Source organism: Streptomyces sp. NEAU-174, from assembly GCF_052665095.1.
Genome location: NZ_JBQTCE010000004.1, coordinates 57,672 through 115,342 on the forward strand (window position 1 = coordinate 57,672; position 57,671 = coordinate 115,342).

Here is a 57,671-nt window from a genome sequence, read left to right on the forward strand (position 1 = left end):
CCGCCACCAGTACGAATTCCGTCATGGCGGCAACATAGCGCGGGGGTCTGACAACGGACTCAGAGGACGTCGAGGGGCACGGGCCCCGTGGGCGGGGGGAAGGCGCGGTCCAGCGCGTCCAGGTCCTCGGGGGTGAGCTCGAGATCCAGCGCGGCGCGGTTCTCCTCGACATGGTCGGCCCGCCCGGCCTTGGGGATCGCCATCACTCCCTGCCGGAGCACCCACGCCAGCATCACCTGCGCGGGTGTCGCGTCATGGGCCCGTGCGACCTCCCGCAGCGCGCCGGTGCGTGGCACGCGTCCCTGCTCGATGGGCGAATAGGCCATCAGGGCGATGTCGCGCCGATGGCACCAGGGCATGAGGTCGTACTCCACACCGCGCCGGGTGAGGTTGTAGAGAACCTGGTTGACGGCGACACCGTCGCCACCGGGGATGGCGACGAGATCCGTCATGTCGGAGGCGTCGAAGTTGCTCACGCCCCAGTGGCGGATCTTGCCGCTCTCGGTGAGTTCGGCGAAGGCTTCCAGGGTCTCCTCCAGCGGAATCCGCCCCCGCCAGTGCAGCAGATACAGATCCAGCCGGTCCGTACCGAGCCGCCGCAGACTGGCCTCGCAGGCCGCGATGGTGCCACTGCGGTCGGCGTGGCCCGGGAGCACCTTGCTGACCAGGAACACCTCGTCGCGACGGCCGGCGATCGCCTCACCGACGAGTTCCTCGGAGGCGCCGCTGCCGTACATCTCGGCCGTGTCCACGACGGTCATGCCGAGGTCGAGTCCGCGCCGCAGCGCCGCGATCTCATCGGCGCGGCGCCGGGGGTGGTCACCGATGTGCCAGGTGCCCTGGCCGAGCGGCGGGATCCGCTCCCCCGAGGGCAGCGGGACGGTGTCCGGTGCGCTGGTCATCTTGCCCGCCTCCCTGGTTCTCCGGCTGCCTCCCACGGTAGGCCACGCCATGCGCCGTACGACGTCGGCACCGCGTGGCCCCGGCGGTCGATCGCGGCCCCCGGCGGCTCGGTCGCGGACCCTCAGCGCCGAGGGGGCGGGCCGAATGTGCCGACCCGCCCCTGAATGACTCCCTGACGAGAACCGGGAAATTCCGGCGCCGAGAACTTGGGTTTCCGGCGCCGAGAACTTACGCGGTTTCGGGGCGCCGCGCGGTGGCGATGAGATAACCCAGCTCTGGCATTTCCATGTTCTCGCCCTCGGCGGGCTTCAACTTGTTGAAGACCTCCGGGTCGACCTTGGACGCCAGCTGCTCCATGTTCTGGGCCATGGCCTCACCGAGCCGCCGAACCGACTGCTTGGTCGTGCTTTCGCTGACGTCGAGCAGCTCCGTACAGCGCAGCCCCGCCTGCCGCAGCATCGCCGGGTATGTCTCGAAAGACGCGGGCGGCTGGGTGAGGTACCGCTGGAGAATGTTCTCGATGACCGGCCGCCGCTCTTCGGATATCTCCTCACGCTCGTAGTTGTCGGTGAGTGCCAGCCGTCCGCCCGGGCGCAGAACGCGGGCGGCCTCCGCGAGCGCCGCGGCCCGGTCGGGCATCTGCATCACGGATTCCAGCATCCAGATGGCGTCGAAGGAGCCGTCGTCGAAGGCCAGGTCCATCGCATCGCCGTACTGGAAGGTGACCTTGCCGCTCACCCCGGCGGCCTCGGCCAGCTCATTGGCCTTCTCGACCTGCTTACGGCTGACGCTGATGCCCACCACCTCGGCACCCGTCTTCTGCGCGAGCCTGATCGCGGGCCCGCCGAAGCCGCAGCCGATGTCCAGGACCCGGGAGCCGGCGCCGATGCCCAGCCGCGCGATCATCATGTCGGTGAGCCGGTCGGCGGCGTCCTCCAGGGTGGTGCTGTCCTCCTGGCTGTTCCAGTAGCCGACATGGATGTTCGGGCCGTACAGCGAGGCGTCGAACATGCCCACCAGCTGGTCGTAGAACTCGCCGACCCGCTCGCCGACCGCGCTGACATTGGACGTCATGATGTTTCCTCCCGCAGTAATGGAAAGGTCTTCGGCGACATCAGAAATCCGCGAGCGCCTTCCCCGTTTTTTCTTCCGCGCTTCGAATGAGCGCGAGCCTATCAGGATGTCAGGCATTGCGAATCACACGTTCTCCTCACACGTTCTCCGCAAGCCAGTTGAGGACCGCTTCGGCGGCGACGCCGGCGAAATCCTCCATCATGGTGAAGTGGTCGCCGGGAACGTCGATACGGGTGAGCGTGGCGCCCCATGCCGATTCCTCGTCGTTCCCCTCCCCGGACCCCGGAAAGGATTCCTCCGCTTTCACCGTGAGAATCGGCGCGTCGATCGGCGTCGGCTCCCAGTCGGAGAAGAGGCGCAGATAGCCGCCCATCGCGGTGAGCCTGCCCTCGTCCACCACGCCGAACATCTTTTCCCGGTCGAACATCTTGCCGGACAGATTCGTCTGGATCCACGGCAGTGCCTCGCTGCGCGGCAGATAGGTGTCCAGCAGGACGACCGCCGAGGGCGCGCTGCCACGCGCCTCCAGCCGCCCGGCGACCGCCTGGGCGATCCAGCCCCCGGACGAGCGTCCGACGAGCACGAACGGCTTCTCCCCGGCACAGCGCAGCGCCGCCTCCGCCTGCATCTCCACGACGGCCTCGACGCTCGCCGGAAGCAGCTCCCCCTTGCCGAAACCGGGCTCGGGCAGCACGGAGACATCGCGGCGGCCCCGGAACCCGGCCGCGAAGCGGGCGTACTCACGCGGCCCGGAGATGGCCACCAGCGACGGGAAGCACACCAGCCCCGGCGCCGTACTGCCCTTGGAGAGCCGCACCAGCTTGGGCGGGGTGGTCAGCTCCGCCGCCGTACGGAACGACGGGCGCAGCCGGGCCGCCGCCATGAGCAACTGGGTGCCCGCCACGTACTGTTCATCGGCGCACGCCTGCCGGTACAGCTCCTCGATCGTCGAGCCGGTGGCGGCCTTGGCCGCGCCGGAAGGCGTGGCCTGATGTGCGGTTCCCGTGGCCGCCGCTTCAGCCTGGGGTGCGGAGTCCGAGGCGCCGGGGACCAGTTGGGCGCGCAGATGGGTGGCGAGCGCCGCGGGCGTGGTGTGGTCGAAGAGCAGTGTGGCGGGCAGATTGAGGCCGGTGGCGAGGTTGAGCCGGTTGCGGATCTCCACGGCAGTGAGCGAGGTGATGCCCAGCTCGAGGAAGGCGTGGTCGTCCTCCACCAGGTCCGGTGAGTCATGGCCGAGCACGGTGGCGGCATGGGTGCGCACCAGCTCGGTCAGGACCTTGGTCTGCTCCCTGGCCGGGAGCCCGGTCAGCCGCTGTCCGATCGGCTCCACTCCCCCGGCGCCGGTGGCGGAGCCGGCGGCGGCGTTGTGGGCGGCGCGCCGGGCCGGGACCCGGACCAGCCCGCGCAGCAGATGCGGTACGCCGAGGGAGGCGGCCTGCACCCGCAGCGCGGCGGTGTCGAGCCGCATGGGTACCAGGAGCGGGTGTGCGTCGGTGGTGCTTCCCGGGTGCGTGTCAGTGGCGCTCTCCGGCCGCGCGTGCGCCGTCGCCGCGTCGAAGAGCGCCAGGCCCTCCTCGGACGACAGTGCGGTCACTCCCGCCCGGTTGAGCCGTTCGACGTCGCTGTCGTCCATGTGCCCCGTCATGGCGCTGCGTTCGGCCCACAGCCCCCAGGCCAGGGAGACGGCCGGCAGCCCCCGCGCCCTGCGCCGCTGCGCCAGCGCGTCCAGGAAGGCGTTGGCCGCCGCGTAGTTGGCCTGGCCACTGCCACCGAACACGCCCGCCGCCGAGGAGAACAGCACGAACGCGGAGAGCGGCAGGTCCTCCGTCAGCTCATGGAGGTTGATGGCGGCATCGGCCTTGGGCCGCAGCACCGTGTCGACGCGCTCCGGAGTCAGCGACCCGATCACCCCGTCGTCCAGGACACCGGCCGCGTGCACCACGCCGGTCAGCGGATGTTCGGCCGGTACGGTGGCCAGCAGCCGCGCCACCGCGGCGCGGTCGGCCGTGTCGCAGGCGGCCAAGGAGACCGAGGCCCCCGACGCGGTCAGCGCGTCCACCAGTTCGGCGGCTCCGGTGGCCTCGCGGCCCCGGCGGCTGGTCAGCAGCAGATGGCGTACGCCGTGCTCGGCCACCAGGTGACGCGCCACCAGGGAGCCCAGTACCCCCGTGGCGCCGGTGATGAGGACCGTTCCCTCCGGGTCCCACAGCGGGGTGGCCGCGGGCTCGCCGTCCCGCTCCCCGGCCGACGTGGACGCGGCCGCGGGGGCCGCGTCCCGCACCCGGGCCGCCGCGACGCGGGCGGCCGGGACCCGGGCGAGCCGTGGCACGAGCACCGCGCCGCCGCGCACCGCCAGCTGCGGCTCGTCGCCCGACAGAGCCTGTGGCAGGGCGGCGAACGACGCCTCCTGGTCGTCCAGGTCGACCAGCAGGAACCGGTCGGGGTTCTCCGACTGCGCCGACCTCACGAGTCCCCACACCGCGGCGCAGGCGGGATCGGCCAGTGGCTCCCCGGGCCGCACACCGACCGCCCCACGGGTGACCAGCACCAGCCGGGACCGTCCGAACCGCTCATCCGCCAGCCACGACTGCACCAGCGCGAGCGCCCGGTGCGCCGCGGAGCGTACCGCCTCGGCGGTCGGAGAGAGGGAGGACACGGAGGCGAACACCAGGTCCGGCGCCGTTCGTCCCGCCTCGATGCCCTCTCCCAGCGCGGACAGATCCGCATACGTCTCGGCCAGGGCACCGGCCGTGCCCGCCGACTTCAGCGCCGCCGACAGCCCCGTGTCGCCCTCGGCGAGCACCGCCCAGCGGAGAGCGGAGCCGGACGACGGGGGCACCGCCACGGGTGTCGTCCACTCCAGGCTGAAAAGCGACTCGTGGAAGGCACCATGCGCCGCGCCGAGCTGGTCCCGGGCAACCGCGCGGGTGACGAGCGAGTCCACCGAGACCACCGGCCGCCCCGACTCGTCGAGCGCGGTCAGCGACACCGCGTCCGCCCCGGCCGGTGCCAGCCGCACCCGCAGCGCGGACGCGCCGGTGGCGTGCAGTGCCACGCCGCTCCAGGCGAAGGGAAGCCGGACCCGTCCGGTGCCGGACCCCTCGTCCCGACGGACGTTGCCATCGGGCTCGGGAAGGCGGACGAAGCCGCCGAAGGCCATCGCGTGCAACGCGGCGTCCAGCAGGGCCGGGTGTAGGCCGAAGCGCTCGGCGTCCTGCCCTGCCTCCTCGGCCAGTCGGACCTCGGCGAAGACCTCGTCGCCCTTGCGCCAGACGGCACGCAGCCCCTGGAAGGACGGCCCGTAGCCCAATCCGGTGCGTGCGAACCGTTCGTAGAGCCCGCCGACGTCCACCGCCTCCGCACCGGCCGGCGGCCATGCCTCGGGCTCAGTGGAGGGATCCGCCGTCGCCTCGGTGCCGCCGCTGCCGAGCACACCGGTGGCGTGCTGTGTCCAGGGGCCGTCCTCGGTCTGTGCGTACACACCGACCGAGCGCCGTCCCGCCTCATCGGGACCGCTGACGGCGATCTGGAGCCGGACCGTGCCCTGCTCGGGCAGCACCAGCGGTGCTCCCAGGGTCAGTTCGTCCACCTGGCCACAGCCGACCGCGTCACCGGCCCGCATCAGCAACTCCACGAAGGCCGTCCCCGGCAGCAGCGTGACATCCGCCACCGCGTGGTCGGCGAGCCAGGGGTGGGTACGGAGCGAGAGCCGACCGGTGAGCAGGAACCCGTCCGAGTCGGGCAGCGGCACGGCGGCCCCCAGCAACGGATGTCCGGCCGAATCCAGCCCCACCGATGCCACGTCACCGGCGGCATCCGTGGCCTCGGACTCCAGCCAGAAGTGGGTGCGCTGGAAGGCATACGTCGGCAGATCGACGCGCTTCGCGCCCGTCCCCGCGAAGAGCCGTGCCCAGTCGACGGGCGCGCCGCCCACGTACGCCTCGGCCAGGGAGGTCATGAAGCGCTCCAGACCACCTTCGTCCCGGCGCAGGGACCCGACGGCGGTGACGCGGGTGCCGTGGTCCTCGGCCGTCTGCTCCACACCCATCGTCAGGACGGGATGGGCACTGGCCTCGACGAACACCTGGAAACCGTCGCCCAGCAGGGCACGCACGGTCTCGTCGAAACGGACCGTCTGGCGCAGATTGCGGTACCAGTACCCGGCGTCCAGCTCCGTGGTGTCCTGCACACCCGCGGTGACCGTGGAGTAGAACGGCACCGACGAAGCCCGGGGGGCGATATCCGCCAGGTCCCGCAGCAACTCCTCCTCGATGTCCTCCACATGGGCGCAGTGGGAGGCGTAGTCCACGGGGATACGGCGTGCCCTGATCTCGTCCGCCTCGCATGTCGCCAGTAGCTCGTCCAGCGCGTCGGCGTCGCCGGAGACCACGACCGCCGAAGGCCCGTTCACCGCCGCCACCGACAACCGCTCACCCCACCGCCCCAGCCGCTCCCGTACGGCCTCCACCGGCAACGACACCGACACCATGCCACCCAGCCCCGACAACGCCCGCAACGCCTTGCTCCGCAAGGCCACCACGCGTGCCGCGTCCTCCAACGACAACGCACCCGCCACACACGCCGCAGCGATCTCACCCTGGGAATGGCCAATGACGGCCGCGGGCTCGACACCATACGAACGCCACAACTCCGCCAACGACACCATCACCGCCCACAACACCGGCTGCACCACATCAACCCGCTCCAACGCCACCGCATCGCCGAGCACATCCACCAACGACCAGTCCACGAACGGCGCCAACGCCGCCGCACACTCCGCGATCCGCTCCGCGAACACCGGAGACGACTCCAGCAGCCCCGCCGCCATTCCCACCCACTGCGACCCCTGACCAGGGAAGACAAAGGCCGCACGGGCGTCGGAGCCGGCCACGGATCCGCGCACCACGCCCGACACCTCGCGGCCCTCGGCCAGCGCGGTCAGGCCGCTGACGAGCGCGGTACGGTCACCGCCCAGCACCACCGCCCGACGCTCGAACGCCGCCCGCGTGGTGACCAGCGACAGACCGATGTCCGCCACCGCCGGGCCGGTCTCCCCGGCCACGAGCGAGAGGAGGCGCCCGGCCTGCTCACGCACACCGGCATCCGACTTCGCCGACAGCACCCACGGCACCACGGCGGGCGCCAACTCCCCTTCCGGCCCGGAGTTTTCACCCTCAGTCGACGACGCCTCCTCAAGGATGATGTGCGCATTCGTGCCGCTGAGGCCGAAGGACGAGACGCCCGCCCGGCGTGGGCGGCCGGTCTCGGGCCAGGGCCTGGCCTCGGTGAGGAGTTCGACGGCTCCAGCCGTCCAGTCGATGTGCGTCGACGGTTCGTCGACGCCCAGCGTCTGCGGCAGCAGACCATGCCGCATGGCGAGCACCATCTTCATGATGCCCGCGACACCGGCCGCGGCCTGGGTGTGTCCGATGTTGGACTTGATCGAGCCGAGCCACAGGGGCTGGTCGTCGGCGCGTTCCCGGCCGTACGTGGCCAGCAGCGCCTGCGCCTCGATCGGATCGCCCAGCGTCGTACCCGTACCGTGTGCCTCGACCGCGTCCACCTCGGCGGCCGACAGCCGCGCGTTCGCCAGGGCCGCCCGGATCACCCGCTGCTGTGAGGGGCCGTTGGGCGCGGTGAGCCCGTTGCTGGCACCGTCCTGGTTGACGGCGGAGCCACGTACCACCGCCAGCACCGGGTGACCGTTGCGCCGCGCGTCCGACAGCCGTTCCAGCAGCAGCATGCCGACGCCCTCGCCCCAGCCCGTGCCATCGGCGGCCGCCGCGAACGGCTTGCACCGGCCGTCCGGCGCCAGTCCGCGCTGACGGCTGAACTCCACGAAGGTGGCGGGGGTGGACATCACCGCCACTCCGCCCGCCAGCGCCAGCGAGCACTCGCCCTGCCGCAGCGCCTGCGCGGCCAGGTGCAGTGCCACCAGCGACGACGAACACGCGGTGTCGATGGTCACGGCCGGACCCTCGAGACCGAAGGTGTAGGCGACCCGCCCCGATGCGATGCTTCCGGACCCACCCGTGGCGAGGTAGCCCTCGGCACCCTCGGGGACGCTCCGGAGCTGCGATCCGTAGTCGTGGTACATCAGCCCCGCGAAGACACCGGTCGCGCTGCCCCGAAGGGTCGTCGCGTCGATCCCGGCCCGCTCGAACGCCTCCCACGACGTCTCCAGCAGCAGCCGCTGCTGCGGATCCATCGCCAGCGCCTCACGCGGCGAGATGCCGAAGAACGCCGGGTCGAACTCGCCCGCGGTGTGCAGGAAGCCGCCCTCCCGCGCATAGCTCTTGCCGTCCGCCTCCGGGTCGGGGTCGTACAGCCCCGCCACATCCCAGCCACGGTTGACGGGGAAGCCGGAAATGGCGTCGTCACCCGCCGCGAGCAGGCGCCACAGGTCCTCCGGGGACCGGGCGCCGCCAGGGAATCGGCAGGCCATGCCGACGATCGCCACCAGGTCGTCACCGGTGTCCACCGTGCTGGTGGGCAGGGCGGGATGGACGGGATGTACGCGGTCGTCCCCGTCGGTCAGCTCCTGGTGGAGATGGCGGGCCAGGGCGATGGGATTCGGATAGTCGAACACCAGCGTGGCCGTGAGACGCAGTCCGGTGGCCGTGCCCAGGCGGTTGCGCAGCTCCACCGCCGTCAGCGAGTCGAAGCCGAAATCCTTGAAGGCGCGGCCCGGCTCCACCGCAGCCGCCCCACCATGTCCGAGCACCGAGGCCACGCAGCGCCGCACCAGGTCCAGTACCAGGCGTTCGCCGTCCTCATCCGACGACGCCGCGGCGAGCCGTTCCCGCAGGTCACCCGCGGCCACGGTGCCCTCCGCCGCGGCCCGGCGCGCCATCGGGCGCACCAACTCCCGCATGATGTACGGCACTTCGCCGTCGGCGCCACGCGCCTTGGCCGGGTCAAGCCGCATCGGGATGACCACGGGCAGCTCCCCGGCACACCCCGCGTCGAACAGGGCCAGTCCCTCCTCGGGCGACAGACCGTCCACTCCGGCCCGGCCCATGCGGCGCACATCCGCCTCGGCCAGCCCGCCGGCCATTCCGTCGCGCTCGTCCCACAAACCCCAGGCGAGGGACAGGCCGGGCAGCCCCGAGGCGCGGCGGTACCGTATCAGGGCGTCGAGGAAAGCGTTGGCGGCCGCGTAGTTGGCCTGTCCGGCCGTGCCGAAGGTCCCGGCGGCCGAGGAGAACACCACGAACGCCGACAGGTCCACTGCCTCGGTCAGCTCGTGCAGCGTGATGGCCGCGTCCATCTTCGGGCGCAGCACCGCGTCCACGCGCTCCGGTGTCAGCGACGCGATGACGCCGTCGTCGAGCACCCCTGCCGTGTGGACCACTCCGCGCAGCGGATGTGCTTCGGAGACACCCTTCACGGCGGCGGTCAGGGCGTCCCAGTCGGCCACGTCGCAGGCGGCCCAGCTGACCGACGCGCCCGCCGCCACCAGGTCGTCCTCCAACGCGCGGGCGCCGGGGGCGTCCGCGCCGCGACGGCTCACCAGCAGCAGATGGCGTACGCCGCGCTCGGCCACAAGGTGGCGGGCGACCAGCCCGCCCAGCGTGCCGGTGGCGCCGGTCACCAGGACCGTGCCTTCCGCGTCCCACACCACCGAGCGCACCGTCGAGGCCACCGTCGAGCGCACCGTCGAGTGCGTCGCGGCTTCGGCTGAGGTCGGGGTGGTCCCAGTGGTCCGCACTCGACCCAGGCGGGGCGCGAACAGCCGCCCTCCGCGCACGGCCACCTGGGGTTCGCCACTCGCCGCGGCCGCGGACAGCAGGGAGAGGACCTCGGGGTTCAGTGGCCGACGCCCGGGCTCGTGCTCCGGTTCCCGGTCCCCACCGTCCAGGTCGACCAGGACGAACCGATCCGGGTGCTCGGTCTGCGCGGTCCGTACCAGACCCCATACGGCTGCCGCCGCGAGATCCACCACGGCCTTGTCGTTCTGGCCGCCCTCGACGCCCTCGACGCCCTCGACGGTCACCGCGCCATGTGTGGCGATCACCAGCCGCGATCCGGCGAACCGCTCCTCGGCCAGCCATCCCCGCACCAGCTCCAGCGCCCGATGGATCACATCCCGTATCGCGTCGCCGTCAGTGGTGGGTACGGACGGGGGCACACACACCACCGCCGGAGGCACGGCCTCTTCGGCGCCGATCGCCTCACCGAATGCCGCTATGTCGTGCCAGTCGACGCCGTCCAGCGGCGTCGCATCGGCCACGGCGCTCTCCACCGGCGCCTCGGCGCCCGCGCTCGCGCCCGGCAGAAGGTTCCAGTTCAGCTGGAAGAGGGACTGCTGCACCGCACCACGCGCCGCGTTGACCTGCTCGGGGGAGACTGGGCGCGTCGCCAGCGAGTCCACCGTGGCCACCGGCGCACCGGTCCCATCCATCACCTCCATCGACAGCGCCATGCCATCGGGGCCGGTGAGGGTGATGCGTACGCGGAGCATGGCGGCGCCCGCCGCGTACACCGACACCCCGCTCCATGAGAAGGGCAGCCGGATCTCCTCCGACGTGCCGGTGGCCGCAGCGCCGACAGCGTGCAGGGCGGCGTCCAGCAAGGCCGGGTGGAGGCCGAAGCGGCGCGGGTCCTGCTCCGCCTCGTCGTCCAGGGCGACCTCGGCGAACACCTCGCTCCCGCGCCGCCACACGCCACGCAGCCCCTGGAACACCGGCCCGTACCGCAGCCCCGTTTCGGCAAGCCGCTCGTAGTGCCCGTCCAGCACCACGGGTTCGGCATCCCTCGGCGGCCATACGGAGTCGGAGAGCGCGGTGCGGGCGGAGGTCGACGGCTCGGGCGCGACGCTGCCCGTCGCATGCCGAAGCCACGGCCCTTCCCCGCCGTCCTCGCGTGAGTGCACGGTCAGCGCCCGGCGCCCCGAGTCGTCGGCGTCGGAGACCGTCACCCTGATCTGTACGCCACCGTGTTCGGGCAGGACCAGCGGTGCCTCGAGCGTCAGCTCATCCAGTCGGGCGCATCCGACGCGGTCGCCCGCGTGCAGCGCCAACTCGACGAACGCCGTCCCCGGCAGCATCACCGCGCCCAGCACCTCATGGTCGGCCAGCCAGGCGTGCGTACGCGCGGACAGCCGGCCGGTGAACAGACATCCGTCCGAGTCGGGCAGCGTCACCGCGGCGCCAAGCAGCGGATGCTCCGCGGAACCGAGCCCCGCCGAGGCCACGTCCGCTGTGGTCGCGGCCGATTCCAGCCAGTACCGCTCCCGCTGGAAGGCATACGTGGGCAGCTCGACGGTCCGGGGGCGTGCCGGTGCGAGCAAGGCCGCCCAGTCCACGAAGCGACCCCGGACATGGATCTGAGCCAGCGCTTCGAGCAGCGAGGCGGCCTCATCACGACCGGTCCGCAGGGCCGGTGCGAAGGTGGCGTCGGGAGCGCACTCCTGGCCCATCCCGGACAGGACACCGTCCGGGCCCAGCTCCAGATGGGTCGTGGCGCCCTGGTCCACCAGGCTCTTCACCCCATCGGCGAAGCGCACGGTCTCGCGGACGTGCCGCACCCAGTACTCGGCGGAGCACAGCGCCTCGGGGTCAGCGATCAGGCCCGTCACGTTGGACACGACGGGGATGCGGGGAGGCGCGTACGACAGCCCCTCGGCCACCTGCCGGAACTCCGCCAGCATCGGCTCCATCAGGGGTGAGTGGAAGGCGTGGGAGACGCGCAGCCGCTTGGTCTTGACCCCTTGAGCCTCAAACTGCCCGGCGACCTCCGTCACCGCCTCCTCCGCCCCGGAGATCACGGTCGAGTACGGACCGTTGACCGCGGCCACGCTCACCTCGGCTTCGCGACCGGCCAGGAGCGGCAGTACGTCGGCCTCGGCGGCCTGCACCGACACCATCACCCCACCCGGGGGCAGCGCTTGCATCAACCGCCCACGAGCCGCCACCAACACACACGCATCCGCAAGCGACAACACACCCGCCACATGCGCCGCCACCAGCTCACCGATCGAATGCCCGGCCACGAAGTCCGGCCGTACGCCCCACGACTCGATCAACCGGAACAGCGCCACCTCCACCGCAAACAACCCACACTGGGTATACGCGGTCTCATCCAGCCCCGCCACGTCCCCACGTATCACCTCCCGCAGCGGACGCTCCAACACCCCGTCGAACTGCCCACACACCTCATCGAAGGCATCGGCAAACACCGGGAACGCCTCATACAGCCCCTGGCCCATCCCGACCCGCTGACTGCCCTGACCCGAGAACACCACCGCCAACTTGCCCGGCACCACCAAGCCCCGGACCACGCCCGGCGCCGGGTCACCGATCGACAGCGCCTCCAGCCCATCGACAAGACCAGCCCGATCACCGGCCAGCACCACGGCACGATGCTCAAACGCACTACGCGTCGTCGCCAACGACAGCGCCACATCCACGAGCGGCAGCTCCGACCGCTCCCCCGCGAACGACGCCAACCGACTCGCCTGCGCCCGCAGCGCGGGTTCGGACCGTCCCGAGACCACCCACGGCACCACCGAGGACGTCAACGCCCTTGGCTGGTTGGGGGTTTCGGCATCGTGCAGCGCCGTCGGCGCCTGCTCCAGGATGACGTGTGCGTTGGTGCCGCTGATGCCGAACGACGACACACCCGCACGCCGCGGACGGCCCGTCTCCGGCCACTCCACCGCATCCGTCAACAGCTCCACCGCACCCGCCGACCACTCCACATGCGGCGACGGCTCATCGACATGCAGCGTCTTCGGCAGTACGCCGTGCCGCATCGCGAGCACCATCTTCATGACGCCCGCGACACCGGCAGCCGCCTGCGTATGGCCGATGTTCGACTTGATCGCACCCAGCCACAGCGGCCGGTCCTCGGCCGCCCGCTCCTGCCCGTACGTCGCCAGCAACGCCTGCGCCTCAATCGGATCGCCCAGCTTCGTCCCCGTACCGTGCGCCTCCACCGCGTCCACCTCGGCGGCCGACAGCCGAGCGCTCTCCAACGCCGCCCGGATCACCCGCTGCTGCGACGGACCATTCGGTGCCGCCAGCCCATTGCTCGCACCGTCCTGGTTCACCGCAGAACCACGCACCACCGCCAGCACCCGGTGGCCGTTCCGCCGCGCATCCGACAGCCGCTCCAGGAGCAGCACCCCCGCGCCCTCGGAGAACCCGGTGCCGTCCGCCGCTCCCGCGAAGGCCCTGCACCGCCCGTCCGCCGACAGCCCGCGCTGCCAGCTGAACTCCACGAACAGCCCCGGTGTCGACATCACCGTCACACCACCCGCGAGCGCGAGTGAGCACTCACCCCGCCGCAGCGCCTGCGTGGCCAGATGCAACGCCACCAGCGACGAGGAACAAGCGGTGTCCACCGTGACCGCCGGGCCCTCGAAACCAAAGGTGTAGGAGACCCGGCCCGAGACGATGCTGCCCGCGCTGGGGGCACCGGGGCCACCGCCCGGGCCCTGCAACAGCCCGTAGTCGTGGTGCATCACACCGGCGAAGACCCCGGTCTGGCTGCCACGCAGGGTCGCCGGGTCGATCCCGCCCCGCTCCAGCGCCTCCCACGACGTCTCCAGCAGCAGCCGCTGCTGCGGATCCATCGCCAACGCCTCACGGGGCGAGATCCCGAAGAACGCCGGATCGAAGTCGCCCGCGTCATAGAGGAAGCCGCCCTCGCGGGCATAGCTCTTCCCCGCGGCGTCCGGGTCCGGGTCGTACAGCCCCTCCACATCCCAGCCACGGTCGTCCGGGAAGGCGGAGATGGCATCCGTACCGCGCTCCAGGAGCTGCCACAGCTGCTCCGGCGTCCGCACCCCACCGGGGAAACGGCAGCTCATCGCCACGATCGCGATGGGCTCGTCATGGGTGGCGAGCGCGCCCGTACCGGCGGCATCCGAGGGGGAGACCGACAGGGTGGCGCCCTGGTACGCCTCGGCCAGCTCGGAGCGCAGCCGGCGGGCGATCACCTCGGGAGTGGGGTAGTCGAAGACGAGGGTGGCGGGCAGGCGCAGCCCGGTGGCCGTGTTCAGCCGGTTGCGCAGCTCCACGGCGGTCAGCGAGTCGAACCCGAGCTCCTTGAACGCGCGCCCCACCTCGATGGAGTCCGCCCCCGCGTGTCCAAGCACCTCGGCGACGTGGGTGCACACCAGGTTCAGCAGGGCTTCGTGCTGTTCGTCCGCCGACAGGGGCGCAAGCCGCCGCCACAGTTCCGACTCGCCCGCGCCATCGCTCGACGGCCGTACGGTACGGCGTGCGGGAACGGACAGCAGATCGCGGAGCAGGGCGGGCATCGCACCGGACGCCGCCTGAGCACGGAGCGCCGGGAGGTCCAGACGTATGGGCAACAGGACGGGCTGCGCCATGGTCCCGGAAACGTCGAACAGTTCAAGGCCCTCTTCCGACGTCAGCGGGTCGATGCCGCCGCGCCGCATGCGCCGCACGTCCTCGTCGGCCAGGTGCCCCGTCATCCCACTGCGCTCGGCCCAGAACCCCCAGGCCAGCGAGACGGCTGGCAGGCCGAGCGCGCGTCGGTGGGCCGCCAGGGCATCGACGTAAGCGTTCGCCGCGGCGTAGTTGCCCTGCCCGGCGCCGCCGAACGTGCCGGCCGCGGAGGAGAACACCACGAAGGCAGTCAGGTCCAGGTCGCGGGTCAGTTCGTGCAGGTGGAAGGCGGCATCGACCTTGGGGCGGAGCACCGTGTCGATACGCTCGGGAGTCAGGGTTTCGATGACGCCGTCGTCCAGCACACCGGCCGCATGCACCACACCACGCAACGGACGATCCACCGGAATACGCGCCAGCACGCCCGCCAACGCCTCACGGTCGGAGACATCACAGGCCACCACGGCCACCGACGCGCCCAACTCCGCAAGCTCAGCCTCCAACTCCGCCACACCAGCGGCCTCCCGACCCCGCCGAGAGACCAACACCAAATGCCGCACCCCACACGCGGCCACCAAATGCCGCGCCACCAAACCACCCAACGTGCCGGTAGCACCGGTCACCAGCACCGTGCCCTCGGAATCCCACACAAAGCCCGACCCCACTCCCTCAACGGAAGCGGAAGCGGAAGCCGCAGGAGCAACGGCACGCGCCAGCCGAGGCACCAGGACCTTCCCCGAACGGACGGCCACCTGAGGCTCCCCGCACCCCAGCGCCGCTCGGAGCACACCGGACGACACCGGTACGTCATCCACGTCCACCAGAACGAACCGATCCGGATGCTCAGCCTGCGCCGACCGCACCAAACCCCACACCGCAGCCGCCGCCACATCCGGCACACCCTCACCCGACACAGCCGCCACCGCACCCCGCGTCACCACCACCAACCGCGAACCGGCAAACCGCTCCTCCCCCAACCACTCCCGCACCAAGCGCAGGGCACGATGGGCCATCCTCCGTGCCTCGGCCGGGTCGCCGGCGCGGGCTCCGGAGTCGGCCTCGAAGGAGACCAGAACGGTGTCGGGAGTGGCCGCACCGTCATTCATGGCCTGGCTCAGCTCCGCCAGTTCCGGATACGTGGTGTCATCCGCCCCGCTCAAGGCGTCAAGGTGCGGCACCATGCTTCCGAGCAACGCCCACCGGCCCGTGGTCGCGGGGGCTTCATCCTGGGCGGGAACCTCACGCCATGTGGTGTGGAACAGCGCGTCATGTGTCACGTTCCGCGTTGCCCGGAGCTGCTCAGGGGTCACCGTACGGGTCACCAGCGACGCCACCGAGGCCACCGGCGCCCCGGTGGTGTCGGCGACGAGGAGCGAGACCGCATCCGGTCCGGCGGGAGCGAGCCGTACACGGAGGGTGTCCGCGCCCGTCGCGTACAGGGAGACACCGCTCCAGACGAACGGAAGTCCGGGGCCCGGGCGAGAGGAGTCCGCTTCCGAGTCGTCCCCTCCCAATGCCGCGGTGTGCAGTGCGGCATCGAGGAGAGCCGGATGCAGACCGAAGCGGCCCGCTTCCGCCCGCTGCTCCTCCCCAAGCGCCACCTCGGCAAACACCTCATCACCACGACGCCACGCAGCCCGCACCCCCTGAAACACCGGCCCATACTCCAAACCCACACCAGCCAACCGCTCATACACCCCACCCACATCCACCGCCACCGCATCAGCAGGAGGCCACACACTCAACTCCTCCTCCACCACCGGAACATCAGCCGACAACACCCCCGACGCATGCCGCGTCCACACCCCCTCACCCTCACCCTCCACCTGTGAAAACACACCCACCACACGCCGACCCACCCCATCCGGCGCACCCACCGACACCTGCACCCGCACCCCACCGCTCTCAGGCACCACCAACGGCGCCTCCAACGTCAACTCCTCCAACCACCCACACCCCACCCCATCACCCGCACGCAACACCAACTCCACCAACGCCGCCCCCGGCACCACCACCACACCCCACACCGCATGATCAGCCAACCAACCATGCGAAACCAACGACAACCGCCCCGTCAACAACACCCCATCCCCACCCGCCAACCCCACCACCGCACCCAACAACGGATGATCAGCCGAACCCAAACCAAGCCCAGCCGCCGCACCCTCGCTGACGGCCACACCCGCGGACTCCAGCCAGTACCGCTCCCGCTGGAAGGCATACGTGGGCAGCTCAACGCGACGCGCACCCGTCCCCGCGAACATCCGAGCCCAGTCGACAGCGGCACCCCCCACATACGCCTCGGCCACGGACGTCAGGAAGCGATCCAGGCCACCTTCGTCGCGGCGCAGTGAACCGACCGCAGTGATGCGAGTGCCGTGGTCCTCGGCCGTCTGCTCCACACCCATCGTCAGCACCGGATGGGCACTGGCCTCAACGAACACCTGGAAACCGTCGGCCAGCAGCGCGCGCACGGTCTCGTCGAAGCGCACGGTCTGGCGCAGATTGCGGTACCAGTACCCGGCGTCCAGCTCGGTCGTATCGAGCACTCCACCGGTCACCGTCGAATAGAACGGCACCGACGACGACCGAGGAGCGATCCCCGCCAGAGCCTGCCGAAGCTCGCCCTCAATGGCCTCCACATGAGCGCAGTGCGAGGCGTAATCCACCGGAACGCGCCGCGCCCGGACCCCCTCCGCCTCACACGCGGCCAGCAACTCCTCCAACGCATCGCCATCGCCGGACACCACGACCGCCGACGGCCCATTCACCGCCGCCACCGACAACCGCTCACCCCACCGACCCAACCGCTCCCGCACCTCACCCACGGACAGCGACACCGACACCATCCCGCCCAACCCCGACAACGCCCGCAACGCCCTACTCCGCAACGCCACCACCCGCGCCGCATCCTCCAACGACAACGCACCCGCCACACACGCCGCCGCAATCTCACCCTGCGAATGCCCCACCACCGCCGAAGGCTCCACACCAAACGAACGCCACAACTCAGCCAACGACACCATCACCGCCCACAACACCGGCTGCACCACATCAACCCGCCCCAACGCCACCGCATCACCGAGCACATCCACCAGCGACCAGTCCACGAACGGCGCCAACGCCGCCGCACACTCACCCAACCGCTCCGCGAACACCGGCGACGACTCCAACAACCCCACAGCCATCCCCACCCACTGCGCCCCCTGACCAGGAAAGACCAACACCGCACGGCCATCACCACCCACCACCACACCCCGCACCAACCCCGGAGCAGACCCGCCCTCAACCACCGCACCCAAACCCTCGACCAAAGCCCCAGGGTCCGACCCCAACACCACCGCACGATGCTCAAACGCACTACGCGTCGTCGCCAGCGAGAACCCGACATCAATCAGGGTCGTATCCGGCCGCGCCTCCAGGTGGGCGAGCAGCCCCTCGGCCTGGGCACGCAGCGCGCTCTCGGACTTCCCCGAGACCAGCCACGGGACGATGCCGGAGGGCAGTTGCCCTGTCTCCTCCGGCGCTTCGCCCTCCGGGTCGGCCGGAGGCTCCTGCTCCAGGATGATGTGTGCGTTGGTGCCGCTGATCCCGAAGGACGAGACACCCGCCCGGCGGGGCTCGTCGCCCTCCGGCCACGGTGTGGCCTCGGTGAGCAGCCTGACCCCGCCCGCCGACCAGTCCACATGGGGCGACGGCTCGTCGACATGCAGGGTCCGCGGCAGCAGCCCGTGCCGCATCGCCTGGACCATCTTGATGACACCGGCCACGCCCGCCGCCGCCTGCGTATGACCGATGTTGGACTTGATGGAGCCGAGCCACAGCGGCCGCTCCTCGGGCCGCTCCTGCCCGTACGTGGCCAGCAGCGCCTGCGCCTCGATCGGGTCGCCCAGCGTCGTACCCGTGCCATGCGCCTCGACGGCGTCCACCTGCTTGGCGGAGAGTTTCGCGTCGGCCAGGGCCTGGCGGATCACCCGCTGCTGGGACGGGCCGTTGGGGGCGGTAAGGCCGTTGCTCGCGCCGTCCTGGTTGATGGCGGAGCCGCGCACCACCGCCAGCACCGGGTGGCCGTTGCGGCGCGCGTCCGACAGCCGCTCCAGCAACAGCATGCCCACGCCCTCGCCCCAGCCCGTACCGTCCGCGGCCGCCGCGAACGGCTTGCACCTTCCGTCAGCCGCCAGACCGCGCTGGCGGCTGAACTCCACGAAGGTTCCGGGGGTGGACATCACCGTGACGCCGCCCGCGAGGGCGAGTGTGCACTCCTGTCGCCGAAGGGCCTGACCGGCCCAGTGCAGCGCCACCAGGGACGAGGAGCACGCCGTGTCAACAGTGACCGCCGGGCCCTCGAGGCCCAGGGTGTAGGCCACCCGACCGGAGGCGATACTGCCCGCGGTGCCATTGCCCAGGTAGCCCTCCACACCTGCGGGCAGGGAGGTCAGACCGGTGCCGTAGTCGTGGTACATCACACCGGTGAAGACACCGGTCTTGCTTCCCCGCGCCGACTCCGGGTCGATACCGGCCCGCTCGAACGCCTCCCAAGCCGTCTCCAGCAGCAGCCGCTGCTGGGGGTCGGTGGCGAGGGCCTCGCGTGGGGACATCCCGAAGAACGCCGGGTCGAATTCACCGGCGCCGTGCAGGAATCCGCCCTCACGCGCATAGCTCTTGCCGACCGCGCCCGGGTCGGGGTCGTACAGACCCTCCACGTCCCAGCCGCGGTCCTCGGGGAAGCCCGAGATGGCGTCCTCGCCGGCGGCCACCGACCGCCACAGCTCCTCGGGCGAGCGCAGCCCGCCCGGGTAGCGGCAGCTCATCGCCACGATCGCGATCGGCTCGTGGTCCGCGGATTCCGCTTCCTGGAGGCGCTGACGCGTCTGGTGGAGTTCGGCAATGACTCGCTTGAGGTAATCCCGGAGTTTGTCTTCGTTGCTCATCGCGCTTTCCCAATCACAAGGCTGTCGGCAGATTGCGGAGGGGTATTGCCTCAGATTGCTTCAGAGAATTCCGAGATCCTCGTCCACCATCTTGAAGAGTTCGCCATCCGTCGCCGATTCGAGTTGGTCGACGAGAGCAGCGCTGCTGCTCGGGGCTTCCTGTGCGTCGCCGTACTTTGCCAAGAGCTCCCGCAGGCGTGACACCACATCCGTGCGGCCGATCTCCTCCCAGGTCATGGCCGACAGACCGGCTTCGAGCTGATCGAGTCCCACGGATACGGGCACCGAGGTGGCGGCGGATCCGGCATCCAGCGTCAGCTCGTGATGAAGGTGCTGGGCCAGGGCGGTCGGGGTCGGATGGTCGAAGACCAGCGTCGCGGTCAGACGCAGTCCGGTCGCCGTGCCGAGCCGGTTGCGCAATTCCACCGCCGTCAGCGAATCGAAGCCGAAGTCCTTGAACGCGCGGCCCGGTTCCACGGTTTCCGGACCGCCGTGGCCCAGCACGGCGGCGACATTGCGCCGTACCGTGTCCAGCACCAGGCGTTCGCCTTCCGCATACGAGGCTCCGGCCAGGCGTGCCCGCAGTGCCTCCGCCGCCCCGGCCGCTCCGGTGGAATTCACGTCCGCCCGGCGAGCGGGCAAGCGGACCAACTCGCGCAGCACATGCGGTACTTCCGCGCGCCCGTCGTGTGCGGCGGACCTCCAGACCGCCGTGTTCAGCCGTGCGGCGGCGATGACCGGGTGGCCTTCGCTCGCACAGGCGGCGTCGAACAGTGCGAGCCCCTCGGCCGACGACAGGGCGGAGATGCCGACCTGGTCCATCCGCCGCCTGTCCACCTCGGCCAGCCCCTCGGTCATCCCGCTGCGTTCCTCCCACAGGCCCCAGGCCAGCGACAGGCCGGGGAAGCCGTGCGCCCGGCGCTGTGAGACCAGCGCGTCGAGGAAGGCGTTGGCGGCGGCGTAGTTGCCCTGTCCGGCGGCCCCGAACATGCCCGCCACCGAGGAGAAGACCACAAACGCCGACAGGTCGAGCCCGGCCGTCAGCTCATGCAGGGCGAGTGCCGCCTCCGCCTTCGGCCGCAGCACGGTGTCAAGCCGCTCCGGCGTCAACGACGCGATCACACCGTCGTCCAGCACGGCGGCGGCATGGACGACACCCTTGAGCGGATGCGCGGCGGGGATGTCCGACAACACCGCGCCAAGGGCGTCCCGGTCGGCCACATCACAGGCCGCCCAGGTCACCGACGCCCCGGCCGAGGCCAGATCATCGGCCAGCTCCGCCGCGCCCTCGGCCGCCGAGCCCCTGCGGCTGAGCAGCACTAGATGCCGCACACCGTGGTCGGACACCAGATGCCGCGCGAGCAGACCGCCCAGGGTGCCACTGGCCCCGGTGACGAGGACCGTGCCCTCGGGATCCCATGTCGCCGAAGCGCGCTGTTCCGCCGCCCCTTCGGCTCGGACCAGCCTCGCCGACAGTACGCGCCCATCTCGTACGGCCAACTGCGGCTCGCCCGAGGCGAGGGCGGCGGCCAGCGGAACGGAGCCGAGCTCCACGGGTTCGTCCGCGTCGAGGAGGAGCAGTCGGCCCGGGTGTTCGGCCTGCGCGGACCGCACCAGGCCCCATACCGCCGCCCCTGCCAGGTCCGCCACGCCCTCGGTGGAGGTGGTGGCCACGGCGCCGCACGTGGTGATGACCAGGCGGGAGTCGGCGAACCGCTCGTCCGCCAACCACTCCTGCACCCGCTCCAGCGCCTGGTGCGCCGCGCCACACAGACCCTGGTGGGCATCGCCACCGGTGCCGGTCGCCGAGGCCAGGAACACCCACTCCGGCAGGGGTTCGCCCTCGGCGCCGGACCGGGCAAGGGCCTCCAGAGCGGAGTGCGTTCGCACCTGCCAGCCCGCCGACCGCAACGCCATGGCCGGCGCGCTGTCCTCTTCACCGATCACCGCACAGCGGGCGGTGGACGGCGCGTCGGCAGGGAGCGGCATGGCGTTCCAGCGCAGGCGGTACAGCGACTCATGGGAGGTGCCGCGCGCGGCGTTGATCTGCTCGGCGGAGACCGGGCGTGTCACCAGCTCTGCCACCGAGGCCACCAACCGGCCCGTCTCATCGGCCACGGCGAGCGACAGACCGTCGGACCCGGCCGCCGCCAGTCGTACGCGGACCGTGGTCGCGCCGGTGATGGGCACCGACACCCCGTTCCAGGCGAACGGCAAGCGGACCTGCTCCGCGTCCGAGGCCACCAGACCGCCGGGACCCGCCATATGAAGAGCGGCGTCGAGCAACGCCGGGTGCACACGGAAGCGCGCGGCGTCCGACGACTGCTCCTCGGCCAGTGTCACCTCGGCGAACACCTCGCGGAACGCCTCGCCTTCGCGCCGCCAGGCGGCCCGCACGCCCTGGAACGCCGGCCCGTACGCGAGCCCGCCCAGCGCGAAGCGCTCATACATGTCGCTGATGTCGATCGCCTCGGCATCCGCCGGCGGCCACACGCTCAGCTCGGCCGAGGTCTCCGCCTCCGCCACCTCGGCCCGGGTCAGGAGGACGCCGGTGGCGTGGCGTGTCCAAGGTCCGTCCTCATCAGCGGATTCCTGTCGGGAGTGCACGGTGAGGGGTCGGCGGCCGTCGTCATCGGCTCCGGCCACCATCACCTGGAGCTGGATCGCACCGCGTTCGGGAAGGACCAGGGGCGCTTCCAGCACCAGGTCGTCCACCTGGTCACATCCGAAGCGGCCACCGGCATGCAGCGCCAGATCCACGAAGGCCGTCCCCGGCACCACCGCCGAGCCCAGCACGGCGTGGTCGGCCAACCAGGCGTGCGTACGCGCGGAGAGCCGGCCGGTGAACACGCATCCGTCGGAGTCGGGCAGCCTCACGGCGGCACCGAGCAGGGGGTGTTCCTCGGACCGGAGCCCTGCCGAAGCCACGTTGCCCGCCGCCGCACCGGCCTCGAGCCAGTACCGCTTCCGCTGGAAGGCGTAGGTCGGCAGCTCCACGTGGCGTACGGGCGTCGGTGCGAGCAACGCCGTCCAGTCCACCGGGACGCCACGGACGAAGATCCGAGCCAATGCCTCCTGGAGCGTGGCGCTCTCGCCTCGTCCGCTGCGCAAGGCGGAGGCGAACTCGACGTCCGGCGCGCTCTCCTGTCCCATGCCGGACAGCACCCCGTCCGGGCCCAGCTCCAGGGAGGTCGTCACACCCGCCTCCGCGAGGGCCGCCATGCCGTCGGCGAAGCGCACGGTCTCGCGGACGTGCCGCACCCAGTACTCGGCGGAGCACAGCGCCTCGGGGTCAGCGATCAGGCCCGTCACGTTCGATACGACGGGGATGCGGGGAGCCGCGTACGACAGCCCCCCGGCCACCTGCCGGAACTCCGCCAGCATCGGCTCCATCAGGGGTGAGTGGAAGGCGTGGGAGACGCGCAGCCGCTTGGTCTTGACCCCTTGAGCCTCAAACTGCCCGGCGACCTCCGTCACCGCCTCCTCCGCTCCGGAGATCACGGTCGAACGCGGACCGTTGACCGCCGCCACACTCACCTCAGCCTCACGACCGGCCAGGAGCGGCAGTACGTCGGCCTCGGCGGCCTGCACAGACACCATCACGCCACCCGGGGGCAGCGCCTGCATCAACCGCCCACGAGCCGCCACCAACACACACGCATCCGCAAGCGACAACACACCCGCCACATACGCCGCCACCAGCTCACCGATCGAATGCCCGGCCACGAAGTCGGGCCGCACGCCCCACGACTCCACCAGCCGGAACAGCGCCACCTCCACCGCAAACAACCCACACTGGGTATACGCGGTCTCATCCAGCCCCGCCACGTCCCCACGTATCACCTCCCGCAGCGGACGCTCCAACACCCCGTCGAACTGCCCACACACCTCATCGAAGGCATCGGCAAACACCGGAAACGCCTCGCACAGCTCCAGCCCCATCCCGACCCGCTGACTGCCCTGACCCGAGAACAACACCGCCAGCTTCCCCGGCGCCGCCGAACCCCGCACCACACCGGGCGCCGGTACGTCATCCACCAGCGCTTCCAGCCCGGTCACGAGGCCCTGACGGTCAGCGGCCAGCACCACCGCACGATGCTCGAACACCGAGCGCTTGGTCACCAGCGACGAGGCCACATCCGCGACCGATGCCTCGGCGTCCAGCTCTCCACGCACCGCCGACAGCAACCGCTCCGCCTGCGCCCGCAACGCATCCTCGGACTTCGCCGACACCACCAACGGCACCAGTGCCGACCCTGCGGATCCGTCCAGCACCGGCTCGGCGACACTCCGCTCCTCGGGGGCCTGCTCCACGATCACATGCGCATTGGTCCCGCTGGCGCCGAAGGAGGAGACACCCGCACGCCTCGGACGACCCGTCCCCGGCCATTCCGTGGCATCCGTGAGCAACCGCACCGCGCCCTCGGACCAGTCCACATGCGGCGACGGCTCATCCACGTGCAACGTCTTCGGCAGTACGCCGTGCCGCATCGCCAGCACCATCTTCATCACACCCGCCACACCGGCGGCCGCCTGCGTATGGCCGATGTTCGACTTGATCGACCCGAGCCATAGCGGCCGTTCCTCGGCGCCCCGCTCGCGCCCGTAGGTCGAGAGCAGGGCCTGAGCCTCGATGGGATCGCCGAGTGTCGTGCCCGTACCGTGTGCCTCGACCGCGTCCACCTCGGCGGCCGACAGCCCGGCACTCGCCAGCGCGGCCCGGATGACCCGCTGCTGCGACGGGCCGTTGGGGGCCGTAAGGCCGTTGGACGCGCCGTCCTGGTTGACGGCGGACCCACGGACGACGGCAAGCACCCGGTGGCCATTGCGCCGTGCGTCCGAGAGCCGTTCCAGGAGCAGCACGCCGACGCCCTCGGAGAACCCCGTACCGTCCGCCGCTCCCGCGAACGCCTTGCAGCGACCGTCCGCCGAGAGCCCACGCTGACGGCTGAACTCCACGAACAGGGCGGGGGTCGACATCACCGTCACACCACCGGCGAGCGCGAGCGAGCACTCCCCCTGGCGCAGCGACTGGGCCGCGAGATGCAGCGCCACCAGCGACGACGAGCAGGCGGTGTCCACCGTGACGGCGGGCCCTTCGAACCCGAAGGTGTAGGAGACACGGCCCGAGGCGATGCTGCCGGCGGTGCCGTTGCCGATGTAGCCCTCGACTCCTTCCGGCACCGTGGCCGAGCCGTAGTCGTGGTGCATGATTCCGGCGAAGACACCGGTCTGGCTGCCGCGCACCGACGCCGGGTCGATACCGGCCCGCTCCAGCGCCTCCCACGACGTCTCCAGCAACAACCGCTGCTGCGGATCCATCGCCAACGCCTCACGCGGCGAAATCCCGAAGAACTCCGGATCAAAATCACCCGCGTCATACAGGAAACCACCCTCACGCGCATACGCCGTACCCCGGTGATCCGGATCCGGGTGATACAGACCCTCCAGATCCCAGCCACGATCGTCGGGAAAGGCTGCGATGGCGTCCCCGCCACGGGCCAGAAGCCGCCACAGATCCTCGGGGGACTTCACCCCGCCCGGGAAACGGCAGCTCATGCCCACGATGGCGATCGGCTCGTCCGGGGAGGCGGCCACCGACACACGACGTCCTGGGTCGGCAACCACCTCGCGGCTGCTGCCGAGCAGTTCGTCACGGAGGTGGCGGGCGAGCGCCAGGGGCGAGGGGTAGTCGAAGACCAGGGTGGCGGGCAGGCGCAGCCCGGTGGCCGTGTTCAGCCGGTTGCGCAGTTCGACGGCGGTCAGCGAGTCGAACCCGAGCTCCTTGAACGCACGCTCCGGCTCGACCTGCTCCACATCGGAGTAGCCGAGCACCGCGCCGACACCGCCACGCACGAGATCCAGCAGCGTCTGCTCCTGCTCGGCCTCGGAAAGCCCCGCGAGCCGGACGAGGTCACCGTGCGGGGCCGTGTCCATTCCCGGCGCGGCGTCCGCAAGGGCCCTGCGCGAGGGGGTACGCACCAGCCGTCGAAGCAACGGCGGTACGGCCCCGGCCCCACCACGGAGCGCTGCCGGGGCGATCCGCACGGGAACCAGCAGCGACTGGTCCATGGCGCTCGCCGCGTCGAGGAGCGCGAGACCCTCGTCCGACGACAGCGGAATGACACCGCCGCGCTCCATCCGGGAGACGTCGGCGTCGGCGAGGTGGCCGGTCATATCGCTGCGTTCGGCCCAGAAACCCCAGGCCAACGACACCCCGGCGAGCCCACGCGCCCGACGCCGCGCCGCCAGAGCGTCCAGGAACATATTCGCTGCCGCATAGTTCCCCTGACCCGCCGCACCAAAAGTGGCGGCGGCCGACGAGAACATCACAAACGCCGACAGATCCAGATCCCGCGTCAACTCATCCAGATACACCGCCGCATCGACCTTCGGCCGCAGCACGGTGTCAAGCCGCTCCGGCGTCAACGACTGGACCACACCGTCGTCCAGCACACCGGCCGCATGCACCACACCACGCAACGGACGATCCACCGGAATGCGCGCCAGCACGCCCGCCAACGCCTCACGGTCGGAGACATCGCAGGCCACCACGGCCACCGACGCGCCCAGCCCCACCAGCTCGGCCTCCAACTCCACCGCACCAGCGGCCTCCCGACCCCGCCGAGAGAGCAACACCAAATGCCGCACCCCACACGCGGCCACCAAATGCCGCGCCACCAAACCACCCAACGTGCCGGTAGCACCGGTCACCAACACCGTGCCCTCGGAATCCCACACAAAGCCCGACCCCACTCCCTCAGCGGAAGCGGAAGCGGAAGCCGCAGGAGCAACGGCACGCGCCAGCCGAGGCACCAGGACCTTCCCGGAACGAACGGCCACCTGAGGCTCCCCACACCCCAGCACCGCCTGAAGCACACCGGACGACACCGGTACGTCATCCACATCCACCAGAACGAACCGATCCGGATGCTCAGCCTGCGCCGACCGCACCAAACCCCACACCGCAGCCGCCGCCACATCCGGCACACCCTCACCCAACACAGCCGCCACCGCACCCCGCGTCACCACCACCAACCGCGAACCAGCAAACCGCTCCTCCCCCAACCACTCCCGCACCACGCCCAGAGCACGGTGCGCGAGGTGGCGCGTGGTGGATGGAAGATCCTGCGCACCCGAGTCCGGATCGGAAGCACATGTCACGAGGACGACATCAGGGGAACCGGCCAGGGCGGCCAGCTTCGGGCCGGTCACTACATCCTGCCCTGCCGCCTCCAAGGCGGCGGTGAGGCCGAGATCGTCCGATCCGACCGTCGCCCACTGAATCTGAGACGCCGCCCCCTGCATGCCCTCCGTGGGCACGCGATCCCATTCCACGGTGAACAGCGAGTCCCTGGTCAGCTGCGAGGACGCGGTGAGCTGCTCGGCCGCCACCGGTCGTCCCACCAGCGAATCGACCGAAGCCACCGGCACCCCGTCGGTGTCAGCCAACAGCACCGAAATCCCCTCGGCGCCCGACGGCGAGAGGCGCACCCGCAGCTCAGTCGCACCCGTGGCGTACAGGGAGACACCTGTCCAGGCGAACGGCAGACGCGCGGGGCCCGGCTCCTCGTCCTCCGGACCCACCCCGGCCATGTGCAGTGCGGCGTCGAAGAGTGCCGGGTGCAGACCGAAACGGCTCGCTTCCGCCCGCTGCTCCTCCCCAAGCGCCACCTCCGCAAACACCTCATCACCACGACGCCACGCCGCCCGCACCCCCTGAAACACCGGCCCATACTCCAAACCCACACCAGCCAACCGCTCATACACCCCACCCACATCCACCGCCACCGCACCAACAGGCGGCCACACACTCAACTCCTCCCCCACCACCGGAACATCAGCCGACAACACCCCCGACGCATGCCGCGTCCACACCCCCTCACCCTCCTCCTCACCCTCCACCTGTGAAAACACACCCACCACACGCCGACCCACCCCATCCGGCGCACCCACCGACACCTGCACCCGCACCCCACCACACTCAGGCACCACCAACGGCGCCTCCAACGTCAACTCCTCCAACCACCCACACCCCACCCCATCACCCGCACGCAACACCAACTCCACCAACGCCGCCCCCGGCACCACCACCACACCCCACACCGCATGATCAGCCAACCAACCATGCGAAACCAACGACAACCGCCCCGTCAACAACACCCCATCCCCACCCGCCAACCCCACCACCGCACCCAACAACGGATGATCAGCCGCACCCAAACCGGCGGATGTCACATCGCCGACGGCCGACGAAGGAGTCTCGATCCAGTAGTGCTGTTGCTGGAAGGCATAGGTCGGCAATTCCACCTGTCGAGCGCCCGTCCCCCGGAACGCCGTGGACCAGTCGACGGACGCACCGCCGACATACGCCTCGGCCAGCGATGTCACAAACCGCTCAAGGCCGCCTTCGTCGCGGCGCAACGACCCGGCGACGGTGACACGGGTGCCGTGGTCCTCGGCCGTCTGCTCCACACCCATCGTCAGCACCGGATGGGCACTGGCCTCGACAAACACCTGGAAACCATCAGCCATCAACGCGCGCACGGCCTCGTCAAAGCGCACGGTCTGACGCAGATTGCGGTACCAGTACCCGGCGTCCAGTTCCTCGGTGTCCAACACACCGCCGGTCACCGTCGAATAGAACGGCACCGACGACGACCGAGGGCTGATCCCCGCGAGAGCCTGCCGAAGCTCCTCCTCGATCGCCTCAACATGAGCACAGTGTGAGGCGTAATCGACGGGGATACGACGCGCCCGGACCTCGTCCGCCTCGCACGCCGCCAGCAACTCCTCCAACGCATCGCCATCGCCGGACACCACGACCGCCGACGGCCCATTCACCGCCGCCACCGACAACCGCTCATCCCACCGACCCAACCGCTCCCGCACGGCCTCCACCGGCAGCGACACCGACACCATCCCGCCACGCCCCGACAACGCCCGCAACGCCCTACTCCGCAACGCCACCACCTGCGCCGCATCCTCCAACGACAACGCACCCGCCACACACGCCGCAGCGATCTCACCCTGCGAATGCCCCACCACCGCCGCAGGCTCCACACCATACGAACGCCACAACTCCGCCAACGACACCATCACCGCCCACAACACCGGCTGCACCACATCAACCCGCCCCAACGCCACCGCATCACCGAGCACATCCACCAGCGACCAGTCCACGAACGGCGCCAACGCCGCCGCACACTCACCCAACCGCTCCGCGAACACCGGCGACGACTCCAACAACTCCGCCGCCATCCCCACCCACTGCGCCCCCTGACCAGGGAAGACCAACACCGCACGACCATCACCACCCACCACCACACCCCGCACCACACCCGCGGCATCCCGACCGTCCGCCAGCGCCGCCACCCCATCGGCCAAACCGCCCCGGTCCCCAGCCAGCACCACCGCACGGTGCTCGAAGACCGTACGCGTCGTCGCCAGCGACCACCCGACATCCCCGGCCGACAGCTCCGCCCGCTCCTCCACATACGACGCCAGCCGACCCGCCTGCGCCCGCAACGCCGCCTCAGAGCGGGCCGTAAGCACCCACGGCACCACCGCCACCGCCGAGTCGTCCCCGCTCACCCCCTCCTCCGCCGCGTCGTCCTCATCGCCGATCGGCGCCTGCTCCAGCACCACATGGGCGTTGGTGCCGCTGACGCCGAAGGCCGACACACCGGCCCGGCGCGGTTCGCCGCTCTCCGGCCATGCGACCTGCTCGGCCAGCAGCTCGACCGCGCCGGCCGACCAGTCCACATGCGGCGTCGGCTCATCGACGTGCAGTGTCTTCGGCAGCGCACCGTGTTGCATGGCCAGGACCATCTTCATCACACCGGCCACGCCCGCCGCCGCCTGCGTGTGCCCGAGGTTGGACTTCACCGACCCCAGCAGCAGCGGCCGACCGTCCGCGCGGTCCTGCCCGTAGGTGGCCAGCAGCGCCTGCGCCTCGATCGGGTCGCCCAGGGTCGTACCCGTGCCATGCGCCTCGACCGCGTCCACCTCAGCGGCCGACAGCCGCGCGTTGGCCAGGGCCTGGAGGATGACGCGTTGCTGGGAGATGCCGTTGGGCACGGTCAGGCCGCTGCTGCTGCCGTCCTGGTTGACGGCGGAGCCACGTATCACCGCCAGCACCGGATGGCCGTTGCGCCGCGCGTCCGACAGCCGCTCCAGCAGCAGCATGCCCACACCCTCGCCCCAGCCCGTGCCATCGGCGGCCGCCGCGAACGCCTTGCACCGGCCGTCCGGGGCAAGCCCGCGCTGACGGCTGAACTCCACGAAGAGGCCGGGCGTGGACATCACGGTCACGCCTCCGGCGAGGGCGAGCGGGCACTCCCCCTGCCGCAGGGACTGCACGGCGAGATGCAGTGCCACCAGCGACGACGAGCAGGCGGTGTCGACGGTCACCGCGGGCCCTTCGAAGCCGAAGGTGTAGGAGAGCCGACCCGACATCACACTGGCCGCACCACTGGTGGCCAGGAAGCCCTCGACGCCCTTCGGGGCCTGCCGGAGCGCGACGGTGTAGTCCTGACCGTTGGTGCCCACGAAGACACCGGCCTTGCTGCCGCGCAACGACGCCGGGGTGACCCCGGCCCGCTCCATGGCCTCCCACGACGTCTCCAGCAGCAGCCGCTGCTGCGGATCCATCGCCAGCGCCTCACGCGGCGAGATCCCGAAGAAGGTGGGATCGAAGGCGCCCGCGTCGGAGAGGAACGCGCCCTCCTTGACGTACGAGGTGCCGGAGCGATCGGGATCTGGGTCGTACAGCTCCGCCAGGTCCCAGCCGCGGTCCTCCGGGAACTCGCTCACGGCGTCCTCGCCACGGGCGAGCAGCCCCCACAGCTCCTCCGGAGACCGCACACCGCCGGGGAAGCGGCAGCTCATCGCCACGATCGCGATCGGCTCCCGGGACTTGTCCTCGACATCGCGGAGACGCCGCTGCGTCTGGCGCAGATCGGCCATGACGCGCTTGAGGTACTCGACGAGCTTCTCTTCGTTTGACACTTGGCCCTGCCCCCTCGAAGAAACCAGGTGGTTCTCGTTCATGTCAGGCGTCTCCGAGTTCTCGGTCGATGACGTCGAAGAGCTCGTCCACCGATGCGCTTTCCAGGTCGTCGTCGGCGTTGTCGTCCCGTACGGCGCCCCCGCCCCCGCCGACGGGTTCGCTCAGCTTGGCCAGCACCGACTGGAGCCGGACGATGGCCTTCGTCCGGGTGATGTCGTCCTGCGGCATGGCCGTGAGGACGGTTTCGAGTCGGTCGATCTCGGCGGGCAGGGACTTCTCCGGTGCGGCCTCGTCCTCGACCAGCTCCCCCTTGAGGTGGCGGGCCAGCGCGGACGGCGATCCGTAGTCGAACAGTGCGGTCGGCCGCAGCCGCAGCCCGGTGGCCGCGTTGAGCCGGTTGCGCAGTTCCACGGCGGTCAGCGAATCAAACCCCATGTCGAAGAAGCCACGCTCGGCGTCGATGCCCTCGTGCGTGGCGTATCCGAGCACGGCCGCCGTATGCGTACGCACCAGGTCGAGCAGGGCGGGTTCGCGTTCCGCCGCCGGGAGCTCCGCGAGTGTCGTGGCGAGCGTCGGCCGGTGAGTGCCGGCGGGCTGCCCGTCCAGCGTGGCGTCGGCGGCCTGCCGTGCCGTCCTGACCTCGGCGATGTCACCGAAGAGGAGGCCGAGCCGGGTGCCGTCGACACCGGCGGTGAAGCGCGGCCAGTCGATGTCGGTGATGACCGGGCAGGTGTCGGACTGGTTGACGGCCCGCGCCATCGCGGTGACGGCCAGCTCGGGCTCCATCGCGGGCAGGCCGAACCGCTCCATGCGACCGCTGACGGCCGCGTCCTGGGTGGCCATGCCACCGTCGGCCCACGGCCCCCAGGCCACGGAGGTGGCGGGCAGGCCCTCGGCACGGCGATGTTCGGCGAGCGCGTCCAGGAAGGCGTTCGCCGCCGCGTAGTTACCCTGTCCGGCCCCGCCCACCGTCGCGGAGAACGAGGAGAACAACACGAACGCCGAAAGGTCCAGCTCGCGCGTCAGCTCGTGCAGATGCCACGCCGCCTCGGACTTCGCCCGCAGCACGCCCTCGAAACGGTCCACCGACAGCCCGTCCAGCACCCCGTCATCCAGCACACCCGCCGTGTGTACGACAGCCGTCAGCGGGAACTCCTCCGGCACCCGGGCCAACAGCCCGGCCAGCGCCTCACGGTCGCCCGCATCGCATGCCGCGACCGTCACCCGGGCGCCCAACTCGGCAAGCTGTGCCCGCAACTTGTCCACGCCCTCGGCCGCCGGACCGCGCCGCGAGACCAGCAGCAGATGCTCCGCACCGGCCCGCGCCAGCCACCGCGCCACATGGGCGCCCAACGCACCCGTACCACCCGTCACCAGCACCGTCCCCGACGGCTGCCACGCCTCCTCGCCCTCGGCGCCCACCGCCGCACGGACCACACGGCGGGCGAACACACCCGACGCCCGCACCGCCACCTCGTCCTCGCCGGTGGCAACACTGATGACGGCGGTCAGGCGCTCCAGGGCCCGGCCGTCCGGGGTCTGCGGCAGGTCGACCAGGCCGCCCCAGCGCTCCGGGGCCTCCAGTCCGGCCACCCGGCCCAGCCCCCATACCGCCGCCTGCTCCAGGCTCGACGGACGCTCCGAACCGCCCGTCGCCACCGCACCGCGCGTCACACACCACACACGGCCACCCACACCCGCGTCCCCGATCCCCTGGAGCAGGGACAAGGTCAGTGCAAGGCCCGATGGCACCGCCGCATACCGGCGGTGCCGCCCTTCCGCCAGCGCCAGCAGCGACAGCACCCCCGTGACATCGGCGGCCCGGTCCGTGTCGCCCAGGGCGTCGCGCAGCCGCGCGGCCACCGCCTCACGGTCGGCGTCGACATCCTCGAGCTCGACGACCACGGGCTGCGCGCCGCGCGTGGCCAAGGCGGCCACGCAGTCCGCGACCCATGCGTCGTCGGCCAGCCCGGCGGGGACCGCCACCAGCCACGATCCCGTCAGCGCCGCAGCCGCCACCTCCGATACCGGCGACCAGGCGATCCGGTAGCGCCACGCGTCGACCTGCGACCGCTCCCGGCTACGACGCCGCCACGACGACAGGACCGGCAGCACCGCCGCGAGCGACTCACCCGTGACGGCCTCGCTCTCGACGGCCAGCGTGTCCGCGAGCGCCGACAGGTCCTCGCGTTCCACCGCGTCCCAGAAGTCGGCGTCGGCGGACTCGCGTTGAGCGTCCGCCGTGCCGTGCTGGGCTCCCGGCGCCGTCCCTGTCGCAACCCAGTAGCGCGTGCGTTGGAAGGCGTACGTCGGCAGCTCCACCTGCCGCGCCGGTCGCCCGGCGATGGCGGCGAGCACGGCCGTCCACTCCACCGGCACACCTCGGACATGGGCCCCGGCCGCGAGCGTCAGAGCGGTCTCGACCTCATCGCGACCGGAGCGCGCGGCGGGTAGGAAGACGGCGACATCTGTCATCTCCTCCGGCAGGCACTGCTCGCCCATCGTGGACAGGACCTCGTCCGGGCCGAGCTCCAGGTAGGTGGTGACTCCCGCGTCGGCGAGGCTCCCGACCCCGTCCGCGAACCGGACGGCCTCGCGGACGTGCCGTACCCAGTACTCGGCGGAGCACAGCGCCTCGGGGTCAGCGACCAGGCCCGTCACGTTCGACACGACGGGAATGCGCGGAGGCGCATACGACAGCCCCCCGGCCACCTGCCGGAACTCCGCCAGCATCGGCTCCATCAGGGGTGAATGGAAGGCGTGGGAGACGCGCAGCCGCTTGGTCTTGACACCCTGAGCCTCAAACTGCCCAGCGACCTCCATCACCGCCTCCTCCGCACCGGAGATCACGGTCGAACGCGGACCGTTGACCGCCGCCACACTCACCTCAGCCTCACGACCGGCCAGCAACGGCAGTACGTCGGCCTCGGCAGCTTGCACAGACACCATCACGCCACCCGACGGCAGCGCCTGCATCAACCGCCCACGAGCCGCCACCAACACACACGCATCCGCAAGCGACAACACACCCGCCACATACGCCGCCACCAGCTCACCGATCGAATGCCCGGCCACGAAGTCCGGCCGTACGCCCCACGACTCGATCAACCGGAACAGCGCCACCTCCACCGCAAACAACCCACACTGGGTATACGCGGTCTCATCCAGCCCCGCCACGTCCCCACGTATCACCTCCCGCAGCGGACGCTCCAACACCCCGTCGAACTGCCCACACACCTCATCGAAGGCATCGGCGAACACCGGAAACGCCTCGCACAGCTCCAGCCCCATCCCGACCCGCTGACTGCCCTGACCCGAGAACACCACCGCCAACTTGCCCGGCACCACCAAGCCCTGGACCACGCCCGGCGCCGGGTCACCGATCGACAGCGCCTCCAGCCCATCGACAAGACCAGCCCGATCACCGGCCAGCACCACAGCGCGATGCTCAAACGCACTACGCGTCGTGACCAGCGACGACGCCACATCGGCCACCGGCGTCTCCGCCCCGGCCCGACTGCGTGCGTACGACAGCAGCCGCTCCGCCTGGGCTCGCAACGCACCCTCGGACTTCGCCGACACCACCCACGGCACCAGCGCCGACTCATCGGACTCATCGGGTTCGGAGGTCACCGGCCCGGCGACGGGCTGCTCCTCGGGGGCGTGTTCCAGGATGACGTGCGCGTTGGTGCCACTGATACCGAACGACGACACACCCGCACGCCGCGGACGGCCCGTCTCCGGCCATAGCACCGCATCCGTCAACAACTCCACCGCACCCGCCGACCACTCCACATGCGGCGACGGCTCATCCACGTGCAACGTCTTCGGCAGTACGCCGTGCCGCATCGCCAGCACCATCTTCATCACACCCGCCACACCGGCAGCCGCCTGCGCATGGCCGATGTTCGACTTGATCGCGCCCAGCCACAGCGGCCGGTCCTCCGCGCCACGCTCCTGCCCGTATGTCGCCAGCAACGCCTGCGCCTCGATCGGATCGCCCAGCTTCGTGCCCGTACCGTGTGCCTCGACCGCGTCCACCTCGGCGGCCGACAGCCGAGCGCTCTCCAACGCCGCCCGGATCACCCGCTGCTGCGACGGACCGTTCGGCGCCGTCAAACCGTTCGACGCGCCGTCCTGGTTGATGGCGCTGCCCCGCACCACCGCGAGCACCTGGTGACCGTTGCGCCGCGCGTCGGACAGCCGCTCCAGCAGCAACATCCCGACGCCCTCGGCCCAGCCGGTGCCGTCCGCGGCGCCCGCGAAGGGCTTGCAGCGGCCATCCGGAGCCAGTCCGCGCTGGCGGCTGAACTCGACGAACGCGAGCGGGCTTGCCATGACCGTGGCGCCGCCCGCGAGAGCCAGTGAGCACTCGCCCTGCCGCAGCGCCTGGGCCGCCCAGTGCAGCGCCACCAGGGATGACGAGCAGGCGGTGTCCACGGTCACCGCGGGTCCCTCGAAGCCGAAGGTGTAGGAGATGCGTCCCGATGCGACGCTTCCGGCGTTGCCCGTCATGAGGTAGCCCTCGGTGGCCTCGCCGGCCTGCTGCACCGCATCGGTGTAGTCGTGGTAGGTCAGCCCGCAGAACACACCGGTCTGGCTGCCGCGCACCGACGCCGGGTCGATACCGGCCCGCTCCAGCGCCTCCCACGACGTCTCCAGCAACAACCGCTGCTGCGGATCCATCGCCAACGCCTCACGCGGCGAAATCCCGAAGAACTCCGGATCAAAATCACCCGCGTCATACAGGAAACCACCCTCACGCGCATACGCCGTACCCCGGTGATCCGGATCCGGGTGATACAGCCCCTCCAGGTCCCAGCCGCGATCGTCGGGCAGCCCCGAGATCGCGTCCCCGCCGCTGATGAGCAGTTGCCACAGCTCTTCGGGGGTACGCACACCGCCCGGGAAGCGGCAGCCCATTCCGACGATGGCGATCGGCTCGTCGTCGGTCGTGGCCTTGCGCACCAGCACAGTGGCCCGGGTCCGTTCGGGAGCCGGGGTTTCATCTGCGGCCTGTACGGAGCCCATCACCTCGCCGAGGATGTGGCGGGCGACCGCGGTCGGTGTCGGATAGTCGAAGACCAGCGTGGCCGGAAGGCGGAGACCGGTGGCGGCGTTGAGGCGGTTGCGCAGCTCGACCGCGGTGAGCGAGTCGAAGCCGATGTCGCTGAACGCACGGTCGGGAGCGATCGCGTCCGACTCCGTATGGCCGAGCACGGCTCCCGCATGATCGGTCACCAACGCCAGCAGGACGTCCTCCCGCTCGGACCGGGGCAGATCCATGAGACGGCGTACGAGGGCGGTGGCGCCGCCCTGGTCGTCGGCAGCGGCGTCGATCACCCGCCGGGCCGGGGCGCCGATGAGGTGGCGCAGCAGAGCGGGGGTGGTTCCGGGCCGAGCGTGTGCGCGGAGCACCGCGACATCCATACGCGTCGGCACCAGCAGGGCGTCATCGGTCGTGTGTGCCGCGTCGAAGAGCGCGAGCCCCTCGTCGGCGGTCAGCGGGGTCATCCCGAACCGGGCCATCCGGGCCATGTCGACCTCGCCCAGGTGGCCGGTCATATCGCTGCGTTCGGCCCAGAAACCCCACGCCAACGACACCCCGGCGAGCCCACGCGCCCGACGCCGCGCCGCCAGGGCGTCCAGGAACATATTCGCCGCCGCATAGTTCCCCTGACCCGCCGCACCAAAAGTGGCGGCGGCCGACGAGAACATCACAAACGCCGACAGATCCAGATCCCGCGTCAACTCATCCAGATACACCGCCGCATCGACCTTCGGCCGCAGAACCGCATCCATACGCTCCGGCGTCAACGACTCCACCAGACCGTCGTCCAGCACACCGGCCGCATGGACCACACCACGCAACGGACGATCCGCCGGAATACGCGCCAACACCCCAGCCAGCGCCTCACGGTCGGCGACATCGCACGCCTCGAACACCACGCGTGCGCCGATGTCGGCGAGCTCGGCTTCCAGCTCCGCCGCACCCGCCGCGTCGCGGCCGCGACGCGACACCAGTACCACGCTGCGCACCCCGTGGCGGGCGACCACATGACGCGCCACCAAGGCGCCCAGCACACCACTGGCGCCCGTGATCAGCACCGAACCGTCGGGCTCCCACACCACGTCTCGTCGGGGCGCCACGGGTACCAGGGCCCGGGTCAGCCTGGGGGCGTACGCACCGCCGCCACGCACGGCGAGCTGGGGTTCTCCGGTGGCCACCGCCGTGCCGATCGCCTCGGCGGCCCACTCCAAGTTCTCCAGATCCACCAGGACGAATCGGTCCGGATGCTCGGCCTGTGCCGAGCGCACCAGACCCCAGACCGCGGCAGCCGCCGCGTCCGGCACGTCCTCACCCGCTACGGCCGCCAGCGCGCCCCGCGTCACCACTACCAGGCGCGAGTCGGCGCACCGCCCCTCGGCCAGCCACACCTGGAGCGCGTCCAGTGCGCGATGTGTCGCCTGGCGGGTCGCGGACACCAGGTCGTCCGCCGCCGCGACGGAGTCGGTTGCCAGGTCGGTGAGGAACGGCAGGAGTACGAGGTCGGGTACGTCCGCGGCCGATGTGTCGGGCCGGAGCAGCGCGCCCATGTCGTCGTACTCGTCGATCCGGCCACCGCTCGTTTCGAGCGCGGTGCGCAGTTCGGCGCCGCCAGGTCCGACGATCGTCCAGTGGGCGTGGTCCGGCTCGACACCGGCAGGGCCTGCCGGGACGCTCATCCACTCCACCCGGAACAGCGACTCATGGGGCCTCCGGCCCCCGGTGAGCTGCTCCGATGTAAAGGTGCGGATCGCCACCGCGTCCACTTCGGCCACCGCGTGGCCCGATGCGTCGGCCAGCAGGATCGCCATGCCGTCCGGCCGCTCCGTGGAGAGCCGTACGCGCAGGGTCGTCGCGCCGGTGGCGTACAGGGACATCCCGGCCCACCGGTACGGGAGCCGGACGCTGCCGCCGTCGTCGGCCGTCGGATCGGCCACGGCGTGCAGGGCCGCGTCAAGCAGCACGGGATGCAGGCCGAAGCGGCCGGCCTCCGAGCGCATGTCCTCCGCCAGCGCCACCTCGGCGAAGATCTCGGCACCGCGACGCCACGCATGGCGCAGGGCGTGGAACGCCGAACCGTACTCGATACCGCCGTGCGCGGTCGCGCTCGCATACCGGTCGGCGAGGTCGATCAGCGAGGCGTCCGCCGGTGGCCACTGGCCGAGCCCGGTCTCCGCCGGCGCCGTGGGTCCCTCCGTGGCCAGCACACCGGTGGCATGGTGGGTCCACGAGAGGTCGGCGGGCCCGTCCTCGAAGCGCGAGTAGAGGTTCACGGTGCGTCGTCCGGAGTCGTCCGGGCCACCCACCGTCAGTTGCAGCTGGACGGCGCCACTCTCGGGAAGTGCGAGGGGCGTTTCCTGCGTCAGCTCCTCCAGGTGGCCGCAGCCGACCGCGTCACCGGCTCGCAGCGCCAGCTCGACCAGGGCGGACCCGGGGAGCAGCGCGGTGCCGTGAATGGTGTGGTCGGCCAGCCACGGGTGCGTACGGAGCGAGAGCCGGCCGGTGAACAGCCGCCCACCGGACTCGGGCAGCGCGACCGCCGCGCCGAGCAGGGGATGGTCGGCGGAGACCAGCCCGGCCGACGACACATCGCCCGCCACGGCCGAGGGCTCGACCCAGAAGCGCTGGTGCTGGAAGGCGTACGTCGGCAGATCGACCCGCCGCGCGCCCGTTCCCGCGAACGTCCCCGCCCAGTCGACGGACGCGCCGCCCACGTAGGCCTCGGCCAGGGAGATGGCGAACCGGTCGAGGCCGCCTTCGTCGCGGCGCAGGGACCCGACGGCGGTGACACGGGTGCCGTGGTCCTCGGCCGTCTGCTCCACACCCATCGTCAGCACCGGGTGGGCGCTGACCTCGATGAACGTATCGAAGCCGTCGGCGAGCAGGGCGCGTACGGTCTCGTCGAAACGCACGGTCCGGCGCAGGTTGCGGTACCAGTACGCGGCGTCCAGCTCGGCCGTATCGAGCACTCCGCCGGTCACCGTCGAATAGAAGGGAATCGACGCCGACCGAGGGCTGATCCCCGCGAGCTCCCGGAGCAACTCGCGCTCGATGGCCTCGACATGGGCGCAGTGCGAGGCGTAGTCCACGGGGATACGGCGTGCCCGGATCTCGTCCGCCTCGCACGCCGCCAGCAGCTCATCCAGCGCGTCGGCGTCGCCGGAGACCACGACCGACGAAGGCCCGTTCACCGCCGCCACCGACAACCGCTCACCCCACCGACCCAACCGCTCCCGCACGGCCTCCACGGACAGCGACACCGAAACCATCCCGCCCAGCCCCGACAACGCCCGCAGGGCCTTGCTCCGCAACGCGACCACGCGTGCCGCGTCCTCCAACGACAACGCACCCGCCACACACGCCGCCGCGATCTCACCCTGGGAGTGGCCAATGACGGCCGCGGGCTCGACACCATACGAACGCCACAACTCCGCCAACGACACCATCACCGCGAACAGAGCAGGCTGCACCACATCCACCCGCTCCAACGCCACGGGGTCGCCGAGTACATCGGCAAGCGGCCAGTCCACGAACGGCGCCAACGCCGCCGCACACGCACCGAACCGCTCCGCGAACACCGGCGAAGACTCCAACAACCCCGCCGCCATCCCCACCCACTGCGCCCCCTGACCAGGGAAGACCAACACCGCACGACCGTCAGCACCGGCCACCCCCCGGATCAGCCCCGAGCCGTCCCGGCCCTCCGCGAGCGCCGCCACGCCATCGGCCAGACCGTCCCGGTCCCCGGCCAGGACCACCGCGCGGTGCTCGAACGCACTCCGCGTGGTCGCCAGCGACAGGCCGATGTCCTCGGCCGACAGCTCCGCCCGCTCGCGCACATGGGCCAGCAGCCGGTCCGCCTGTGTGCGCAGCGCGGCCTCGGACTTGCCCGAGACGAGCCAGGGAGTGACGGGCAGCCGCCCCAGGCCGCCTGCGGGCTCGGCCACGGCGGGCCGCTCGGCCACCGGCTGCGTCGCAGGCTGTTCGAGGATGACGTGCGCGTTGGTGCCGCTGACGCCGAAGGAGGACACGCCCGCCCGACGGGGCCGACCGGTCTCGGGCCACGGCGTGGCGTCGGTCAGCAGCTGGACGGTGCCGGGCGACCAGTCCACGTACGGGGAGGGCTCGTCCACGTTCGGCATCCCGGGCAGCAGGCCGTGCCGCATGGCCAGCACCATTTTGATCAGGCCCGCCACACCGGCGGCCGCCTGCGTATGCCCGATGTTGGACTTGATCGAGCCGAGCCACAGGGGCTGTTCGTCGGTGTGCTCCCGGCCGTAGGTGGCCAGCAGCGCCTGGGCCTCGATCGGATCGCCCAGCGTCGTACCCGTACCGTGGGCTTCCACGACATCGACCTGCCCGGCCGGGAGCCCGGCGTTGGCCAGTGCCTGGCGGATCACCCGCTGCTGGGACGGGCCGTTGGGCGCGGTGAGGCCGTTGCTGGCACCGTCCTGGTTGACGGCGGAGCCGCGTACCACAGCCAGTACCTGATGGCCGTTGCGCCGCGCGTCCGACAGCCGCTCCAGCAGCAGCATGCCCACACCCTCGCCCCAGGCGGTGCCGTCGGCGGCCGCCGCGAACGGCTTGCACCGGCCGTCCGGCGCCAGGCCACGCTGACGGCTGAACTCCACGAAGCCACGCGGTGACACCATCACCGAGACGCCACCGGCGAGCGCCAGGGAGCACTCGCCCTGCCGCAGTGCCTGTGCCGCGAGGTGCAGCGCCACCAGGGACGACGAACAGGCGGTGTCCACCGTCACCGCGGGCCCCTCGAAGCCGAAGGTGTACGAGATGCGGCCGGAGACGACGCTGGCCGCGTTGCCGGTGGCCACATAGCCCTCGGTGGTCTCCGGGGCCCGGTCGACCAGGGACACGTACTCCTGCCCGTTGGTGCCCATGAACACACCGGTACGGCTTCCGCGCACCGCTTCCGGGTCGATTCCGGCCCGTTCCCACAGCTCCCATGACGTTTCCAGCAGCAGCCGCTGCTGCGGATCCATCGCCAGCGCCTCACGCGGCGAGATGCCGAAGAAGGACGCGTCGAAGCCGCTCACATCGGAGAGGAACGCGCCCTCGCGTACGTAGCTCTTTCCGATCGCGTCGGGGTCAGTGTCGTACAGCCCCTCGAGGTCCCAGCCACGGTCCGTGGGGAAGGCCGAGACGGCGTCCTCTCCGGCGGCCAGCAGCCGCCACAGGTCGTCGGCGGAGCGTACGTCGCCCGGGAAGCGGCAGCTCATCGAGACGATCGCGATCGGCTCGTCCGCCGCCGGGGCGGACGCGGTCGTGGCCACGTCCGCGGTCGCGCCGTCCGTCTGGCCGTGGCCGCCGAGCAGTTCGGTGAGCAGATATCCGGCCAGCGCGGTCGGTGTGGGGTAGTCGAAGACCAGGGTGGCCGGGAGTTGGACGCCCGTGGCCTCGCTGAGCCGGTTGCGCAGGCCCACCGCGGTCAGGGAGTCGAACCCGATCTCCATGAAGGCGCGGCCGGGACCGATGGCGTCCACACCGCTGTGGCCGAGTACGGCGGCCACATGGGCACGCACGAGCTCCAGCAGGGTGCGCTGCCGTTCGGCCTCGGACAGGGGCTCCAGACGACGGACGAGCGCCGAGGACTCCTCGGTGTGCGCGGGGTCGGTGTCGCCGGTCCTGGCGGTCGCGGTCAGCTTCCGGACTTCCGGGACCCCGCTGAGCAGCCGGGACAGCCGCCGGGCCTCGAAGGTGTCGGCGAAACGCCCCCAGTCGGCATCGACGACGGCGAGAGCGGCGTCCGGGTGGGTGATGGCGCGCTCCAGCGCCGCCAGGGCCAGCCGTGGATCCATCGCGGTCATGCCATTGCGCCTGATGGTGCGGCTGACCTCGGCGCTGCTGACGGCCATGCCGTTGTCGGCCCACGGCCCCCAGGCCACGGAGGTGGCAGGGAGTCCCGCACCACGCCGCCACTCCGCCAACGCGTCCAACGTCGCGTTCGCCGCAGCGTAGTTGGCCTGACCCGCGGCACCCACCGTCCCCGAGAACGACGAGAACAACACAAACGCCGAAAGATCCAGCTCCCGCGTCAGCTCATGCAGATGCCACGCCGCCTCGGACTTCGCCCGCAACACACCCTCAAACCGGTCCACCGACAACCCGTCCAGCACACCGTCATCCAGCACACCCGCCGCATGCACCACAGCCGACAGCGGAAACTCCTCCGGCACCCCCGCCAACACCCCGGCCAGCGCATCCCGATCGCCCACATCACACGCCGCAACCGTCACCCGAGCGCCCGTCTCACGCAGCTCGGCAGACAGCTCATCCACGCCCGCAGCCTTCGGGCCACGCCGCGACACCAACAGCAGATGCTCCGCACCCGCCCGCGCCAGCCACCGCGCCACATGGGCACCCAACGCACCCGTACCACCGGTCACCAACACCGTGCCCGACGGCGCCCAGCCCCCGACGCCATGCCCGCCGGCCGACGCCCGGACGATACGGCGCGCGAAGACCCCCGAGCCGCGCACGGCGACTTCGTTCTCGCCCGTACGGCCGCTCACCACATCCACCAGTCGATCCGCCGCCCGCGCATCCCACACCTCGGGAAGATCCAGCAGACCGCCCCACCGCTCGGGCACCTCCAGACCGGCCACGCGGCCCAGGCCCCACACCGCCGCCTGCTCCACCGCGCGCACGCCCTCGGAACCGGCGACCGCGACCGCACCGCGCGTCGCGCACCACACCGGAGCGGCCACGCCCGCATCGCCCACCGCCTGCACCAGCGACAACGTCAATGCCACGCCCAGCGGCACCGACCGATACCGGCCGTGTCGCCCCTCGGCCAACGCCAGCAGGGACAACACACCCGCGGCATCGGCCGCTTCGGGCCCGGCCAGAGCCTCTCGGAGCCGTGCCGCCACCGCCTCACGGTCGGCGTCATCGGGCCCCAGCTCGACCATCACCGGCCGTGCGCCCCGCCCGGCGAGAGCGTCCGCGCACGCCGACACCCAGGGGTCGGTGGCCATCCCCGCGGGGACCGCCACCAGCCACGGCCCCGACACCGTCCCGGCTCCGTCGGACACCGGCGACCACGACACGCGGTAGCGCCACCCGTCCACCGTTGCGCGCTCACGTCCGCGACGACGCCACGACGACAGCACCGGTAGCACCGCCGCCAGCGATCCGTCGGCGCCGTTCTCGTCCGCGACCGCCAGGGTGTCCGTGAGCGCGGGCAGATCCTCACGCTCCACCGCGTCCCAGAAGTCGGCGTCCACCGCGCCCGCGGGGTCCGTCCCTGCCGTGGCGACGGACGACTCCAGCCAGAAGTGCTCACGCTGGAAGGGGTACGTGGGCAGTTCGACGGGCCGGGGGCGCAACGGTGCGAGCAGGGCGGCCCAGTCCACCGAGCGACCCCGCACATGGATCTGCGCCAGCCCCTCCATAATCGAGGCCGTCTCTTCCCGGCCGCTGCGAAGAACAGGGGCGAAGGCGGCGTCCGGCGCGCACTCCTGACCCATCCCGGAGAGGACTCCGTCGGGGCCCAACTCCACGTAGCTGACGACGCCTTGCCCGGCCAGACACGCCACACCATCCGCGAAGCGCACGGTCTCACGCACATGCCGCACCCAGTACTCGGCGGAGCACAGCGCCTCGGGGTCAGCGACCAGGCCCGTCACGTTCGACACGACGGGGATGCGCGGAGGCGCATACGACAGCCCCTCGGCCACCTGCCGGAACTCCGCCAGCATCGGCTCCATCAACGGCGAATGGAACGCATGCGAGACGCGCAGCCGCTTCGTCTTGACGCCCCCGGCCTCCAGCAGCCCGGCGACCTCCACCACCGCCGCCTCCGCACCGGAGATCACGGTCGAGCGCGGACCGTTGACCGCCGCCACACTCACCTCAGCCTCACGACCGACCAGCAACGGCAGTACATCGGCCTCGGCAGCCTGCACCGACACCATCACCCCACCCGACGGCAACCCCTGCATCAACCGCCCACGAGCCGCCACCAACACACACGCATCCGCAAGCGACACCACACCCGCCACATGCGCCGCCACCAACTCACCAATCGAATGCCCTGCCACGAAGTCCGGCCGCACACCCCACGACTCCACCAACCGGAACAGCGCCACCTCCACCGCGAACAACCCACACTGCGTGAAGACGGTCTCATCCAGCCCCGACGCATCCCCGAACACCACATGCCGCAGCGGCCGCTCCAACTCCACATCGAACAGGGCACACACCTGGTCAAACGCGTCCGCGAACACCGGGAACGCCTCATACAGCTCCCGGCCCATCCCAACCCGCTGACTGCCCTGGCCCGAGAACAACACCGCCAGCTTCCCCGGCACCACAGAACCGCGCACCACACCCGCCGCCGGTAGGCCATCCGCCAGCGCCCGCAGCCCAGCGGCAAATCCCTCGCCATCGCCCGCCAGCACCACCGCCCGCTCATCGAGGGCCGACCGAGTCGTGACCAGCGACAACGCCGTATCGGCCAGCGATGCCTCGGCCCCGGCCTCACCCCGGGCATAGGGCAGCAAACGCTCCGCCTGCGCCCGCAGCGCACCCTCGGACCTCGCCGACACCACCCACGGCACCAGCGCCGGCCCAGTGGATCCGTCGGTCACCGGCTCGACGACGGGCTGCTCCTCCGGGATGTGTTCCAGGATGACGTGCGCGTTGGTGCCACTGATGCCGAACGACGACACACCCGCACGCCGCGGACGATCCGTCTCCGGCCACTCCACGGCATCCGTCAACAACTCCACCGCACCGGTCGACCACTCCACATGCGGCGACGGCTCATCGACATGCAGTGTCCTCGGCAACACACCGTGCCGCATCGCGAGCACCATCTTCATCACACCGGCCACACCCGCGGCGGCCTGCGTATGGCCGATGTTGGACTTCACCGAGCCCAGCCACAGCGGCCGGTCCTCGGCGCTGCGCTCCCGTCCGTAGGTCGCGAGCAGCGCCTGCGCCTCGATCGGATCGCCCAGCTTCGTGCCCGTACCGTGTGCCTCGACCGCGTCCACCTCGGCGGCCGACAGCCGCGCGCTCTCCAACGCCGCCCGGATCACCCGCTGCTGCGACGGACCGTTCGGCGCCGTCAGACCGTTCGACGCACCGTCCTGGTTGACCGCGCTGCCCCGCACCACGGCCAGCACCCGATGCCCGTTCCGCCGGGCGTCGGACAGCCGCTCCAGCAGCAGCACACCGACACCCTCGGCGAGCCCCATGCCGTCCGCGGCCCCCGCGAACGCCTTGCAGCGGCCGTCGAGCGCCAGCCCGCGCTGGCGGCTGAAGCCGATGAGGGCACCGGGGTTCGGCATGACGGCGACCCCACCGGCGAGTGCCAGCGAGCATTCCCCGTTCCGCAGCGCCTGCGCCGCCAGGTGCATGGCCACCAGGGACGAGGAGCACGCGGTGTCCACGGTCACCGCGGGGCCCTCGAAGCCGAAGGCGTATGCGACGCGTCCGGACACGACGCTGGCCGCGCTCCCCGTCATCAGGTGGCCTTCGGAGCCCTCGGGCGCCTCATGCACCCGCGGCCCGTACTCCTGGTAGTTGGAGCCGATGAAGACGCCCGTGCGGCTGCCGCGCAGCGCGAGCGCGGGCACACCGGCGCGCTCGAAGGCTTCCCATGAGGTCTCCAGCAGCAGCCGCTGCTGAGGGTCCATCGCCAGCGCCTCGCGTGGCGAGATCCCGAAGAACGCCGGGTCGAAGTGGCCCGCGTCGTAGAGGAAACCGCCCTCCCGCACATACGTCTTGCCGGGCGCGTCCGGATCCGGGTCGTAGATGCCCTCGATGTCCCAGCCACGGTCGGTGGGCAGCCCGCCGATCGCGTCACCGCCGGACATGATGAGCTGCCACAGCTCCTCGGGGGAGGACACCCCGCCCGGATAGCGGCAGCTCATCGCCACGATGGCGATAGGGTCGTCGTCGGAGTCCACGGCCACGGGCACGGCCTGGGCCATCTCCGCCCCTGGCGCCGTCTGCGGGAGGGCGGGAACGTCCGCCTCGTCGGCCGTCGCTCCCGTCAGCTCGGTGAGGATGTGCTCGCTCAGGACGGCGGTGCTGGGGTAGTCGAAGGCCAGCGTGGCGGGCAGGCGCAGCCCGGTGGCCGCGTTGAGCCGGTTGCGCAGTTCGACGGCCGTCAGCGAGTCGAAGCCGAGGTCCTTGAACGCGCGCTCGGAGTCCACCGCGTCCGAGGTGGTGTGTCCGAGGACGGCCACCACCTGCGCGCGCACCAGTTCCAGGACGGTGTGCTCACGCTCGGTGGGGGTCAGTCCGGTCAGCCGCTGCCGCAGACCCGAGGAGGTGTCGGCCGCCGCGTTCGCGACCGACCCGACGGTGTCGGCCCCCTCCTGGATGCGTCGCATCGCGGGCAGTTCGTCCAGCAGTGGGCTGGGGCGGGCGGAGGTGAAGACCGGGATGAAGTTCTCCCAGTCGATATCGGCGATGGCCAGGTGGGTCTGGTCGTGGTCGAGGGTCTGCCGCAGCGCGGCGATGCCGAGCGCCGGGTCCATGAACCGCAGTCCACGCCGCCGCAACTGGTCCAGGTCCAGGGCCTCGGGCATGTTGTCGCCGGTGGCGTCCCACACCCCCCAGGCCACCGAGGTGGCCGTCAGGCCGTTCGCCCGCCGCCGCTCGGCGAGCGCGTCCAGGTAGGCGTTGGCGGCGGCGTACGCGCCGTGGTCGCCCACGCCCCACAGCCCGGACACCGAGGAGAACAGCACGAACGCGTCCAGCGGGGTGTCGCCCAGCAGCTCGTCCAGATGGGCCGCGCCCGCCACTTTCGCGTCCATGACCTGGGCGAACTCCGCCGAGGTCGTCGCGCCCAGCCCGGCCAGGTCGATATGGGCCGCGGCGTGGATGACGGCGGTGAGCGGCTGGTCGTCTGGTACGGAGTCGAGGACGCGCTGGAGCGCTGCGCGATCCGCCACGTCACAGGCGGCGACGGTGACCCGGGTGCCCTGTTCGGCCAGTTCGGCGACCAGGTCTTCGGCGCCGGGGGCCGCGAGCCCGCGGCGGCTGGTCAGCACCAGGTGTTCGGCGCCGTTGTCCGCCAGCCACCGGGCCAGATGCGTGCCGAGGGCGCCGGTGCCACCGGTGATGAGGACCGTGCCACGGGGCTTCCAGGTGCGCCGCGCGGGGGTGTTCCCGAGGGGTGCGGGTTCGAGCCGCCGCAGCATCACGCCCGAGGCGCGGATCGCGACCTGGTCCTCGGGGCCGCCGTCCGCGAGCACTCCGGCGAGCCGGGCCCCGGCGCGGGCGTCCATGGTGCGCGGAAGGTCGATCAGTCCGCCCCAGCTGTCCGGGTACTCCACTCCGGCCACCCGGCCCAGGCCCCACACCGCCGCCTGGTCGGGGCTGGTGAGCGGATCGGAGCTGCCGATGGACACCGCGCCCTGGGTGGCGCACCACAGCGGGGCGCGGATCCCGAGGTCGTCCAGGGCCTGGAGCAGGGCGAGGGTCAGGGTCAGGCCGGTGGTGGCCACGGGGTGGTCGGGGTACGGGTGTTCGTCGAGCGGCAGCAGTGACAGCACGCCGGACAGCGTGTCCAGCGGGTGGTCGGCGGTGGCGGCGCGCAGTCGCTCGGCCATTGTGGCGCGGTGTGCGGCATCCGCGCCCAGTTCGACGAGGACGACGTCGGCTCCGTGTGCCGCGAGTGCCTCGCGGGAGGCCGTGACCAGCGGTTCGTCGGGGCGGGAGCTGGGAGCCAGCAGCAGCCATGGCCCCGGAAGCGAGGCGGCCGGGGTGCCGCTCCTGGGGCGCCAGATCACGCGGTGGCGCCACTCGTCCACGGTCGTTTCGGAGCGTCGTTGCCGACGCCACTGCGCGAGGGCGGGCAGGACGGTGCCCAACGAGGCGTGCTGCTCGGTGGATTGGACCTGGAGCGTGGCGGCCAGCGCCTCGGTGTCCTCGCGCTCCACGGCCTGCCAGAAACGCGTGTCCGCGCTGTCTTCGCCCGACGTGGCGTCGGTGGAGCGCGCGGTGGTGGCCGAGGTGAGCCAGTAGCGCTGGTGCTGGAAGGCGTAGGTGGGCAGGTCGACGGGGTGCGCACCGGTTCCGGCGAACACCGTCCGCCAGTCGATGGCGATGCCGCCGACGTGGGCCTCGGCCAGGGAGGTCAGGAACCGGTCCAGGCCGCCTTCGTCACGGCGCAGTGAGCCGATGGCCGCCACGGGGGTGCCGTGGTCGTCGGCCGTCTGCTCGATGCCCATGGTGAGCACCGGATGGGCGCTGGCCTCCACGAACGTCTGGAAGCCCTCGTCGAGGAGGGCCCGTACGGTCTCGTCGAAACGCACGGTCGCGCGCAGATTGCGGTACCAGTAGCCGGCGTCCAGCTCGGTGGTGTCCAGTACGCCGCCGGTCACCGTGGAGTGGAACGGCACCGAGGAGGCGCGCGGAGCGATCCCGGCGAGGGTGCGCCGGATCTCGTCCTCGAGGCTCTCGACGTGGGCGGAGTGCGAGGCGTAGTCCACGGGGACGCGGCGCGCCCGGATCTCCTCCGCCTCGCACGCCGCCAGCAGCTCGTCCAGCGCGTCGGCGTCGCCGGAGACCACGACCGCCGAGGGGCCGTTCACCGCCGCCACCGACAGCCGCTCGCCCCATGCCGCGAGCCGCTCCCGTACGCGCTCCACAGGCAGCGACACCGACGCCATGCCACCGCGCCCGGACAGCGCCCGCAGTGCTCGGCTGCGCAGGGCCACCACCTTCGCGGCGTCCTCCAGCGACAGCGCACCCGCCACACACGCCGCCGCGATCTCACCCTGGGAGTGGCCGATGACGGCCGACGGCTCCACGCCGTACGAACGCCACAGCTCCGCCAGCGACACCATCACCGCGAACAGGGCGGGCTGTACGACATCCACCCGCTCCAGCGCCGCGGGGTCGCTGAGCACCTCCACCAGCGACCAGTCCACATGTGGTGCCAGCGCCGCCGCGCACTCGTCGATCCGCCGGGCGAAGACCGGTGAGGAATCCAGCAGCCCGGCCGCCATGCCCACCCACTGCGACCCCTGGCCGGGGAAGACGAAGGCGACCCCGGCGCTGCGCCTGGCGACACCTTCGACCAGCCCGGAGGTGCCTCGGCCGGCGAGGTGGTCGGCCAGGATACGTACGGCGTCCGCGCGGTCCGGGGCCAGCACGACGGCGCGGTGGTCGAAGGCGGTCCGCGTGGCGGCGAGGGACAGTCCGATGCCCTCGGCCGCGGCCTCCGGGTGCCGCTCCACATGGTCCAGCAGCCGCGTGGCCTGGGCGCGCAGCGCCGCCTCGGACTTGCCGGACAGCGGCCAGGGGATGAGTGGCAGCGCCGTCCGGGGCGCCTCCGCCTCCCCCGCCACGTCCGCGCCGGAAGCGGCATCGGAAGCGGCGTCAGAAGCGGTGCCGGTAGCGGCCGGTGGCGGCGTCGGCGCCTGCTCGATGATGGCGTGGGCGTTGGTGCCGCTGATGCCGAACGAGGACACACCGGCCCGGCGCGGCTCCTCACCCTCGGGCCATGCGGTGGCCTCGGTGAGGAGTTCGACGGTAGCCGCCGACCAGTCCACGTGTGGGGACGGCTCGTCGATGTGCAAGGTGCGGGGCAGCACGCCGTGGCGCATCGCCAGCACCATCTTCATCACACCGGCCACACCGGCGGCCGCCTGCGTATGTCCGATGTTCGACTTGACCGACCCCAGCAGCAGCGGGTGGTCCGCGGCGCGCTCACGGCCGTAGGTGGCCAGCAGCGCCTGTGCCTCGATCGGATCGCCCAGCTTCGTTCCCGTGCCGTGTGCCTCGACGGCGTCGACCTGCCCGGCCGTGAGCCCGGCGTTGGCCAGCGCCTGGCGGATCACCCGCTGCTGGGACGGGCCGTTGGGGGCGGACAGCGCGCTGCTCGCACCGTCCTGGTTGGTCGCCGTGCCCCGGACGACGGCCAGTACGGGGTGGCCGTTGCGGTGTGCGTCGGAGAGCCGCTCCAGGAACAGCATGCCGACGCCCTCGGCGGGCCCGAAACCGTCGGCCGCCGCCGAGAAGGGCTTGCACCGCCCGTCGGGCGCGAGCCCGCGCTGCCGGCTGAAGCCGATGAAGGTGCCGGGCGTGGCCATGACGGTGACGCCACCGGCCAGGGCGAGGGAGCACTCCCCCTGGCGCAGGGCCTGTACGGCCAGGTGCAGGGCGACCAGCGACGAGGAACACGCGGTGTCCACCGTGACGGCCGGGCCCTCCAGGCCCAGGGTGTAGGCCACGCGCCCGGACACGACGCTGATGGCGCTGCCGGTCACCAGATGGCCCTCGACACCGTCGGTGGCCTCGTGCACGCGCGGCCCGTAGTCGGGGGCCACGGCGCCGACGAACACTCCGGACCGGCTGCCCCTGAGCGAGGCCGGGTCGATGCCCGCCCGTTCGACGGCCTCCCACGAGGTCTCCAGCAGCAGCCGCTGCTGGGGGTCCATCGCCAGCGCCTCACGCGGTGAGATCCCGAAGAAGTCGGCGTCGAAGTCGCCGACGTCATGCAGGAATCCGCCCTCGCGCGCGTAGGAGGTGCCGGGCCGGTCGGGGTCCGCGTCGTAGAGCGAACCGAGGTCCCAGCCGCGGTCGGCGGGGAACGGTGTGATGGCGTCCTCGGCCCCGGCGAGCAGCCGCCAGAACTCCTCGGGCGAGCGCACCCCGCCGGGGAAGCGGCAGCTCATCCCGACGATCGCGATCGGCTCGCGGGCCGCGGACTCCACGTCCTGGAGCCGCTGGCGTGTCTGGTGCAGATCAGCCGTCACCCGCCGGAGGTAACCGAGCAGCTTTTCTTGTTCCGACATCAGAACCTCTCGGGGTCGGGCTTCGGGAGCGGGGTGTTCGGCGGGCAGGTGGGGTGGCTTCGTGGGTGCGCCGTGGCGGCGGCTGCTGCTGGGATCACGACCCGAACTCCTGGTCGATGAAGGCGAAGAGCTCGTCGGCCGCCGCCGTCTCCAGGTGTTCGGTGACCTCGTCCGCGTCGCCGGAACCGGTGGCCGGACCACCGGCCGGGCCGTCCGGCGCCGGGCCGCCACGGTCCCCGTCCCAACGGTCCCCGTCCCACTGGGACAGCAGGCGCTTCAGCCGGTCGGTCACCATCGCGCGGGTGGCGTCGTCGGTCGCCGCGTCGGTGCCCAGCAACACGGCTTCCAGCCGGTCGAGTTCGGCGGCCACGTCCGACGGGTCGTCCGCCGCCACCGGGGCGATCTCCTCCCCCAGGTGTCCGGCCAGCGCGGCGGGGGTCGGGTAGTCGAAGATGAGGGTGGCGGGCAGCCGCAGCCCGGTGGCCGCGTTCAGCCGGTTACGCAGCTCGACCGCTGTGAGCGAGTCGAAGCCGAGCTCCAGGAAGCCGCGATCGGTGACCACCGCGGCTGCCGTCCCATGGCCGAGGACCGTGGCGGCGTGTTCCTGGACCAGACGCAGCAGCGTCCGCTGCCGCTCCCCCTGACCGAGCCCGGCCAGCCGCCGCGCCAGCGGGGCCTCCTGGGTGCCGGGGTCGTCCTGGGCCGAGGCGCGCCGGGGCGTGATGGGCCGTCGTACGAGTCCGTTGAGCAACGGGGGTACGGGCGTGGTGTCGGCGGCGGCCGCCAGGTGGCCGAGGTCGAGCCGGGCGGGCACCACCAGGCCCTCGGCCAGCCGGCCGGCCGTGTCGAACAGCCGCAGCCCCTCCTGGGTGGGGAACGGCACCAGTCCGGCCCGTGTCATCCGCGAGAGGTCCGCCTGGCCGAGGTGTCCGGTCATTCCGGTGCGCTCGGCCCACAGACCCCAGGCCAGCGACACTCCGGGCAGGCCCATCGCCCGGCGCCGCTGGGCCAGTCCGTCAAGGAACGTGTTGGCGGCGGCGTAGTTGGCCTGGCCCGCGGACCCCAGGACCCCGGCGGTCGACGAGAACAGGGTGAACATGGCCATATCGAAACGGCGCGTCAGCTCGTGCAGATGCCAGGCCCCGTCCACCTTGGCGCGCAACACCGCGTCGAGCCGCTCCGGTGTCAGCGAGGCCACCATTCCGTCGTCCAGGATGCCCGCGGCATGGACCACACCGGTCAGACCGTGTCCGTCGGGGAGGTCCGCCAGCAGGTCGGCCAGCGCGTCGCGGTCGGCGACATCGCAGGCGGCTACGGTGACCGAGGCTCCCAGGGCCGTCAGCTTCGCCTCGAGCGCCGCCATGCTCTCGGCCGCGCGGCCACGGCGGCTGACCAGCAGCAGCCGGCGCATGCCGCGCTCCGCCACCAGATGCCGGGCGATCAGTCCGCCCAGGACGCCACCGGCGCCGGTGATCAGTACGGTCCCCTCCGGGTCCGGCGCGGCCGGGACGCTCAGCACCAGCTTGCCCACATGGCGCGCCTGGCTCATGAACCGGAACGCCTCGGGGGCCCTGCGCACATCCCACACCCGTGCGGGCAGCGGCTCCAGCACACCACGCTCGAAGAGGTCCACGATCTCGGCGAGCATCTCCCCGATGCGCTCGGGGCCCGCCTCCCCCAGGTCGAACGCCCGGTACAGCACGCCCGGATGGGCCGCTGCCACCGCGTCGGCGGACCGCACATCCGTCTTGCCCATCTCGATGAACCGCCCGCCCTCGCCGAGCAGCCGCAGCGACGCGTCCACGAACTCACCGGACAGGGAGTCCAGGACCACATCCACACCGCGACCGGACGAGGAGTCCCTGAACCGCTCCTCGAACTCCAGCGTGCGCGACGACGCGATATGCGCCTCGTCCAGCCCGAGGCCGCGCAGAACGTCCCACTTGGTCTCGCTCGCGGTCGCGAACACCTCGACGCCCCAGGCCCGTGCCAGCCGCACCGCCGCCATTCCCACGCCACCGGCGGCGGAATGGACCAGGAGCGACTCACCGCGCCGCAGGCCCGCCAACTCCCGCAGTGCGTACAAGGCCGTCAGGAACACCACGGGGACGGACGCGGCCTCGGTGAAGGACCAGCCGTCCGGGATCCGCACCAGGGTGCGGTGGTCCACGACGGCCAACGGCCCGAAACCACCGGACCACAGCCCCATCACCCGGTCGCCGACGGCGAGGGACGTCACACCGGGGCCGGTGGCCACGACCACACCGGCGCCCTCGCCGCCCATCATGGCCTCGTCCGGATACATGTCCAGGGAGATGAGGACATCGCGGAAGTTCAGGCCCGTGGCGCGCACGGCGACCCGCACCTCGTGCGCACCGAGTTCGCGCGTGGCGTCCGTGGCCGTGGCCGGCGTCAGCCCCTCCAGCGTGCCCGCCCCGGACGGCTCCAGCCGCCACGCCGCCGTGCCATCCGGTGGCGTCAGCACACCCTTCGCGACGCCGGGGGCCAGACGTGGCACCAGCACCTCGGCACCGCGCACCGCGAGCTGCGGCTCCCCGGTGGACACCGCCTGGTGCACCACGGTGAGCGATGGCTCGGCGCCGTCCACGTCCAGCAGGACGAAGCGGCCGGGATGCTCGGCCTGCGCCGATCGCACCAGCCCCCAGACCGGGGCCGCGGCCAGGTCGCGCGGGTCCTCACCGTCCTCGGTGGCCAGCGCGCCCCGGGTGATGAACACCAGCCGGGCCGCGGCGAACCCGTCCTCCGCCAGCCACGACCGCACCATGTCCAGGGTCCGGTGGGCCACGGCGTGTGCCGCCGGGACGACGTCCTCGCCGGAGGTGGAGGACACGGTCACGAACACCAGGTCCGGTATGGGAGCGCCCGATCGCACATGCGCCGCGAGGGCGGCCAGGTCGGCGTGTTCCTCCACCGACCCATCGGCCGCCTTCAACGCCCTGGCCAGGCCGAAGGGGTCCGGTCCGGCCACGGCGCACCGGTCGGTGGCGGGAACCGAGGCGGTGGTGGGCGCCGCGATCCACTCCACTCGGTACAGCGAGTCGCCGTCGTCGGCGGACGACGCGAGCTGTGCCTCCGAGACCGGCCGGGTGACCAGCGCCTCCGCCGTCGCCACCGGCGTACCGGCGGCGTCGGCCACCAGGACGGACATCCCATCGGTGCCCGCAGGGGCCAGCCGTACTCGCAGGGAGCTCGCGCCGGCGGCGTGCAACGACACACCACTCCACACGAACGGCAGCCGGATCCCGTCCTCCTCCGGACGCGAGGCGGCGCACACCAGCCACGCGTGCAGCGCCGTGTCGAGCAGCGCGGGATGCAGCCCGAACCGGGCCGCGTCGGCGCGCGCCTCCTCGGGGAGTGCCACCTCGGCGAAGACCTCGTCGCCCTTGCGCCAGACGGCGCGCAGCCCTCGGAACACCGGTCCGTACGCGAGTCCGGTGGCCGCCACATCCTCGTAGAAGCCCGCGGTCTCGACCGCTTCCGCGCCCGCCGGTGGCCATGCCTTCAGTTCTGCCGCCGGGCCCGTCGTCCCGTCGACGGCGGAGGAGTTCAGGGCCAGCACGCCCTTCGCGTGGCACGTCCACGAGGCGTTCGGGACGTCGTCACGGCGGGCATGCACACTGAACTCGCGCTGCCCGTCCTGATGCCGGGGACCGCTCACGACCAGCTGCACCTGGACCGCCCCCTCGTCGGGCAGCACCAGGGGCGCCTCCAGCGTCAGCTCCTCCAACCGGTCACAACCGACCGCGTCACCGGCCCTCGACGCCAGCTCGACAAACGCGGTACCGGGCAGGATGGCCCGGCCCAGCACCGCGTGGTCGGCGAGCCAGGGGTGGGTACGGAGCGAGAGGCGACCGGTGAGCAGGAACCCGTCCGAGTCGGGCAGTGGCACGGCGGCCCCCAGCAACGGGTGCTCTGCCGAGTCCAGCCCCACCGATGCCACATCGCCTGCGGTCTCGATGGCCTCGGACTCCAGCCAGAAGTGGGTGCGCTGGAAGGCGTACGTCGGCAGATCGACGCGCTTCGCTCCCGTTCCGGCGAAGAGCCGTGCCCAGTCGACGGACGCGCCGCCCACGTACGCCTCGGCCAGCGATGTCATGAAGCGCTCCAGGCCGCCTTCGTCGCGGCGCAGGGACCCGACGGCGGTGACGCGGGTGCCGTGGTCCTCGGCCGTCTGCTCCACACCCATCGTCAGCACCGGGTGGGCACTGGCCTCGATGAACACTTGAAAGCCATCGGCCAGCAGGACGCGTACGGTCTCGTCGAAGCGCACGGTCTGGCGCAGATTGCTGTACCAGTACCCGGCGTCCAGTTCGGCCGTATCGAGCACTCCGCCGGTCACCGTCGAATAGAACGGCACCGACGAAGGGCGAGGGTCGATCCCCGCGAGGGCCTGCCGAAGCTCGTCCTCGATGGCCTCGACATGGGCGCAGTGCGAGGCGTAGTCCACGGGGATACGACGCGCCCGGACCTCGTCCGCCTCGCACCCCGCCAGCAGCTCGTCCAGCGCGTCAGCATCGCCGGAGACCACGACCGCCGAAGGCCCATTCACCGCCGCCACCGACAACCGCTCACCCCAACGGCCCAACCGCTCCCGCACCTCACCCACGGGCAACGACACCGACACCATCCCGCCCAGCCCCGACAACGCCCGCAACGCCTTGCTCCGCAACGCCACCACCCGCGCCGCATCCTCCAACGACAACGCACCCGCCACACACGCCGCCGCGATCTCACCCTGCGAATGCCCAATGACCGCCGAGGGCTCCACACCGTACGAACGCCACAACTCCGCCAACGACACCATCACCGCGAACAGCACGGGCTGCACCACATCAACCCGCTCCAGCGCCGCAGGGTCGCCGAGCACATCCACCAACGACCACTCCACAAACGGCCCCAACGCCGCCGCACACTCACCCATCCGCTCCGCGAACACCGGCGAAGACTCCAACAACCCCGCAGCCATCCCCACCCACTGCGACCCCTGACCAGGGAAGACAAGCACCGCGTGGTCCCGGGCGGTCGCCATCCCGCGCACCACACCGGGGGCCGAGTTCCCCTCGGCCAACGCGCCCAGGCCGCTGATGAGACCGTCCCCGTCCCCCGCCAGCACCACCGCGCGGTGTTCGAAGACACTGCGCGTGGTCGCCAACGACAGCCCGACATCGGCGGGCGAAACCTCTCCGTGCCCGCGCACCCGCCTCAGCAGCCGTCCCGCCTGCGCCTCGACCGCGGTGTCCGACCGTCCGGAGATCACCCATGGTGTGATCTCCGGCAACCCCTCGGCCGGGGCGTCGTCATCGACGCCCCGGCCGGGGGCCTCGTCGAGCGGGGCCGCTTCGAGCACGGCGTGGGCATTGGTTCCGCTCATCCCGAAGGAGGAGACCGCCGCCCGGCGCGGCCGTCCCGTCTCCGGCCAGGGCATCTCGTCCGTCAGCAGGCGCAACCCACCCGCGGACCAGTCCACATGCGGCGATGGCTCATCCAGGTGGAGGGTGCGCGGCAGCACGCCGTGCCGCATGCCGAGCACCATCTTGATCACACCGGCCACGCCCGCCGCCGCCTGCGTGTGCCCGATGTTCGACTTCAACGAGCCCAGCAGCAGCGGCCGGTCTTCGGGGCGGCCCCTGCCGTACGTGGCGAGCAGGGCCTGTGCCTCGATGGGGTCGCCCAGCTTGGTGCCGGTGCCATGGGCCTCGACCGCGTCCACCTCGGCCGGCGACAGCCGCGCGTTCTCCAACGCGGCACGGATCACCCGCTGTTGCGAGGGGCCGTTGGGCGCGGTGAGGCCGTTGCTCGCACCGTCCTGGTTGATGGCGGTGCCCCGTACCAGGGCGAGCACACGGTGTCCGTTCCGGCGGGCGTCCGACAGGCGCTCCAGCAGCAGCACACCGACACCCTCCGCCGGGCCGAAGCCATCGGCGGCGGCGGAGAAGGGCTTGCAGCGCCCGTCCGGGGCCAGCCCCCGCTGGCGGCTGAAGCCGACGAAGGTCCAGGGGGTGGACATGATGGCGGTGCCACCGGCCAGGGCCAGGGAGCACTCGCCCTGCCGCAGCGACTGCGCGGCCAGGTGCAGCGCCACCAGCGACGACGAGCACGCCGTGTCGACGGCGACGGCCGGCCCTTCGAAGCCGAACGCGTAGGCGAGTCGGCCGGAGGTGACACTGAGGGCGTTCCCGGTGAGCAGATAGCCCTCGACACCGCTCGACGGCCGGATCGGGCCCGCGCCGTACCCATGTGATCCGGCGCCCACGAACACACCGGTCTGGCTGCCGCGCAGGGAGGCCGGGTCGATGCCCGCGCGCTCGAAGGTCTCCCAGGACGTCTCCAGCAGCAGCCGGTGCTGCGGGTCCATGGCCACCGCCTCACGCGGTGAGATGCCGAAGAACGCCGCGTCGAATTCGCCCGCGCCGTCGACGAAGCCACCGTGGCGCGTATAGGTCTTCCCGGGGACGTCGGGGTCGGCGTCGTAGAGTCCGTCGAGCTCCCAGCCACGGTCCTCGGGGAAGCCGGATATCGCGTCACGGCCCTCGGTCAGCAGGTCCCACAGCTCTTCCGGGGATCGGACGCCACCGGGCAGACGGCATCCCATGGCGACGATGGCGATCGGATCGTCGTCCGGCTCGGCCCGGGTGACGGGCGCGGGTGCCGAGGAGGCGTCGGCCTCCCGCAGGCCGAGCAGTTCCGTGCGGAGGTATTCCGCGAGCGCGACGGGGGTCGGGTAGTCGAAGACGACCGTGGCGGGCAGCCGCTCGCCGGTGGCGGCGTTCAGCCGGTTCCGCAGCTCCACCGCCGTGAGGGAGTCGAAACCGTGCTCCTTGAAGGAGATCTCCGGCTCGACCGCGTCCGGGGTGCTGTGGCCGAGGACGGTGGCGGCCTGGTCCTGGACCATGCGCAGCACCAACCGCTCGCGCTCCGCGTCGCCCACTCTGCGCAGACGCTGCCCAAGTGACGCCTCCTCCGCCGCGGGCGCCGTCCGGGCCAGTGCGCGGCGGACCACGCTGGCCCGTTCCGGTCGGCCGTCGCCGGGCTCCGCTGTCGCGGCCGCGAACTGCTCCTCCGTCACCGGCCGCGCCACCAGCGCGTCCACCGTGGCCACCGGTGTTCCGGCCGGGTCGGCGACCACTGCGGACAGGGTGTCGGTGCCCTTGCGGATCAGCCGTACGCGGAGCGTCGACGCCCCGGTCGCGTGCAACGACACACCGCTCCAGAGGAACGGCAGGCGGATGCCGTCCGCATCGCCCGAAAGAGGTGCCAGACCCGGCTGCAAGGCGGTGTCCAGCAGGGCCGGGTGGATGCCGAACCGGGGCACCGCGCCATGGGCTTCCTCGGGCAGCACCACCTCGGCGAAGAGCTCGTCACCGCGGCGCCACACCGCGCGAACGCCACGGAAGACGGGCCCGTACGCCACGCCGGTATGGGCCAACCGCTCGTAGAAGTCGGCGGTGTCGACGGCCTCCGCACCGGTCGGCGGCCATACGCTGAGGTCAGTGGCCTGGCTCTGGGCCTCGCTGTGGGCTTCGCTGTGGGCTTCGCTGTGGACCA

General features: G+C 71.5%; 7 protein-coding genes (2 of these 7 cut by a window edge). All 7 read right to left on the bottom strand.

Annotated features, from left to right (window positions below; translation table 11 throughout):
- Window positions 1-25, bottom strand: the 5' portion of a protein-coding gene (locus ACT2CW_RS13485) for an alpha/beta fold hydrolase (RefSeq protein WP_445516716.1). The gene continues 677 nt to the left of window position 1, outside the view; the window shows 25 of its 702 coding nt (coding positions 1-25); its start codon is at window positions 23-25; its stop codon lies off the left edge, out of view.
- Between the two features lie 34 nt (window positions 26-59).
- A complete protein-coding gene (locus tag ACT2CW_RS13490) occupies window positions 60-902 on the bottom strand; it encodes an aldo/keto reductase (protein WP_445516717.1) in 843 nt (280 codons plus the stop codon).
- A 229-nt stretch (window positions 903-1,131) separates the two neighbouring features.
- Window positions 1,132-1,977 carry an SAM-dependent methyltransferase gene (locus ACT2CW_RS13495; protein ID WP_182467308.1) on the bottom strand — a complete coding sequence of 282 codons (846 nt, stop codon included), beginning with the start codon at window positions 1,975-1,977 and terminating at the stop codon, window positions 1,132-1,134.
- Window positions 1,978-2,113: 136 nt separating this feature from the next.
- Window positions 2,114-19,321 (bottom strand): type I polyketide synthase, encoded by a 17,208-nt coding sequence (locus ACT2CW_RS13500; RefSeq protein ID WP_445517006.1) that lies wholly within the window; start codon window positions 19,319-19,321, stop codon window positions 2,114-2,116.
- Window positions 19,322-19,327: 6 nt separating this feature from the next.
- A complete protein-coding gene (locus tag ACT2CW_RS13505) occupies window positions 19,328-30,277 on the bottom strand; it encodes an SDR family NAD(P)-dependent oxidoreductase (protein ID WP_445516718.1) in 10,950 nt (3,649 codons plus the stop codon).
- A 43-nt stretch (window positions 30,278-30,320) separates the two neighbouring features.
- Window positions 30,321-50,105, bottom strand: a complete 19,785-nt coding sequence (locus tag ACT2CW_RS13510) for a type I polyketide synthase (protein ID WP_445516719.1) — start codon at window positions 50,103-50,105, stop codon at window positions 30,321-30,323.
- A gap of 94 nt (window positions 50,106-50,199) precedes the next feature.
- Window positions 50,200-57,671: the end of an SDR family NAD(P)-dependent oxidoreductase gene (locus ACT2CW_RS13515; protein ID WP_445516720.1), read on the bottom strand. 10,621 nt of this gene lie beyond the right edge of the window; the window shows 7,472 of its 18,093 coding nt (coding positions 10,622-18,093); its start codon lies beyond the right edge, outside the window — the gene reads right to left on this strand; its stop codon occupies window positions 50,200-50,202.

What these genes read in the sequence shown, in the direction of transcription:
- ACT2CW_RS13490 (WP_445516717.1), bottom strand. Translation starts at nt 902, where the DNA reads ATGACCAGCGCACCGGACACCGTCCCGCTGCCCTCGGGGGAGCGGATC.
- ACT2CW_RS13495 (WP_182467308.1), bottom strand. Translation starts at nt 1,977, where the DNA reads ATGACGTCCAATGTCAGCGCGGTCGGCGAGCGGGTCGGCGAGTTCTAC.
- ACT2CW_RS13510 (WP_445516719.1), bottom strand. Translation starts at nt 50,105, where the DNA reads ATGTCGGAACAAGAAAAGCTGCTCGGTTACCTCCGGCGGGTGACGGCT.